The organism is Prosthecomicrobium pneumaticum (genome assembly GCF_014199915.1).
In the GTDB taxonomy this organism is placed as follows: Bacteria; Pseudomonadota; Alphaproteobacteria; order Rhizobiales; family Kaistiaceae; genus Prosthecomicrobium; species Prosthecomicrobium pneumaticum.
This window is the reverse complement of sequence record NZ_JACHOO010000011.1, coordinates 1-54,717: the sequence shown is the minus strand read 5'-3', so window position 1 is coordinate 54,717 and position 54,717 is coordinate 1. Positions and strand designations below refer to the sequence as shown.

The 54,717-nt window shown below is 70.0% G+C and carries 48 protein-coding genes and 1 rRNA gene; 38 read left to right on the top strand and 11 right to left on the bottom strand.

Annotated features, from left to right (window positions below):
* Positions 1-163: 163 nt before the first annotated feature.
* The gene (gene ligD, locus GGQ63_RS19880; RefSeq protein WP_183858365.1) at positions 164-2,671 is read right to left on the bottom strand and encodes a DNA ligase D; all 2,508 of its coding nucleotides are present in this window, start codon (positions 2,669-2,671) and stop codon (positions 164-166) included.
* A gap of 1 nt (position 2,672) precedes the next feature.
* Entirely contained in the window at positions 2,673-3,650 is a 978-nt protein-coding gene (gene ku, locus GGQ63_RS19875; RefSeq protein WP_183858364.1) for a non-homologous end joining protein Ku, read from the bottom strand.
* A gap of 198 nt (positions 3,651-3,848) precedes the next feature.
* On the opposite strand from ku, the gene GGQ63_RS19870 reads away from it, so the two are divergent.
* The 5 genes from GGQ63_RS19870 to GGQ63_RS19850 all read left to right on the top strand — a co-directional run bounded on the left by GGQ63_RS19870 (position 3,849) and on the right by GGQ63_RS19850 (position 10,947).
* Entirely contained in the window at positions 3,849-5,819 is a 1,971-nt protein-coding gene (locus GGQ63_RS19870; protein WP_183858363.1) for a hybrid sensor histidine kinase/response regulator, read from the top strand.
* Between the two features lie 40 nt (positions 5,820-5,859).
* Entirely contained in the window at positions 5,860-6,132 is a 273-nt protein-coding gene (locus GGQ63_RS19865; protein ID WP_183858362.1) for a hypothetical protein, read from the top strand.
* On the top strand, positions 6,132-7,943 hold the full coding sequence (locus GGQ63_RS19860; protein WP_183858361.1) for an alpha-amylase family glycosyl hydrolase: 1,812 nt from the start codon (positions 6,132-6,134) through the stop codon (positions 7,941-7,943). Before GGQ63_RS19865 ends, GGQ63_RS19860 begins: the two co-directional genes overlap by 1 nt.
* Positions 7,944-8,022: 79 nt before the next feature.
* Positions 8,023-10,542 (top strand): membrane-bound PQQ-dependent dehydrogenase, glucose/quinate/shikimate family, encoded by a 2,520-nt coding sequence (locus GGQ63_RS19855; protein ID WP_183858360.1) that lies wholly within the window; start codon positions 8,023-8,025, stop codon positions 10,540-10,542.
* Positions 10,543-10,695: 153 nt separating this feature from the next.
* A complete protein-coding gene (locus GGQ63_RS19850; RefSeq protein ID WP_183858359.1) occupies positions 10,696-10,947 on the top strand; it encodes a hypothetical protein in 252 nt (83 codons plus the stop codon).
* Here the strand turns inward: GGQ63_RS19850 and GGQ63_RS19845 are convergent.
* Together GGQ63_RS19845 and GGQ63_RS19840 are read right to left on the bottom strand one after the other, a co-directional pair.
* Positions 10,876-11,454 (bottom strand): sigma-70 family RNA polymerase sigma factor, encoded by a 579-nt coding sequence (locus GGQ63_RS19845; protein ID WP_343061231.1) that lies wholly within the window; start codon positions 11,452-11,454, stop codon positions 10,876-10,878. The genes GGQ63_RS19850 and GGQ63_RS19845 overlap by 72 nt on opposite strands.
* 118 nt (positions 11,455-11,572) lie before the next feature.
* The gene (locus GGQ63_RS19840; RefSeq protein ID WP_183858358.1) at positions 11,573-12,766 is read right to left on the bottom strand and encodes a citrate synthase; all 1,194 of its coding nucleotides are present in this window, start codon (positions 12,764-12,766) and stop codon (positions 11,573-11,575) included.
* Positions 12,767-12,866: 100 nt separating this feature from the next.
* On the opposite strand from GGQ63_RS19840, the gene GGQ63_RS19835 reads away from it, so the two are divergent.
* The gene (locus GGQ63_RS19835) at positions 12,867-14,009 is read left to right on the top strand and encodes a citrate synthase (protein ID WP_183858357.1); all 1,143 of its coding nucleotides are present in this window, start codon (positions 12,867-12,869) and stop codon (positions 14,007-14,009) included.
* Between the two features lie 15 nt (positions 14,010-14,024).
* Here the strand turns inward: GGQ63_RS19835 and GGQ63_RS19830 are convergent, their stop codons facing one another.
* Positions 14,025-14,975, bottom strand: a complete 951-nt coding sequence (locus GGQ63_RS19830) for a LysR family transcriptional regulator (protein WP_183858356.1) — start codon at positions 14,973-14,975, stop codon at positions 14,025-14,027.
* Positions 14,976-15,068: 93 nt separating this feature from the next.
* Between GGQ63_RS19830 and GGQ63_RS19825 the strand changes: the two genes are divergently transcribed.
* The 22 genes from GGQ63_RS19825 to GGQ63_RS19720 all read left to right on the top strand — a co-directional run bounded on the left by GGQ63_RS19825 (position 15,069) and on the right by GGQ63_RS19720 (position 37,041).
* Positions 15,069-15,974, top strand: coding sequence for a dioxygenase family protein (locus GGQ63_RS19825; RefSeq protein ID WP_183858355.1), 906 nt, complete (start codon positions 15,069-15,071; stop codon positions 15,972-15,974).
* A gap of 3 nt (positions 15,975-15,977) precedes the next feature.
* Positions 15,978-16,937, top strand: a complete 960-nt coding sequence (locus GGQ63_RS19820; RefSeq protein WP_183858354.1) for a VOC family protein — start codon at positions 15,978-15,980, stop codon at positions 16,935-16,937.
* Positions 16,934-17,593, top strand: a complete 660-nt coding sequence (locus GGQ63_RS19815) for an alpha/beta hydrolase (protein WP_183858353.1) — start codon at positions 16,934-16,936, stop codon at positions 17,591-17,593. Before GGQ63_RS19820 ends, GGQ63_RS19815 begins: the two co-directional genes overlap by 4 nt.
* On the top strand, positions 17,590-18,654 hold the full coding sequence (locus GGQ63_RS19810) for a maleylacetate reductase (RefSeq protein WP_183858352.1): 1,065 nt from the start codon (positions 17,590-17,592) through the stop codon (positions 18,652-18,654). The genes GGQ63_RS19815 and GGQ63_RS19810 overlap by 4 nt, the downstream gene beginning before the upstream one ends.
* 36 nt (positions 18,655-18,690) lie before the next feature.
* Positions 18,691-19,965, top strand: a complete 1,275-nt coding sequence (locus tag GGQ63_RS19805) for an ABC transporter substrate-binding protein (RefSeq protein WP_183858351.1) — start codon at positions 18,691-18,693, stop codon at positions 19,963-19,965.
* A 69-nt stretch (positions 19,966-20,034) separates the two neighbouring features.
* The gene (locus tag GGQ63_RS19800) at positions 20,035-20,751 is read left to right on the top strand and encodes an ABC transporter ATP-binding protein (protein ID WP_183858350.1); all 717 of its coding nucleotides are present in this window, start codon (positions 20,035-20,037) and stop codon (positions 20,749-20,751) included.
* A complete protein-coding gene (locus GGQ63_RS19795; protein ID WP_183858418.1) occupies positions 20,748-21,455 on the top strand; it encodes an ABC transporter ATP-binding protein in 708 nt (235 codons plus the stop codon). The genes GGQ63_RS19800 and GGQ63_RS19795 overlap by 4 nt, the downstream gene beginning before the upstream one ends.
* Entirely contained in the window at positions 21,452-22,315 is an 864-nt protein-coding gene (locus GGQ63_RS19790; protein WP_183858349.1) for a branched-chain amino acid ABC transporter permease, read from the top strand. The genes GGQ63_RS19795 and GGQ63_RS19790 overlap by 4 nt, the downstream gene beginning before the upstream one ends.
* Positions 22,316-22,325: 10 nt before the next feature.
* Positions 22,326-23,375 (top strand): branched-chain amino acid ABC transporter permease, encoded by a 1,050-nt coding sequence (locus GGQ63_RS19785; RefSeq protein WP_183858348.1) that lies wholly within the window; start codon positions 22,326-22,328, stop codon positions 23,373-23,375.
* Positions 23,375-25,129, top strand: coding sequence for an FAD-dependent oxidoreductase (locus GGQ63_RS19780; protein WP_183858347.1), 1,755 nt, complete (start codon positions 23,375-23,377; stop codon positions 25,127-25,129). The genes GGQ63_RS19785 and GGQ63_RS19780 overlap by 1 nt, the downstream gene beginning before the upstream one ends.
* 12 nt (positions 25,130-25,141) lie before the next feature.
* Positions 25,142-26,047, top strand: coding sequence for an intradiol ring-cleavage dioxygenase (locus GGQ63_RS19775; RefSeq protein ID WP_183858346.1), 906 nt, complete (start codon positions 25,142-25,144; stop codon positions 26,045-26,047).
* Between the two features lie 69 nt (positions 26,048-26,116).
* Positions 26,117-26,935 (top strand): SDR family NAD(P)-dependent oxidoreductase, encoded by an 819-nt coding sequence (locus GGQ63_RS19770; RefSeq protein WP_183858345.1) that lies wholly within the window; start codon positions 26,117-26,119, stop codon positions 26,933-26,935.
* A gap of 68 nt (positions 26,936-27,003) precedes the next feature.
* Positions 27,004-28,302, top strand: coding sequence for an ABC transporter substrate-binding protein (locus tag GGQ63_RS19765; protein ID WP_183858344.1), 1,299 nt, complete (start codon positions 27,004-27,006; stop codon positions 28,300-28,302).
* A 24-nt stretch (positions 28,303-28,326) separates the two neighbouring features.
* On the top strand, positions 28,327-29,055 hold the full coding sequence (locus tag GGQ63_RS19760; RefSeq protein WP_183858343.1) for an ABC transporter ATP-binding protein: 729 nt from the start codon (positions 28,327-28,329) through the stop codon (positions 29,053-29,055).
* Positions 29,052-29,804: an ABC transporter ATP-binding protein gene (locus GGQ63_RS19755; protein WP_183858342.1), complete on the top strand. Its 753-nt coding sequence runs from the start codon at positions 29,052-29,054 to the stop codon at positions 29,802-29,804. The genes GGQ63_RS19760 and GGQ63_RS19755 overlap by 4 nt, the downstream gene beginning before the upstream one ends.
* Entirely contained in the window at positions 29,791-30,648 is an 858-nt protein-coding gene (locus GGQ63_RS19750; protein ID WP_183858341.1) for a branched-chain amino acid ABC transporter permease, read from the top strand. Before GGQ63_RS19755 ends, GGQ63_RS19750 begins: the two co-directional genes overlap by 14 nt.
* Complete coding sequence (locus GGQ63_RS19745; protein ID WP_246429896.1) at positions 30,645-31,697, top strand: branched-chain amino acid ABC transporter permease; 1,053 nt, start codon at positions 30,645-30,647, stop codon at positions 31,695-31,697. Before GGQ63_RS19750 ends, GGQ63_RS19745 begins: the two co-directional genes overlap by 4 nt.
* Positions 31,694-32,710 carry a zinc-dependent alcohol dehydrogenase gene (locus GGQ63_RS19740; RefSeq protein ID WP_183858340.1) on the top strand — a complete coding sequence of 339 codons (1,017 nt, stop codon included), beginning with the start codon at positions 31,694-31,696 and terminating at the stop codon, positions 32,708-32,710. The genes GGQ63_RS19745 and GGQ63_RS19740 overlap by 4 nt, the downstream gene beginning before the upstream one ends.
* A 12-nt stretch (positions 32,711-32,722) precedes the next feature.
* On the top strand, positions 32,723-33,511 hold the full coding sequence (locus tag GGQ63_RS19735; protein ID WP_183858339.1) for an alpha/beta fold hydrolase: 789 nt from the start codon (positions 32,723-32,725) through the stop codon (positions 33,509-33,511).
* A 27-nt stretch (positions 33,512-33,538) separates the two neighbouring features.
* On the top strand, positions 33,539-34,759 hold the full coding sequence (locus tag GGQ63_RS19730; protein WP_183858338.1) for an acyl-CoA dehydrogenase family protein: 1,221 nt from the start codon (positions 33,539-33,541) through the stop codon (positions 34,757-34,759).
* Between the two features lie 65 nt (positions 34,760-34,824).
* Entirely contained in the window at positions 34,825-35,367 is a 543-nt protein-coding gene (locus tag GGQ63_RS19725) for a flavin reductase family protein (RefSeq protein WP_246429895.1), read from the top strand.
* A gap of 30 nt (positions 35,368-35,397) precedes the next feature.
* Positions 35,398-37,041: a GMC family oxidoreductase gene (locus tag GGQ63_RS19720; RefSeq protein WP_183858336.1), complete on the top strand. Its 1,644-nt coding sequence runs from the start codon at positions 35,398-35,400 to the stop codon at positions 37,039-37,041.
* A gap of 13 nt (positions 37,042-37,054) precedes the next feature.
* Here the strand turns inward: GGQ63_RS19720 and GGQ63_RS19715 are convergent, their stop codons facing one another.
* The 4 genes from GGQ63_RS19715 to GGQ63_RS19700 all read right to left on the bottom strand — a co-directional run bounded on the left by GGQ63_RS19715 (position 37,055) and on the right by GGQ63_RS19700 (position 43,221).
* Positions 37,055-38,584 (bottom strand): hypothetical protein, encoded by a 1,530-nt coding sequence (locus tag GGQ63_RS19715; RefSeq protein ID WP_183858335.1) that lies wholly within the window; start codon positions 38,582-38,584, stop codon positions 37,055-37,057.
* Between the two features lie 115 nt (positions 38,585-38,699).
* Positions 38,700-40,115: a hypothetical protein gene (locus GGQ63_RS19710; RefSeq protein WP_183858334.1), complete on the bottom strand. Its 1,416-nt coding sequence runs from the start codon at positions 40,113-40,115 to the stop codon at positions 38,700-38,702.
* Positions 40,116-40,701: 586 nt separating this feature from the next.
* On the bottom strand, positions 40,702-42,219 hold the full coding sequence (locus tag GGQ63_RS19705; RefSeq protein ID WP_183858333.1) for a hypothetical protein: 1,518 nt from the start codon (positions 42,217-42,219) through the stop codon (positions 40,702-40,704).
* 240 nt (positions 42,220-42,459) lie between these two features.
* On the bottom strand, positions 42,460-43,221 hold the full coding sequence (locus GGQ63_RS19700) for an IclR family transcriptional regulator domain-containing protein (protein ID WP_183858332.1): 762 nt from the start codon (positions 43,219-43,221) through the stop codon (positions 42,460-42,462).
* Positions 43,222-43,362: 141 nt separating this feature from the next.
* Here GGQ63_RS19700 and GGQ63_RS19695 point away from each other — a divergent pair, with 141 nt between their 5' ends.
* From GGQ63_RS19695 to GGQ63_RS19660, 8 genes are all read left to right on the top strand, one after another.
* Positions 43,363-44,094: a 3-oxoacid CoA-transferase subunit A gene (locus GGQ63_RS19695; protein ID WP_183858331.1), complete on the top strand. Its 732-nt coding sequence runs from the start codon at positions 43,363-43,365 to the stop codon at positions 44,092-44,094.
* 1 nt (position 44,095) lies between these two features.
* Positions 44,096-44,767 carry a 3-oxoacid CoA-transferase subunit B gene (locus GGQ63_RS19690; protein ID WP_183858330.1) on the top strand — a complete coding sequence of 224 codons (672 nt, stop codon included), beginning with the start codon at positions 44,096-44,098 and terminating at the stop codon, positions 44,765-44,767.
* A 2-nt stretch (positions 44,768-44,769) separates the two neighbouring features.
* Positions 44,770-45,972, top strand: coding sequence for a 3-oxoadipyl-CoA thiolase (pcaF, locus tag GGQ63_RS19685; protein ID WP_183858329.1), 1,203 nt, complete (start codon positions 44,770-44,772; stop codon positions 45,970-45,972).
* A gap of 273 nt (positions 45,973-46,245) precedes the next feature.
* Positions 46,246-47,238, top strand: a complete 993-nt coding sequence (locus GGQ63_RS19680; protein WP_183858328.1) for a hypothetical protein — start codon at positions 46,246-46,248, stop codon at positions 47,236-47,238.
* 36 nt (positions 47,239-47,274) lie between these two features.
* A complete protein-coding gene (locus tag GGQ63_RS19675) occupies positions 47,275-48,198 on the top strand; it encodes a glycosyltransferase family 2 protein (protein WP_183858327.1) in 924 nt (307 codons plus the stop codon).
* A complete protein-coding gene (locus tag GGQ63_RS19670) occupies positions 48,195-49,403 on the top strand; it encodes a glycosyltransferase family 4 protein (protein ID WP_183858326.1) in 1,209 nt (402 codons plus the stop codon). The genes GGQ63_RS19675 and GGQ63_RS19670 overlap by 4 nt, the downstream gene beginning before the upstream one ends.
* A 4-nt stretch (positions 49,404-49,407) precedes the next feature.
* Entirely contained in the window at positions 49,408-50,358 is a 951-nt protein-coding gene (locus GGQ63_RS19665) for a glycosyltransferase family 10 fucosyltransferase (RefSeq protein ID WP_183858325.1), read from the top strand.
* Positions 50,359-50,410: 52 nt separating this feature from the next.
* On the top strand, positions 50,411-51,016 hold the full coding sequence (locus tag GGQ63_RS19660) for a biliverdin-producing heme oxygenase (protein WP_183858324.1): 606 nt from the start codon (positions 50,411-50,413) through the stop codon (positions 51,014-51,016).
* A 45-nt stretch (positions 51,017-51,061) separates the two neighbouring features.
* On the opposite strand, the gene GGQ63_RS19655 is transcribed toward GGQ63_RS19660, so the two are convergent.
* Positions 51,062-52,096: an aldo/keto reductase gene (locus GGQ63_RS19655; RefSeq protein WP_183858323.1), complete on the bottom strand. Its 1,035-nt coding sequence runs from the start codon at positions 52,094-52,096 to the stop codon at positions 51,062-51,064.
* A gap of 50 nt (positions 52,097-52,146) precedes the next feature.
* The gene (locus GGQ63_RS19650) at positions 52,147-52,983 is read right to left on the bottom strand and encodes an oxidoreductase (protein ID WP_183858322.1); all 837 of its coding nucleotides are present in this window, start codon (positions 52,981-52,983) and stop codon (positions 52,147-52,149) included.
* Positions 52,984-53,156: 173 nt separating this feature from the next.
* On the opposite strand from GGQ63_RS19650, the gene GGQ63_RS19645 reads away from it, so the two are divergent.
* A complete protein-coding gene (locus GGQ63_RS19645; RefSeq protein ID WP_183858321.1) occupies positions 53,157-54,059 on the top strand; it encodes an AraC family transcriptional regulator in 903 nt (300 codons plus the stop codon).
* A 574-nt stretch (positions 54,060-54,633) separates the two neighbouring features.
* Positions 54,634-54,717: ribosomal RNA gene (locus GGQ63_RS19640) — 16S ribosomal RNA — on the top strand; the annotation flags it as partial.

Sequence of the window (54,717 nt, the reverse complement as noted above, 5' to 3'; positions counted from 1 at the left end):
TTCGCGGGGGATGGCGGCTGTGGGGTGGCGGCGGCCCTCCGGCCGCCCGGCGTCACGATTATGGACCCCGGCACGGAGGCCGGGGTGACGGGTGTTCGGAGACGAGTGGGCGCTCTGCGTCCTCGCACGTGCCTTAGCGCCTCCCTGCACCCGTCATCCGCCTTTACCCCATTTTCCTCCGCCCTCCGCCCGTCTCCGGCAGGGGCGCCGCGGCCTTGCGGATATCGGCCCAGGGGTCGGTGGTGAGGCGGGCGAGGCGGGTCGGGGCGGTCGCGACGGTGAAGTAGTTGGCGGCCGGCACGCTCGCCAGCTCGTCCCAGCCGATCGGCATCGAGACGGCGGCGCCGGGGCGGGCGCGCGTCGAATAGGGCGCCACCGCCGTGGCGCCGCGGCCGTTGCGCAGATAGTCGACGAGGATCTTGCCCTTCCGCTTCGACTTGGTGATCGTCGCGACATAGCGCTCGGGATCGTCGCCCGCCATCGCCTCGGCGATCGCCTTGGTGAACGCCTTCGCCTCGTCCCAGCCGGCCTGCGGCTTCAAGGGCGCGACGACGTGCAGGCCCTTGCCGCCGGAGGTCTTCAGGAAGGCGGCGAGCCCGGCCGCTTCCAGCCGCTGGCGCGCCTCCTCCGCCGCCGCGACGACCGCGTCCCAGCTCACCCCCTCGCCGGGATCGAGATCGAGGATGATGGTGTCGGGCTGTTCGAGGGTTCCGAGCCGCGCCCCCCAGGGATGAATCTCGAGCGCGCCGCCCTGGACGAGGCCGATCAGCCCGTCGAGATCCTCGATGACGATCAGCTTTTCGTCGTCGGCCGGATCCGCGACGAGCCTGATCGACCGGCTCATGCCCTTCCAGCCGTGCTTCTGGAAGAAACAGGCCTCGACGATCCCGCCGGGACAGCGCAGCAGGGCGAGCGGCCGGTCGACGACATAGGGCGCCATCCGGCGCCAGACCTCGCTGTAATAATCGGCGAGCCCCTCTTTGGTGACGCCGTCCTCGGGCCAGTAGACGCGGTCGGGATGCGTGAGCTTCACTCTCGGCCTTGCGGGCGCGGGGGCCGGGTCGGCGGAGGGCGCGCCGGTCTCGCGCACCACCTCCTCGGCCGGCTTGTCTTCCCGCAAGCCCCGGAAAGCGGCGTGGCGGATGTTGTCGTCCGCAGTCCAGGCGCGGAATTCGACCTCCGCGACGAGCCTCGGCTCGACATAGCGCACCTGCCGGGCGGCCTCGGCGGTGAGCTTCCCCGCGAAGGGCGAATGGTCGCGGCGGATCGCCTCGAGCCGGCGGAAGAGATCCTCCGCCACCGAGGCGCTATAGCCGGTGCCGACCCGGCCGGCATGGAGAAGCCGTCCGTCCTCGTAATAGCCGAGCACGAGCGAGCCGATCGCCTTGTCGGACGTCGTCGAGGGCACATAGCCGCCGATCACGAACTCCTGCCGGTAGGAACATTTCGACTTGATCCAGTCCTTGGTGCGGCCGGAGCGATAGGGACCATCGGCGCGCTTCGATACGATGCCTTCGAGGCTCAGCCGGCAGGCATGTGTCCGCACCACATCGCCGTCGGCCTCGAAATGCTCGCTGAAGCGGAGCGTCCCGCCATCGGGGATCAGCGCCCTGAGCGCGTCCTTGCGGGTGCGGAGCGGCACCGCGGTGAGGTCGAAGCCGTCGCAATAGGGCATGTCGAAGACGTAGAAGACGAAGCGGTCGGCTCGGCCTTCGGAGAGATCGGCTTGCAGGGCGGAGAAATCCGAGGCGCCCGCGGCGCTCTCGACGACGAGCTCGCCGTCGATCAGCGCGGTCTCGACGGGCAGGGCGGCGAGCGCGGCGGGGACGGCCTTGCCGAACCGCTTCGTCCAGTCGAGGCCGCTCCGCGTCAGGAGCCGCACCGCGCCCTTCTCGATCCGCGCCTGCAGCCGGTAGCCGTCGAATTTGATCTCGTGCAGCCAGCTTTTGCCCTTCGGCGCCTTGGTGCCGAGCGTGGCGAGGGCCGGCCGCAGGAAGTCCGGCAGTTTCCCCTTCTTCGCCCCCTTCAGCTTCGCCGGGTCGAACGGGCTCGTCTCCTTCGCCGGCGGGTCGATCCGGCCGGTCTTCGACGACCAGCCGGGCGCCTCGTCCTCGACCTCGGCGATCACCCGGCCGGTCTTCACCGATTCCGGCCGATCCTCGATGAGGACATCGCCATGGCCGGGCTGCGCATAGGCGTCGTCGCCCTTGATGAGCAGCCAGTTCTCCTTCTTCTCGCGCGGCTTGTGGGCCATCCGCACGAGATGCCAGCGGCCCTTCAGCTTCTCGCCGTCGAGCTCGAAGTCGAGATGCCCCTTGGCATAGCCCTTCGCGGCGTCGCCGATCGGCGTCCAGCGACCCCGATCCCACAGGATCACCGTGCCGCCGCCATACTCGCCGGCCGGAATGGTGCCCTCGAAGCCGCCATATTCGAGCGGATGGTCCTCGACATGCACGGCGAGCCGCTTCTCGGCCGGATCGAGACTCGGCCCGCGGGTCACCGCCCAGCTCTTCAGGACGCCGTCCATCTCGAGCCGGAAGTCGTAATGGAGCCGCGTCGCATCGTGCTTCTGGACGACGAAGCTGTCACCCTTCGCCTCCTGCGGCTCGGCGCCCGAGGGCTCCGCCGTTTTCGCGAAGTTCCGCTTGCGGCGATAGGTGTCGAGCGCCATCTCAGCCCGCCTTCCGGGCCGGCGCGGCCTTGGTCTGCGCCCGCGGAGCCGCGCGGCGGCTCGGCGCCTTGGCGGTCTTCTTCGTCTTCGCGCCGGCGGCGGTCTTTCCCGAGCCGTCCGCGCTCTTCCCCGCCTTCCCGGTCCCCCGCTTCGCCGTCCCCGCCTTGCTGGGCGCCCGCTTCGCCTTCGGCGCCGGCTCCTCGGTCGGGCTGCCCGCGCTCCGCCGCAAGGCCTCCATCAGGTCGACCACCTTCGAGGCCGGAGCCGGCTTCGGCCGCTCGATCCTGCGGCCCTCGATCTTCGCCTTCACCATCTCGGCGAGCGCCGCCTCGTAGCGGTCCTCGAAGGCGCTCGGGTCGAACCGGCCGCTCTTCGTCTTGATGATGTGCCGCGCGAGGTCGAGCATCTCGCCTTCGACCCGCATGGGGGGGATGTCGGCGAAGGCCTCCGCCGCGGAGCGGACCTCGTAGTCGAAGTTGAGCGTCGTTGCGACGAGGCCGTCGCCATCCGCCCGCACGAAGAGGGTCCGCGCCCGGCGGAACAGCACTGCATGGGCGAGCGCCGCGGCGCCCTTTTTGCGCAGTCCCTCGCGGATCACGGCGAAGGATTCCGCCGCCGCGGCGCTCGACGGCGCGAGATAATAGGGCTTGTCGAAATAGACGGTGTCGACGGCGCCGCAGGGCAGGAAGGCGGAGACCGACAGCGTCTTGTCGCTCTCCGGCACTGCGGCGGCGAGCTCGTCGGGCTCGAGCACGACATAGTCGTCGGCACCCACCTCGTAGCCCTTCACCTGTTCCTCGTTCTCGACGGGATCGCCGGTCTCCTCGTCGACGAAGCGGCGGCGCACCCGATGGCCGGTGTCGCGGTTGATGGTGTGGAAGGCGATCCGGTCCGATGTCGAGGCGGCGGTGTAGAGCGCGACCGGGCATGTGAGTTCCGCGATCTTCAGGAAGCCCTTCCAGTTCGCCCGCGGCGCCATGATTTCTCCTCCCGACGGAGACCTCTCCTCGACGGAGCGGATTCAACGACCGGCCGCAACAGCCGTTCCGTTCCGCCTCCAGCGGCGCCGATGGGGTGGAACGTTGTTACCCCGCCTCCGTTCTGCCAGCGCCAGGCCCAGGAAGACCGGCTATGCTCCCTCGCCCGGAGCGACGTCTTCCGCACCGAGGGAGTCGCGATGAAGCACGTCGAGCGTTTCCGCGCATCGACGGCCGAGGAAAGCCGTTATCGACTGCTCGTCGATGCCGTCACCGATTACGCCATCTACATGCTCGACCCCGAGGGTGTCGTGTCGAGCTGGAACGCCGGCGCCGAACGGATCAAGGGTTATCGCGAGCACGAGATCGTCGGACAGCATTTTTCGCAGTTCTACACCGAGGAGGACCGGACGGCCGGCCGGCCCGCGCTGACCTTGCGGACCGCCACCGAGGCCGGCCGCTTCGCCGGCGAGGGCTGGCGGGTGCGCAAGGACGGCAGCCGCTTCTGGGCCTCTGTCGTCGTCGACCCGATCCTCGATCCGGCGGGCCGGCTGATCGGCTTCGCCAAGATCACCCGCGACCTCAGTGAGCGGCGTCACGCCGATGCGGCGCTGCGGGCGAGCGAGGAGCGTTTCCGCCTGCTCGTCCAGAGCGTCACCGACTATGCGATCTTCATGCTCGACGCCGAAGGACGGGTGACGAACTGGAATTCGGGCGCCGAACGCATCAAGGGCTATACGCCCGAGGATATCGTCGGCCGCCACTTCTCCTGCTTCTATACGCCGGAAGACCGCGCGCGCGGCGCGGCCGATGCGGCGCTCGCCGCCGCGGCGCGCGAGGGGCGCTTCGAGAAGGAAGGCTGGCGTATGCGCAAGGACGGCAGCCGCTTCTGGGCCCATGTCGTGATCGACCGCATTCTCTCCGAGGACGGCACGCTGATCGGCTTCGCCAAGGTGACGCGCGATATCACCGAGCGGCGCGAAAGCCAGCGGGCGCTCGAGAAGGCCCGCGAGGCCTTCTTCCAGGCGCAGAAGATGGAGGCGATCGGCCAGCTCACGGGCGGCGTCGCGCACGACTTCAACAACCTGCTCACCGCTATCCTCGGCAGCCTCGATCTGCTGCGCAAACGCCTGCCCGAGGAGCCGCGCACCAGCCGGCTGCTCGACAATGCGATCCTCGCCGCGCAGCGCGGTGCCTCGCTCACCCAGCGCATGCTCGCCTTCGCGCGCCGGCAGGATCTGGCCCCGGAGCCGGTCGACGTGCCGCTCCTGGTGCGCGGCATGACCGGGCTGCTGGAGCGCACGCTCGGTCCGAACGTCGCGATCGAGACGCGCTTTCCGCTCGGCCTCGGCGCGGCCGAGGCGGACGCCAACCAGCTCGAGCTCGCCCTCCTCAACCTTGCCGTCAATGCGCGCGATGCGATGCCGCAGGGGGGAACGATCATCATCGCCGCCCGGCAGGTCGCTGTCCGCGAGCCCGTTCACGCCACCGGGCTGCCGGAAGGCGACTATATGTGCCTCTCGGTCGCCGACACCGGCGAGGGCATGGACGAGGCGACTCTCGCCCGCGCGGCCGAACCCTTCTTCACGACGAAAGGCGTCGGCAAGGGCACGGGACTCGGCCTCTCGATGGTGCACGGCATGGCCGAGCAGTCCGGCGGCCGGCTGATCCTGAAGAGCCGCAGAGGGGAGGGGACGACCGCGGAAATCTGGCTGCCGCTCGCCGCTGCCCCGCGACCGGCCGGCACGGCGCCTGCGAGCGAGGCCGAGGCCGAGCCGAGCCTCGGCCATCTCGCCGTGCTGGCGGTCGACGACGATGCGATCGTGCTCGCCAATACGGCGGCCCTCCTCGAAGACCTCGGCTGCACCGTGCATCAGGCCGCCTCCGGGGCGGAGGCGCTCGCGGTCCTCGAAGCCGGCACGCCGGTCGATCTCGTGATCACCGACCAGGCTATGCCGCGCATGACGGGCATGGAACTCGCCGCCGTCCTGCGCACGCGCTGGCCGGCCCTGCCGATCGTGCTCGCCACCGGCTATGCCGACCTTCCGGCCGGCGAACTGCGCCTGCCGCGCCTGCCGAAACCGTTCTCGCAGCAGGATCTCGCCCGCATGGTCCGCGAGGTGGCGGCGCAGCCCCCGGGCAGCGGAACGGAGCCTCCGGCGGTACGTTAGGGCCATCGAACGAATGGCCCCTGGCGTGAGGAGGCGACCGATGGCGAGCGCGAGCCGGACCACCGACCACGATATGATCCGCAAATGGGTCGAGGCCCGCGACGGCCGGCCCGCCCGCGTCAAGGGGCGCGGCGAGGGCGGCATTCTGCGGATCGACTTCGGGGAACCCGAAGAGTCGCTCGAGCCGCTGTCCTGGGAGGAGTTCTTCACCGTCTTCGACGAGAACGAACTCGCCTTCCTGCACCAGGACGAGACCGCCGACGGCAAGACGAGCCGCTTCAACAAGTTCGTCGACCGCGCCGAAGGCCACTGATGCGCAAACCGGATGAGAACGCCGCGATGGCGCCCGGCGTGCCGGACCGCGGCGCAGCGCCGCTGTTCGGCCCCCGGCCGACAGCGCAGGGCACCGCCTTTCGCCTGTGGGCGCCCGATCTTTCCGCCCTCGTGATTCATATCGAAGGGCGCGGGCGGACCGAGATGGTGGCGGCCGGCGAGGGCTTCTTCGAGGCTTCCCTTGAGAATGTCGGGCCGGGCGCCCGCTACCGCTTCGAGAGCGGGGCGCTCGTCTTCCCGGATCCCGCGGCACGTTCCCAGGCGGAGGACGCCGACGGCTGGAGCCTCGTCGTTGCGCCTCTGCCGCCCGGCCGCCTCACCGCCCTGCGCCCCTTTCGCGAGGCCGTGATCGCCGAGGTGCATGTCGGCGCCGCGACCGCGGAAGGCACCTTCGCCGCGCTCACCGAGCGTCTGCCGCATTATGCCGAGGCGGGCTATACGGCGATCGAGCTGATGCCGATCAACGAGTTCGAAGGGCGCTTCAACTGGGGCTATGACGGCGTCCTGCTTTTCGCGCCCGACCGATCCTACGGCACGCCGCAGGAGCTGCGCGCCCTTGTCGACCGCGCGCATGCGCTCGGCCTCGCGGTCATCGTCGACCTCGTCTACAACCATTTCGGCACGGCGGCGAACTTCCTGCCGAGTTATGCGAGTGCCTTCTTCGGCGCCGAGACGCCCTGGGGCCGCGGTTTCGCCTTCGATCATCCGATCGTCGCCCGTTTCTTCCACGAGAACGTCGCGATGTGGCTGCGCGATTACGACATGGACGGCGCGCGCTTCGACGCCGTGCACGAACTCGGCTCGGGCGCCGTGCAGGAGGCGTTCGTGCGCTCTCTGACGGCCGCCGCCCGGTCCGTGAAGCCGGATGCATGGATGATCGCGGAGAATTCGTGGAACGTCGCCACCCAGCTGGAGCACGGCGCCGATGGCCGGCCGCGGATCTTCGATGCGCAGTGGAACGAGGACTTCCAGCATGTGCTGCAGCATCTCCTCGCCGGCGAGACCGAGGGCTTCGTCTGCGGCTATGTCGAGGATCCGGTCGGCAAGCTCGACCGGACGCTGCGCGAGGGCTTCATCTATCAGGGGGAGGTGCACCCGCATGACGGCCGGCATCGCGGCGAGCCCTCCGGCCATCTGCCGCCGACCGCCTTCGTCAACTTCACCCAGAACCATGATCAGGTCGGCAACCGGCCGCGCTCGGATCGGATGGCGGCCTATCTCGACGATGCCCGGCTCGATTTCAGCCGGGCGCTCACCATGCTTGCGCCGCAGATCCCGCTCTTCCTTATGGGCGAGGAGGCGAACGACGATACGCCCTTCCATTTCTTCAGCGACGCCCCCGCGCATATGCGCGACGCGGTTCGCAAGGGCCGCACCGAGCAGGTGATCGGGGCATACGCCCTCGCCGAGCCCCCCGACCTGCCGGATGCCTGGGCGCCGGAGACCCTCGATGCCGCCCGCGTCGGCCGCGGGCGCTGGGAGGCTGCGGCGATCGAGCGTTTCCGGGCGCTCGCCGATCTCCGCGCGCGGCTGATCGTCCCCCTGCTCGCCACCCCCTATCGGGGCGCCGGGAGCGCGCGCTCCGGCGACGCACTGCTCGTCCGTTGGCATTTCGAGGGTGGAACGCTTGCGATCGCGGTCAACCCGACCGGGGCGCCGCAAGCCGTCTCGGCGCCAGTTCCTGCCGGCGCGGCGGTGTGCGGGACCGCGGATCCCGGCGCGGGCGGAACGCGGCTCGGCCCCTTCGCGCTGGCGGTGTGGGCGGAGGAGGGGACGGCGATGCGCGGCTAGGCGCCGCGGGAACCCCTCGGGCCGGCCGCGGTTTGGCCCTCGAAGGCCGGCTCGCCGGCGCAGCCGAGGGGCTCTCTCCATGGATACGACCCATCGCCGGCCGGTGCTGATCGCCACCGCACTGATCGTCGGCCTGATCGCCCTCGCTCTCCTCGTCGGCGGCGTCTGGCTGGTCGGGCTCGGCGGCTCCTGGTACTATGCGCTCGCCGGTCTCGCCCTCGCGGCGACCGCCTTCCTGCTCTGGCAGGGCCATCCCGCGGCCCTCTGGGTCTACGCCCTCACCGTCCTTGCGACCCTCTTGTGGTCGCTGTGGGAGGTCGGCTTCGACTGGTGGCCGCTCGCTCCGCGCGGCGATCTCCTCTTTCTGATCGGCCTCTTCCTGCTGACGCCCTGGGTCGCGCGGGCGCTGCGTCCTCGCGGCGGCGTGCCGGATGTCCGGGGCGGCCGGATCGCGCTCGGGGTCGTGCTCGTCCTCTCGCTCGCCGCCGGCACCGTGGGCATTTTCCGCGATCCAACCCGGATCGAAGGCGCGGCGCCGGGCGTGCGGGCCGAGATCGCCCCGGACGCCGGCGGCGTGCCGCCGGGCGAATGGCACGCCTATGGCCGCACCGGCCATGGCGACCGCTATGCGCCGCTCGATCAGATCACGCCGCAAAACGTCGCGCAGCTCGAGGTCGCCTGGACGTTCCGCACCGGTGATGTGCGCGGCCAGCCGGGCGATCCGGTCGAGACGACGTTCCAGGTCACGCCGCTGAAGGTCGGCGACCGGCTCTATCTCTGCACGCCGCACCAGCTCGTCATCGCGCTCGACGCCACCACCGGTCGCGAAGTGTGGCGCTACGATCCGCGCATCCGCGACCAGCTGGCGCTGCAGCACCTGACCTGCCGCGGCCTTTCCTACTATGCAGGCGGAGCCGCGGACGCCGCGTCCTCCGCCGCAGTGCCCGCGCCTCCCGGCGCCGAAACGTCCGAGGCGGCCGCCCCCGTGCCGCCGGCCGATGTCGGGGCCGCGGCGCCCGCCGAGAACCCCGTGCCCGACCTGCCGGTCGCCGCCGAGGACGGACCGACCGCGCCCGCCTGCCCGTCCAAGCTCTTCATGCCGACGGCGGACGGACGGGTCATTGCGCTCGATCCGCAGAGTGGCCGCGTCTGCGCCGATTTCGGCGGCGGCACCGGCCAGATCAATCTCTGGGTCAACATGCCGAATGTCGATCCCGGCGCCTATTACTCGACCTCGCCGGTGGTCGTCGCGCGGGGGATGATCATCGTCGGCGGCACCGTGCTCGACAATGTCTCGACCTCCGAGGCCTCCGGCGTCATCCGCGCCTTCGACATCGCCACCGGCCGGCTGGTCTGGAACTGGGATTCCGGCAATCCGCAGGATACCGCGCCGCTCGCCCCCGGCGGTCATTACACGCCGAACTCCCCCAACAGCTGGTCGATCTCGAGCGTCGACGAGGCGCTCGGCATGGTCTATGTGCCGCTCGGCAACCAGCCGCCGGATCAGTGGGGCGGCAATCGCTCCGAAGCCGTCGAGACCTATTCCTCCGCCGTCGTCGCGCTCGACATCGCGACGGGCCGCGTGCGCTGGCACTTCCAGACCGTGCATCACGACCTCTGGGACTACGACGTGCCCGCGCAGCCGAGCCTCGTCGACCTGACGGTGAACGGCGAACGCGTGCCGGCGCTCGTCCAGCCGACCAAGCAGGGCGAGCTCTTCGTGCTCGACCGGCGCACCGGCGCGCCGCTCCTGCCGGTTCAGGAACTCCCCGCCCCGCAGGGCGCGGCGGAGGGCGACCACACCGCGCCGACCCAGCCGAAATCGGCGCTCTCCTACGATCCGCCGCCGCTCTCGGGGCGCGATATGTGGGGCATGACGATGCTCGACCAGCTCGCCTGCCGGATCCGGTTCCACCAGTTGCGCTATGAGGGCCGCTTCACACCGCCCTCGACCGGCGGAACGCTCGTCTATCCGGGCAATTTCGGTGTCTTCAACTGGGGTGGCGTCGCCGTCGATCCGGAGCGGGAGGTCGTCTTCACGACGCCGACCTATCTCGCCTTCGTCTCGCGGCTCGTTCCGCGCGGCGACGACACGACGCTCTATGTCCAGGGCGACAACCGGCCGGAAGGCAGCCTGCCGGCGCTCAACGAGAATTTCGGCGCGCCCTTCGCGGTCCAGCTCAGCGCCTTCCTGTCGCCGCTCGGCCTGCCCTGCCAGCAGCCGCCCTGGGGCTTCGTCTCGGCAGCGGACCTGACCACCGGCGCGGTGCTCTGGAAGCACAGGAACGGCACGGTGCGCGATCTCGCGCCGGTGCCGCTCCCCTTCGCGATGGGTGTCCCCAATCTCGGCGGGCCGATCGTCACGAAGGGCGGCGTCGCCTTCCTCTCGGGCACGCTCGATTATTACGTCCGCGGCTATGACGTGACGACCGGTGCGGAGATCTGGAAGGCGCGGCTGCCGGCCGGCGGCCAGGCGACGCCGATGAGCTATCAGGGGGCGGACGGACGGCAGTATCTCGTCGTCGTCGCCGGCGGACACGGCTCGCTCGGCACGAAGGCGGGCGACTATGTCATCGCCTATGCACTTCCGGCTCCGTGAAAACGGTCGCATCTCCGTCCCGTCTGCCGTCGCGGCAGCGGGGCGGGAAGCGAAGGGGCGCGACGGACGGCGCCTGCGAATCGCTGCGCTTGCCGAAAGGCGGCGGCCGTCCCATAAGCTTTGAGGAGAGGAACCGGGAGCTTGAGAACACCGATGGCGAGCGCCGCCCTACCGTCTGCCGATGAGGGGCAGGATGCCGCCGACGATGAAGCGCTCGACGCGGGGCTCGCATCGCTTCTGGCCGCGATCGAGGCCGAGCCGGTTCCCGACCGGCTTCTCGGCCTCGCGGTGCGGCTGCAGGAAGCGCTCAAGCGTCGACGCGCCCTCGATGGTTCAGCGGCGCTTCTCGACCAGGATTCCGTCGGCAACGATGCGGGCGGTGGGCTCGATCAGAGCGCGAGGTGAGTCCTCGCCGAGATGCTCGAGCAGGTGGGCGCGGCCGCGGTTGAGCCGGCTCTTCACCGTGCCGATCGCGCAGCCGCAGATCGCCGCTGCCTCCTCATAGCTGACGCCGAGCACGCCGATCAGAACGAGCACCTCGCGGTAATGCGGCGGCAGGCGGTCGATCGCCTCCTTCAGTTCCTGGCCGCGCAGGCTCCATTCCTGCGTCGCCTCGGAGACCGGCATGGCGGAGACGCAATCGGCGAGGCCGGGCGCCTCGCGCTTGCTGATCTTGATCCGGGTGTAGAATGTGTTCCGCATGATCGTGAACAGCCAGGATTTCATCCGTGTGCCCGGCTCGAACTTGTCGATATGGGCGATGCCTTTGGTGAGCGTTTCCTGAACCAGATCGTCGGCGTCGGACGGGTCGCGGCAGAAGGACCGCGCAAAGGCGCGCAGCGCGGGGATAAGGTCGACGATCGTCTCGGCCTCGCGGCTCTGACGACCATCCCTCGAGTGGTGCGGCTGCACGGACTGCACCCCCTTTGAAGCGCTGCTCGGAGATTGAACAGGGCCTCAATGTACCGTTCCGGAGGCGGTTCCGCTTTTCGTGATCGCCGCCCAGGGATCCTGGTGATCCGAACCGCCGTCAGCGAAGAACGGGCGGTCCGACATAGCGCGCGCGGGGGCGGATCAGCTTCTCCTCGCCGCGCTGCTCGAGCGCGTGGGCGATCCAGCCGACCGTCCGGCCGACGGCGAAGAGGGCGAGCGCACCGCCCGGCGGCAGGGCGAGCGCGCGGCGGAGCGCGACGAGCGCGAAATCGACATTCGGCCGCCGTCCCGCCGTCTCCGCCATGACCGTCGCGAGCGCCTCGCGGCCCGGATCGGGCGGCAGCAGCGGCAGCAGAGCCGCGGCGCGCGGGTCGCCGTCCGGATAGAGCGGGTGGTCGAAGCCCGGCACGCCGTCGCCCCGCCGCAGCCGCGCCTCGACGACCGCCGCCGCGTCGCCCGCCGCATCGATCTCGCCGAGCAGCATCTCGACGAGGCTCGTCGTGCCGCCGTGCAGCGGACCGCTCAGGGCGGAGAGGCCGGCATTGAGGCAGGCGCCGAGCGAGGCGCCGGTCGAGGCGACGACGCGCACCGCGAAGGCCGAGGCATTGAGCTCGTGGTCGGCGAGGAGCACGAGGGCGCGCCGGATCAGATCGGCGCCCGCCGCATCGAGCCCCCAGGCGCGGGCGAGATGGCGGTGGACCGGCAGCGTGTCGGGCTCGCTGAGGCTCGCCGCGGCGGCGAGCGCGCGCAGCAGCGCCGCCGCGCCCGGCCAGAGCCGGCGGCTGTCGCGCTGCCAGGCGATCGCCCAGCCGGCCGAAACGAGCGGCAGCAGCGTCTGGCAGCGCTCGGTGAGCGGCATGGTGGCGAGCCGCTGCAGCAGGCCGGGCGCCCAGGGCGCCGCCACCGCGCCGCGCTCCGCGAAGGGATCGTGCCCGTCGCAGCCCCACAGAAGCCGGGCGACATCCTCGAGCGTCGCCTCGGCCGAGAGCGCGATCGCGTCGCGTCCGCGATAGAACAGCCCACCGGTCTCGATCAGCGTGATGCCGGAGGCGAGCACCGGCAGGCCCCAGTCGAGCGTCGCCGCCGCCGCCTCGCGCGGGCCGCGGCCGGCCGCCTTCCGCTTCTCGAGCGTCGCGATGTCGGCGGCACTGTAGAGGCGCTTCCGCGGGTCGCCGGCCGCCGCGCTCGCCCGGATCAGCCCGCGGCTGACATAGGCGTAGAGCGTCGCCCGGCTGATGCCGAGCCGCGCGGCGGCGGCTTCGGCGTCGAGGAGATCGTCGGGCGGCGGCATAGGCGGGCTCGATGGATTGATCGATCGAATCAAGATTGACGATGTTGATACAATCAAGATGCTCATCCCCCGTCAATCACGAGGATCGCGGGAGAACATCATGAGCCCCCTTTCGGCCACCGCAGCACCGGCCCTCGCTCCCGGCCATACCGCGCCGGGTCTCGACGATGTCGTCGCCGCGGAGACCGTGCTCAGCCATGTCGACGGCGCCGCCGGCCGCCTGATCCTGCGCGGCCACGATCTCGACGTGCTCGCCGACTGGCGTTTCGAAGCCGTGCTCGCGCTGCTGTGGCGGGATCTCGTCCCCGAGCCGATGGACGCCGCAGGGATCGCCAGGGCGCTCGGCACCGCCCGCGAGGAGGCCTTCGCGATCGCCGCGCCGCTGCTCGCCGCGACCGATCCGCTCACCCCGGTCGAGGCACTGCGTCTGATGCTCGCGGCGCTCGCCGATGCCGCCACGACGCCGCATCACGTGCTCGCCGTCGCCGCCGTCCCGGTCTTCGCCGCGGCGATCGCCCGCCGCAGGCGCGGCGCGGCGCCGGTCGCGCCCGACCGGACGCGCGGCCATGCCGAGGATTTCCTCGCCATGCTCGGCGGCGATGCTCCGTCGCCGGCCGCCGTCGCCGCGCTCGACGCCTATCTCGTCACCGTCGCCGATCACGGGCTGAACGCTTCGACCTTCGCCGCCCGCGTCGTCGCCTCGACCCGCGCCGGCCTGTTCTCCTCGGTCGTCGCGGGGCTCTGCGCGCTCAAGGGGCCGCTGCATGGCGGCGCGCCCGGGCCGGTGCTCGACATGCTCGACGCGATCGGCACGACGGCGCGCATCCGGCCCTGGCTCGTCGATGCGCTCGCCCGCGGCGAGCGGCTGATGGGCTTCGGCCACCGCATCTATCGCGTCCGCGATCCGCGTGCCGACGTGCTGAAGCGGGCGGTGGCCGGGCTGCGCGATCGCGGCGGCCGGATCGCCTTTGCCGAGGCGGTCGAGGCGGAGGCGCTCGCCCTGCTCGCCCAGAAGAAGCCGCTGCGGCCGCTCGCCACCAATGTCGAATTCTACACCGCGCTGCTGCTCGAGGCGGTCGGCTTCCCGCGCGACGGCTTCACCAATGTCTTCGCCGCCGGGCGGATGGCCGGCTGGACGGCGCATGTGCTCGAGCAGGAGCGGACCGGCCGGCTGATCCGGCCGCAATCGCGCTATGTCGGCCCCGTGCCGGCGGCCCGCCCGGTGTCCCGAGCGCCCGAATGAACGACGGCGACGCCGCTAGCGGCCCCACACCACCGCGTTCTCGTGCCGCTTGATGATGTGCTTCAGGTTCTCGAACGCGTTGGTGACATGGCCGGCGAAACGCTCGGCGGCGGGCGAGCGCTGCGCCCCGACCCGGCGCAGAATGCCGAGCGAGCGGTTCGGCTGAGGGATCTCGTAAGGGAGCACCGTGACGCGGTTCTCCTTGCGCTGCGCGAACACGACGGAGAAGGGGAGCACGGCGAGCGCGTCGGTCTCGGCGAGGAAGTTGATGACGCTCATCAGCGAGCCGCCGGAATAGCGGATGTTGAGGTCCGACATGCCGATGCTCATCAGGATCATCTGCAGGTCCGACATCAGCGGCGAGCCGGGCAGCGGCGCCACCCAGGGATAGCGGCTGAGATCGTGCGCGCGGAGCCGCCGGTTGCGCAGCAGCGGATGGCCGGGCCGGCAGGCGACGATGTTGCGGCCGGGCAGGATCTCGGTGAACTCGAAGCTCGGCCCGAGATCGAGCACGCCGATCGGCACGATGCCGAGATCGATCTGGTTGCCTTCGAGCGCGCCGACCAGTTCCGGCAGGTTCATATAGCTCTGCTGCACCGTCACCTCGGGCTCGAGGTTGAGGAATTCGCCGATCATCCGGCTGATCATCGCATCCATGAAGAAGGGCACGCCGCCGACCCGCACCAGGCCCTTCGTCCCCTTCATGAAGCCCTGAACCGCATCGGAGGCCTTGCGTGATGCGGTGATGATGGTGCGGCCCTGCGCGGCGAGTTGCGCCCCGAGCGGCGTCGCCTGCAGCGGCCGGCGCCCCTTGACGAAGAGCGGCTCGCCGACCCGCGCCTCGAGCGAGGCGAGCGAGCGGCTCACCGCCGGCTGGGTCAGGCCCAGCATGGCGGCACCTTCCGAGACACCGCCGGCATCGAGCACGGCGGCGAGCTGCATCAGATGGCGCTCGTTCAGCTTCATAGCAAAATGCTATATCGCTCGTCCTACAACTCATCAAGGACCGGCCGGCCCCGTGCTACTCCTTTCCTCAAGGGGAAGGGAGGCCCCGGGAGGATGGACGGTCAGCACGACGACCGGCAGGAGGCGCGCATCCGCGCGATCTCGGCCCAGGCGGAGGAGTTCGCCCGGCGTCTCGCCGGTGCCGAGCCGTCCCGTCTCGTCGACGCCGCGCGGGCGACCGTCGGCGGCCTGCACGCCCTCGTCGCCGCGCTGCGGCCGACCGGCGAGGAGTTTCTTCTCGCGATCGATTTCTTGACCGAGGTCGGCCACTACGCCGACTCCCGCCGCCAGGAATGGGTGCTGCTCGCCGATGTGCTCGGCGTCTCCTCGCTGATCGAAGACCAGAACAATCCGCGCCCGGCGGGATGCACGCCGAACACGCTCGCCGGCCCGTTCTACCGCGCCGACGTGCCGGAGACGGCGCTCGGCGCCAATCTCTCGCGCGACGGCGAGGGCGAGCCGCTCGCCGTCACCGGCCGGGTGCTCGGCGCGGACGGCACGGCGGTGGCGGGCGCCGTTCTCGAGGTCTGGCACGCCAATGCCGAAGGGCTCTACGAGAACCAGCAGCCGGACCGGCAGCCGGAATTCAACCTGCGCGGGCGCTTCCGCACCGATGCGCAGGGCCGCTTCCACTTCGTCAGCGTCAAGCCGAAGGGCTACAGCCTGCCCTCCGACGGGCCGGTCGGCCGCCTGATGACGGCGCTCGGCCTCGGCCTCGAGCGGCCGGCGCACATCCATTTCCGCGTCGCGGCCGAGGGCTTCGAGACGCTCACCACGCATGTCTTCGACCGGGCGGATCCCGCCATCGGCCGGGACGCCATCTTCGGGGTCAAGCCCGAACTCATGGCCGAGTTTCGCGCACTGCCGCCCAATGGAGGGAAGCGGAAGCACGCGCTCGACCTCACGCTCGTGCTCTGCCCGCGCGGGCAGGGCCGCCCCGCAACCCATGGGAGGACATGACCGATGACCCGCGTCAGCGGCTACCACCACCTGACTATGTCGACCGACGGTGCCCAGGAAGATTTCGACTTCTATACGAAGGCGCTCGGTCTCCACTCGGTGAAGCGCACCGTGCTCTTTGACGGTGTGATCCCCGTCTATCATCTCTATTACGGCTCGCCGAACGGCGACGCCTCGACGATCATCACCACCTTCCCGTTCCGCAAGCCCGGCGTCTTCGGCCGGCGCGGCACCAACCAGTCGCGCACCATCATGCAATCGATCCCGGTCGGCGCCGCCGATTTCTGGGTCGACCGGCTGAACGCGCGCGGCATCGCGGCGGAGAAGGTCACCCGCTTCGGCGCCGATCGCGCCGTCTTCGCCCATCCCTGCGGCATCGCCCACGAACTGGTCGAGAGCGATGGCGACAGCCGCGCGCCGATCACCAACGAGGCGCAGGGCATCGGCGCCGATCATGGCATCAAGGGCATCTATGGCGCCTCGGTGGCGGTCACCGACCGCACGGCGATGGACGATTTCCTCACCATCGCCCTGCCGCTCGAAAAGGAGGCCGACAACCATGAGGGCCTCGTCTTCCGTGTGCCGGACGCGAACGGCATCGTCCAGCGCGTCGAGGTGATCGTCGACCGCGACAGCCCGCAGGGCACCTGGACGCTCGCCGGCGGCACCATCCACCACCTCGCCCTCAACACCGGCGACGAGGAGAACCAGATGGCGCTCCGGGCCCATATCGAGGGCCTCGGCTTCACCGACATCTCCGAGCAGAAGGACCGCAACTACTTCAAGTCCTGCTATGTCCGCTCGCCGGGCGGTGCGCTGTTCGAACTGGCCTGGACGACGCCCGAGGGCTGGGCGAAGGACGAGCCGCCGGGCCAGATCGGCAAGACCCTCGTCTTCCCGCCCTGGTTCAAGGACCGCGAGGCCGAGCTGCGCGCCGGCCTCGAGGAAGCGACCTTCGCATGACGACGGGCGGCGGTCCGCTCCGGCGCGGCGCGCGCGGCACGGCGGCGAAGACGGTCTGCGTCTTCGTCCATGGCCGCGGCCAGTCGCCGGAGGAGATCGAGGCCCATGTGCTGGCGCGGCTCGCCGCGCCGGCGGTCGCCTTCGTGCTGCCGCGCGCCCCCTCGGGCGCGTGGTACGAGGCGCGCGCCGTCGATCCGCTGACCCCGGTCGCCCGCGCCCAGCTCTCCGCCGCGACCGACCATCTCGCCGCGGCGCTCGCCGCAGCGCGGGCCGAACTGCCCGGCCTGCCGCTGCTGCTTGCCGGCTTCTCGCAGGGCGCCTGCCTCGCGATCGAATATGTCTGCGCCGGCCTGCCGCCGCCCGATGCGCTCGCCGCCTTCACCGGCTGCCGTGTCGGCGTCGCCTCCGACGGCCGGCCCGAGGCCGCGCCGCGCGGCCTGCCGGTCTATCTCTCCGGCGCCGACGCCGATCCCTGGATCCCGGTCGCCGCCTTCGCCGATGCCGCAACGAGCCTCGGCCGCGCCGGTGCGCAGCTGCGCGCCGATCTCTTTCCCGGCCGCGAGCACAGCGTCTGCGACGCCGAGATCGCCATGCTCGCGGGCCTGCTCGACGATCTCGCCGCCGGACGGCGGCCCCGAATGGAGGCGGCGCGATGATGGACCGTTTCGTCTTCCCCGGCCTCACAACCCGCGTCGTGTTCGGCTCGGGCACGCTCGTCAAGGCCGAAGAGGAGGTTCGCCGCCTCGGCCATGGCCGCGCGCTCGTCCTGTCGACGCCGCACCAGAAGGCGGACGCCGAGCGCCTCGCCGCGGCGCTCGGCGATCTCTCGGCCGACGTCTTCGCCGAGGCCGCCATGCACACCCCGGTCGAGATCACCGAGCGGGCGGTCGCCGCCTTCCGGGCGAGCGGCGCCGGCGCCGTCGTCAGTCTCGGCGGCGGGTCGACCACAGGGCTCGGCAAGGCGATCGCGGTGCGCACCGGCGCCGACCAGGTCGTCATCCCGACCACCTATGCCGGCTCGGAGATGACCGACATCCTCGGCGAGACGGCAGCGGGCGAGAAGACCACCCGCCGCTCGCCCGACATCCGGCCCGAGACGGTGATCTACGACGTCGACCTGACGCTCACCCTGCCGGTCGGCCTCACCGTCACCTCGGCGATGAACGCGATCGCCCATGCGATGGAGGCGTTCTACGCGCCCGACCGCAATCCGGTGATCGAGCTGATGGCCCGCGACGCCCTCGTCGCCTTCCGCGACGGCCTGCCGCGCCTGATCGCCGATCCGCACGATGCCGCGGCGCGGGCGAAGGCGCTCTATGCGGCGTGGTGCTGCTCGACCGCGCTCGGCTATGTCTCGATGGCGCTGCACCACAAGCTGGCGCACGTCTTCGGCGGCTCGTTCGACACGCCGCACGCCGACACCCACGCGATCCTGCTGCCCTACACGACCGCCTTCAACGAGGCCGCCGTGCCGGCCCTCCTCGCCCCGATCGCCGACACCTTCGGCGGCGGCTCGGCGGGCGGCGGCCTGTGGGATTTCGCGACCGCGGTCGGCGCACCGACGAGCCTCGCCGCGATCGGCATTGAGGAGGCCGATCTCGACCGCGCCGCCGAGATCGCGGTGAAGAACGCCTATGCCAATCCGCGACCGATCGATCGGGGATCGATCCGCGACCTCCTCCAGGCGGCGTGGGAGGGACGCCGCCCGGAGGCCTGACGACACAGACAGAGAGAGAAGAGGGAGGAGAGAATCATGATCACGAGACGGAAATTCCTGAAGGCCTCGGCCGCCACCGGTGTCGCGCTCGCCGCCTCCGGCCTCGCCGCGCCGGCGATCGCGCAAGGGGCGAAGATCAAGCTCGGCTATGTCTCGCCGCAGACCGGCCCGCTCGCCGGCTTCGCCGAGAGCGACGCCTTCAACATCGAGGCGTTCCTCGCCTCCGACGTCGGCAAGAACTTCGAGGTTCTGGTCAAGGACAGCCAGTCCAACCCGAACCGCGCCGCGGAAGTGGCGAAGGAGCTGATCGTCGACGACGAGATCGACCTGATGCTGGTCGGCTCGACGCCCGAGAACACCAACCCCGTCGCCACCACTTGCGAGGCGGAGGGCGTGCCGGTCGTCTCGACCATGGCGCCCTGGCAGCCCTGGTTCATCGGCCAGCAGGGCAATCCCGGCGACCCGGGCTCGTGGAAGCCGTTCGACTTCGCCTTCCACTATTTCTGGGGCCTCGAGGACATCATCGCCACCTACACCTCGATGTGGAAGCAGCTCGGCACGGGCGGCAAGGTGGGCGGCCTGTTCCCCAACGACGCCGACGGCAATGCCTGGGGCGACCCGAAGAACGGCCTGAAGCCGGGTCTCGAGGCGGCGGGCTTCAGCCTCCTCGATCCCGGCCGCTACCAGAACCTGTCGGACGATTTCACCGCCCAGATCAATGCCTTCAAGGCCGGCGGCATCGAGATCGTGACGGGCGTCGTCATCCCGCCCGACTTCACCACCTTCTGGAACCAGGCCCGCCAGCAGGGCTTCCGGCCGAAGGCGGCGACGGTCGCGAAGGCGATCCTCTTCCCGCAATCGGTCGAGACGCTCGGCGAAGCCGGCCACAACCTCTCTTCCGAGGTGTGGTGGTCGGCTTCCCATCCCTTCAAGTCGTCGATCACCGGCGAGAGCTCGGCCGATCTCGCGGCCGCCTTCACGGCGAAGACCGGCCGGCCGTGGACCCAGCCGATCGGCTTCGTGCACTCGCTGTTCGAGGTCGCGGCGAACGTCATGGGCCGCGCGTCCGATCCGACCGATGCGGAATCGGTCGCCGCGGCGATCGCGGCCACCGATATGGCGACGGTCGTCGGCAAGGTGGCGTGGAACGGTGCCGGCATGCCGCCCTTCGCGGCGAAGAACGTCTGCAAGACGCCGCTCGTCGGCGGCCAGTGGCGGCGCAAGGCGGACGGCACCTTCGATCTCGTCGTCGTCGATAATTCGAACGCCCCCGAGATCGCCGCGCAGGGAACGATGGAAGCCCTCGCCTGACCTCGGAATGCCGGGGCGGCGGCCGTCGCCGCCCCGCTCTCCCGCCCGGATAGGACCGCGAACCGACCGATGATCCTGCGCCTCGAAAACGTCTCCAAGTCCTTCGGTGCCCTGAAGGTGACGGACGCCGTGTCGGTCGACGTACCACGCGGCGAGGCGCTCGGCATCATCGGGCCGAACGGCGCCGGCAAGTCGACCCTCTTCAACCTGATCACCGGCAATCTTCTGCCGAATGCCGGCCGGATCGAGTTCCTCGGCCGCGACGTCACCCGCACCCCGGCGATGGAGCGGGTGCGGATGGGCGTCGGCCGCTCGTTCCAGATCCCGCAGCCCTTCGAGGGGCTGACGGTATTCGAGAACCTGCTCACCGCCGCCACCTTCGGCCGCGGCGGTCGGGAGGCCGAGATGGTCGAGGACTGCGCGGCGATCCTCGAGGAGACCGAGCTTCTGAAGAAGGCGAACCTCGTCGCCGGAACGCTCAGCCTGCTCGATCGCAAGCGGCTCGAACTCGCCCGCGCCATGGCGACCGGGCCGGAACTCCTGCTCCTCGACGAGATCGCCGGCGGCCTCACCGAGGGCGAGTGCCGCGCGCTCGTGGCGACGATCCGCCGGATCCATGCGAAGGGCACGACGATCATCTGGATCGAGCACGTCCTGCACGCCCTCAACGCGGTGGTCGAGCGGCTGCTGGTGCTCGATTTCGGCCGCGTCATCGGCATTGGCGCGCCCGACGCCATCATGGCCTCGAAAGAGGTGCGCGAAATCTATCTGGGGCTCGAGGTCTGATGCTGCTCGAGACCCGCGGCCTCACCGCCAGTTACGGCCAGTTCCGCGCCCTGTTCGGCGTCGACGTGACGATCGCCGCCGGCGAGTGCGTGGCGATCATCGGCGCGAACGGCGCCGGCAAGTCGACGCTGATGCGCGCGATCACCGGCATCCTGCGCAACGAGCCCGGCATGGTGCTGCACAAGGGCGAGCCGATCGGCGCGCTGTCGCCGGCTGCGATCATGCAGCGCGGCATCGCCATGGTGCCGGAAGGCCGCCGTCTCTTCCCTTCGCTGTCGGTCGAGGAGAACCTCCTGATCGGCGGCCAGATGCGCAAGGTCGCGGGCCCGTGGAGCCTCGAGGCGGTCTACGACCTGTTTCCGATCCTGAAGGAGCGGCGCAGGAGCCCCGGCACCGCGCTCTCCGGCGGCCAGCAGCAGATGGTGGCGATCGGCCGGGCGCTGATGTCCAACCCCGAGCTCCTGCTCTGCGACGAGATCAGCCTCGGCCTCGCCCCGGTGGTCATCCGCGACATCTATGCCGCCCTGCCGAAGATCCGCGCCGGCGGTGCCGCGATGGTCGTCGTCGAGCAGGACATCGGCAAGGCGCTTTCGGTCGCCGACCGGGTCTATTGCATGATGGAGGGCCGGGTGACGCTCGCCGCTCCCGCCGCGGCGGTGACGCGCGCGGCGATCCATGCCGCCTATTTCGGGGAGGCGGCATGATCTGGCTCGACACCCTCGTCCAGGGCGTGCTGCTCGGCGGGCTCTATGCGCTGTTCGCCGCCGGGCTCAGCCTCGTCTTCGGCATCATGCGGCTCGTCAATCTCGCCCATGGCGACCTGATCGTCTTCGCCGCCTATCTGATCCTCGTCGGCGTGACGATGCTCGGCCTGTCCCCGCTCGTCGCCCTCATCGTCGCCGCGCCGGTGATGTTCGGCGTCGGCTGGCTCCTGCAGAGCCTCGTGCTCAATCGGGTGCTCGGCAAGGACATCCTGCCGCCGCTCCTCGTCACCTTCGGCCTGTCGGTGACGCTGCAGAACGGCCTGCTCGAAACCTTCTCCGCCGACAGCCGCCGCATTCCGGCCGGCACGCTCGAAGGCGCCTCGATCGATCTCGGCCTCGTCACCGTCGGCGTGATGCCGCTCCTCACCTTCCTCTCGGCGGTGGCGGTGATCGTCGGGCTCAACGCGCTCTTCTATCGCACCGCGCTCGGCCGCGCCTTCCGCGCCACCTCGGACGACGCCGTCGTCGCCGGGCTGATGGGCATCGAGCCGAAGCGCGTCTTCGCGGTCGCCACCGGCCTCGCCATGGCGGTCGTCACGGTCGCCGCGCTCTATCTCGGCATGCGGGCGAATTTCGACCCGTCGATCGGCCCGGCCCGGCTGATCTACGCCTTCGAGGCGGTGATCATCGGCGGCCTCGGCAGCCTGTGGGGCACGCTCGCCGGCGGCGTGATCATCGGCGTCGCGCAGACGGTCGGCGCCGCGATCAATCCGGAATGGCAGATCCTCGCCGGTCACATCGCCTTCCTCGTCGTGCTGCTCGTCAAGCCGCGCGGTCTCTTCCCGCGCGCGGTGGATTGAGGAGGACGGCATGTATCGGCTCACCATCCGCACCCGTGCCGGCAACGCCACGACGATCGCCGTCGCCCTCCTCATCCTGATCGGTCTCGCCCTGCCGGCGGTGGCGCCGCGCTCGGCGATCCAGGACCTCTTCTTCATCCTGACGATGCTGACGCTGGCGCAGCTCTGGAACCTGCTCGCCGGCTATGGCGGCCTGATCTCGGTCGGCCAGCAGGCCTTTGTCGGCATCGGCGCCTATGCGATGTTCGCCGGCGTCATTCTCCTCGGCTGGAACCCGGTCGTCGCCATCCTCTTCGGCGGGCTGGCCGCCTTCCTCCTCGCCATCCCCTTCGCCTATCTCGCCTTCCGGCTGCAGGGCGCCTATTTCGCGATCGGCACCTGGGTGCTCGCCGAGGTGACGCGCCTCCTCGTCGCGCAATGGAAGACGCTCGGCGGCGGCACAGGCACCTCGCTGCCGCGCGAGGCGACGAGCGCCATTCTCGGCACCGACACGATCCGCGCGCTGTTCGGCGTGCGCGATGCGGCGGCGCGCGACATCCTCGCCTATTGGCTGGCGCTCGTCCTCGTCGTCGCGGTCACCGGCGGCATCTACTGGCTCCTGCGCAGCCGGCTCGGCCTCGCCCTCGCCGCGGTGCGCGACAATGTCGATGCCGCCGGCTCGGTCGGCGTCGACACGGGCCGGCTCAAATGGGCGGTGTTCCTGATCGCCGCGGTCGCCACCGGGCTGACGGGCGGCCTCGTCTTCATGCAGACGGCGCGCATCTCGCCCGATGCCGCCTTCGCGCTCACCGACTGGACGGCCTACGTCATCTTCATCGTCGTCATCGGCGGCATCGGCACGATCGAAGGCCCGGTCATCGGCGTGCTGGTGCTCTTCGCGCTCCGCGCCGCGCTCGCCGATTACGGCAGCTGGTACCTGATGACGCTCGGCGTGCTCGCCATCGCCGTCATGCTGTTCGCACCGAAGGGGCTGTGGGGGCTGATCTCCGCGAGGACCGGCCTGCACCTGTTTCCGGTCCGCCGCAGGCTGACCGGTCCGAAGATCGAGGGAGGAAACTGATGGCGGATATCGAGACCGACGTTCTGATCGTCGGCACAGGCCCGGCCGGCTCGGCGACGGCGGCGCTGCTGTCGAGCTCCGGCGTCGCCAACATGGTCGTCAACCGCTACCGCTGGCTCGCCAACACGCCGCGCGCCCACATCACCAATCAGCGCGTGATGGAAGTGCTGCGCGATCTCGGCCCCGAGGTCGAGGCGGAGGCGATGATGCACGCCTCGCCGCAGGAGATCATGGGCGAGAACGTGTTCTGCGAAAGCCTCGCCGGCGAAGAGATCGGCCGGATGAAGAGCTGGGGCACGCACCCTCTGTCGAAGGCGGAGCACCTCCTGTCCTCGCCCTGCTTCATGAACGATCTGCCGCAGACCTTCATGGAGCCGATTCTCTTCAAGACCGCCTGCGCCCGCGGCACGCAGGCGCGGATGAGCACGGAATATCTCTCCCACGAGCAGGATGCCGACGGCGTCACAACCACCTGCCGCGACCGCCTGTCGGGGCGCGACTTCACGGTGCGCTCGAAATTCCTCGTCGGCGCCGATGGCGGCAATTCGCTGGTCGCCGAGCATCTCGGCCTGCCCTTCGAGGGCCGCATGGGCGTCGGCGGCTCGATGAACATCCTGTTCCGCGCCGACCTCTCCAAATATGTCGCCCACCGTCCGAGCGTCCTCTATTGGGTGATGCAGCCCGGCGCCGATGTCGGCGGCATCGGCATGGGCCTCGTGCGCATGGTCCGGCCGTGGAACGAGTGGCTGATCGTCTGGGGCTACGACATCAACCAGCCGCCGCCCGACGTGACGCCGGACTTCGCGACCGGCGTCGCCCGCCAGCTGATCGGCGATCCGCAGCTCGAGATCGAGCTGCTCGGCGCCAACACCTGGACGGTCAACAACTGCTTCGCGCTCGAGATGCAGAAGGGCCGCGTCTTCATCATGGGCGATGCGGCGCACCGCCATCCGCCCTCGAACGGCCTCGGCTCCAACACCTCGATCCAGGACGGCTTCAACCTCGCCTGGAAGCTCGCCAAGGTCGTCAAGGGCGAGGCCGGCCCCGGCCTGCTCGACACCTATTCGGCCGAGCGTGCGCCGATCGCCCGCCAGATCGTCACCCGCGCCAACCAGTCGATCGCCGAATTCGGGCCGATCTTCGAGGCGCTCGGCATGGATGGCGGCGTCGATCACGACAAGATCCAGCGCAACATGGAGGCGCGCGCCGACGCGACGCCGGCCGCCGAGGCGCAGCGCGAGGCGCTCCGCAAGGCGATCGCCTTCAAGAAATACGAGTTCGACGCGCACGGCGTCGAGATGAACCAGCGCTACCGCTCGTCCGCCGTCGTCACCGACGGACAGGAGGAGCCGGCCTTCCCCGCCGATCGCGAGCTGCATTATGCGCCGACCACCTGGCCGGGCGCCCGCCTGCCACATGTCTGGGTGTTCGACAGGGCGGGCAAGCAGATCTCGACGCTCGATCTCTGCGGCCGCGGCGAGTTCACGCTGCTGACCGGCATCGGCGGCGAGGCCTGGGTCGAGGCGGCGAAGACCATCGGTGCCGAACTCGGCCTGTCGATCCGCACCCATGTGATCGGACCGCGCCGGCCGATCGAGGATCATCTCGGCGACTGGGCGCGTGCGCGCGAGATCCGCGACGCCGGCTGCCTGCTCGTCCGGCCGGACCATCACGTCTGCTGGCGCGCGGTCGATCGCGCCGCCGATCCGGCGGCGGAGCTCCGTCGCGTCCTCACATCCATCCTGGCGCGCTAGAGGGAGGGCCCGATGCCGAACGAGCACGAATACGGCTACTTCACCGAGGCGGACTCCGCCGAGGTCGTCGTCGCCCGCAACAAGAACGCCGAGAGCGAGCGGCTGAAACAGGTGATGGAGGTCATCACCCGCAAGCTGCACGAGGCGGTGAAGGAGATCGAGCCGACCCAGGACGAGTGGCTGCGCGCCATCTTCTTCCTCACCGAGACCGGCCAGATCTGCAACGAGTGGCGGCAGGAATACATCCTGCTTTCGGACGTGCTCGGCGTCTCGATGCTCGTCGATGCGATCAACAACCGGAAGCCCTCCGGCGCGTCGGAATCGACCGTGCTCGGACCCTTCCACGTCGCCGGTGCGCCGGAACTGCCGATGGGCGCGGATATCTGCCTCGACCGGAAGGGCGAGCCGATGTTCGTGCACGGCCGCATCCTCGACACCGAGGGGCGGCCGATCGCGAACGCCAAGATCGACGTCTGGCAGGCGAATGACGAGGGCTTCTACGACGTCCAGCAGAAGGGCATCCAGCCCGATTTCAACCTGCGCGGCGTGTTCCGCACCGGCGCGGACGGTCGCTACTGGTTCCGCGGCGTCAAGCCGAAATACTACCCGATCCCGGATGACGGACCGGTCGGCAAGCTGCTCGGCGCGCTCGGCCGCCATCCCAACCGGCCGGCGCATCTCCACTACATCATCTCGGCCGAGGGCTACGACACGCTCACCACGCACATCTTCGATCCGGACGATCCCTACATCGATTCCGACGCGGTGTTCGGCGTGAAGAAGAGCCTGCTCGCCGAATTCAGGCCCGTCGACGACGCGCAAGCCGCGGCCGCGGTCGGCCTCGCCGCACCCTATTACGACGTCGGCTTCGACTTCGTGCTGTCCCGCGCCAAACAGCGGGATGCGGCGGCCGCCTGACGACGGCGGGACGACGACGGCCGGGCGCGGGGAGGCGCCCGGAACGACCTGCGGAACCGGGAGGATGAGATGGCCGCACTCGAGAAGATGTTCGACGTCCGGGGCAAGTCGGTGATCGTCACCGGCGGCGCGAGCGGCATCGGCCGCGCCTATGCCGAGATCATGGCCGAGCACGGGGCGAAGGTTTCCATCTTCGACCTCAATCCGGTGGGGCTCGAGAAGACCGTCGCCGAAATCCGCGCGACCGGCGGCGACGTCCGCGGCCTTGTGGTCGATGTCGGCGACCGGCCGGGCATGGCGGCCGCCTTCGACGCGGTCGCCGAAGAGCGCGGCGGGATCGACGTCGTCTTCGCCAATGCGGGCATCGACGCCGGCCCGGGCTTCAACACGCCGACCGGCGAGCGCAATCCCGAAGGGGCGATCGAGAACCTGCCCGACGAGCATTGGGACAAGGTGATCGAGATCAACCTGACCTCGGTCTACACGACCATCAAGCACGCCGTGCGGCACATGAAGCCGAACGGCGGAGGCCAGATCATCGTCACCTCCTCGATCGCCTCGCTGATCAATGAGAGCATCGTCGGCACGCCCTACATGCCGGCGAAGGCGGGTGTGAACCATCTCGTCCGTCACATGGCGATGGAACTCGGCGCCTATGGCATCCGCATCAACGCGATCCTGCCGGGCCCCTTCATCACCAACATCGCCGGCGGACGGCTGCGCAATCCGGAGGACCGCCGGGCCTTCGAGGCGCAGTCGCTGATCGGCCGCATCGGCGATCCGGAGGAGATCAAGGGCCTCGCGCTCTACCTCGCTTCGCCGGCCTCGTCCTACGTCACCGGCTCGCTGATCGTCATCGACGGCGGCGCGCTCCTGCGCATGACCTGAGCACGACGGCAGCGGCGCCGCCGAGGAGGGCGCGCCGTCCGCCGGAATTCCAGAGGGAGGGAAAAGAGATGTACTACAACAAGCTCGTGAAGTCGGGCCTGCGGCCGAGTCGCCGGACCGTCCTGAAGGGCCTCGGCGCCGCGGCGGGCACGCTCGCGCTGCCGGGCTATGTGCGGGCGCAGACCGCCGGCACGATCAAGGTCGGCTATATCAGCCCGACCACCGGCCCGCTCGCCCTGTTCGGCGAGACCGACGGCTACACGCTCGACAAGATCCGCGCTTTCCTCGGTGGCAAGCTCGAATCCTCGAACGGCAAGACCTATGCGATCGAGATCCTCGACCGCGACAGCCAGTCGAACCCCAACAAGTCGTCGGAAATCGCCGGCAATCTGATCCTCAACGACGAGGTCCAGCTGCTGCTGCCGGCCTCGACCACCGACACCATCCTGCCGGCGGCCGAACAGGCGGAACTCTACGAGACCCCCTGCCTGTCGTCGGGCGCGCCCTGGCAGGCGGTCGTCATGCCGCGCGGCGGCGCCGAGGCGAGCTTCGACTGGACCTATCACTTCTTCTGGGGCCTCGACGAGGCGCTCAACACCTTTGTCGGGCTGTGGAACGGGCTCGACACCAACAAGAAGGTCGGCATGCTGTTCCCCCAGAACATCGACGGCGAGACCTGGGGCAATGACGGCTACGGCCTGCCGGTGCCGACCCGCGCCGCCGGCTACGAGGTCGTGGTGCCCGGCTATTTCCAGCCGCGCACCAACGATTTCTCGGCCCAGATCGCCGAGTTCAAGAAGCAGAACTGCGAGATCATCGGCGGCATCACCTATCCCGACGATCTGAAGACCTTCGTCACCCAGTGCAATCAGCAGGGTTTCAAGCCGAAGGCGGTGACGGTCGCGGCGGCGCTGCTCTTCCCCGGCGGCGTCGAGGCGATGGGGCCGCTCGGCAACGGCATGTCCTCCGAGGTGTGGTGGACGCCGGCCTTCCCCTTCAAGTCCTCGCTCACCGGCCAGGTCAGCCGCGATCTCGCGGTGCAGTGGGAGGCCGACACCAAGCGCCAGTGGACGCAGCCGCTCGGCTATTCGCACGGCCTGCTCGAAGTGGCGATCGACGTGCTGAAGCGCGCCGCCGACCCGCTCGACCGTGAATCGGTGCGCGATGCGGTGGCGGCGACCGACCTGCAGTCGCTCGTCGGCCACATCAAGTTCGACGGCTCGACCCACAAGAACGTCTGCAAGACGCCGATCTTCGGCGGCCAGTGGGTGAAGGGCGAGAAGTGGCCCTACGACCTCAAGATCGTCGACAACACGGTCAACCAGCTCTTCGAGCCGGAGCAGAAGATCCAGCCGATCTCCTGGTGAGGTGACGGGACGCGGAGGGCGGCAATGGATCGGGAAGTCCTTTTGGAAGCGCGCGCGGTGTCGAAGTCCTTCGGCGCCGTCCGCGTCCTGCACGAGGTGAGCTTCGACGTGCATCGGGGCGAGGTGCTCGGCATTCTCGGCCCGAACGGCGCCGGCAAGACGACGCTGTTCAACATGATCAGCGGCGACCTGAAGGCGTCCGGCGGCGAGATCCATCTCGCCGGCACGGCGCTGCGCGGCGAGCCGCCCTTCCGGCGCTGCCGGATGGGGATCGGGCGGACCTACCAGATCCCGCGTCCCTATTCCGGCATGACCACCTTCGAAAATCTGCTGGTCGCCGCCGCGTTCGGCGGCGGCCGCTCCGAGAAGGAGAGCTACGCCTTCTGCGCCCAGGTGCTGCGCGACTGCGAGCTGTCCGACAAGGCGAACCGCCAGGCCGGCGCGCTGACGCTGCTCGACCGCAAGCGCCTCGAACTCGCCCGCGCGCTCGCCTCCGATCCGAAACTGCTGCTGCTCGACGAGATCGCCGGCGGGCTCACCGACGAGGAATCGAAGGATCTCGTCGCGCTGGTGCGGCGCATCCGCGACCGCGGCGTGACGATCGTCTGGATCGAGCACGTGCTGCACGCGCTGCTCGCCGTCGCCGACCGGCTGCTCGTCCTGAACTTCGGCGAGAAGATCGCCGAGGGGCCGCCCGCCGAGGTCATCGCGCTGCCCGACGTGCAGCGCATCTATATGGGGATCGAGGGATGAGCGCGGTTCTCTCCACCCATGGGCTCGTCGCCCGCTATGGCGACTTCCAGGCGCTCTACGGCGTCGACACCGAGCTCGGCGCCGGCGAGTGCGTCGCGCTGATCGGTGCCAACGGCGCCGGCAAGTCGACCTTCCTGCGCGCCGTGATGGGCCTCCTGCCGGTCGCCCGCGAGATGGTGCGGCTCGACGGCGAGCCGGTCGGCGGCACCGCTCCGGACCGGATGGTCCAGAAGGGCGTCGCGATCGTGCCGGAGGGCCGGCGGCTCTTCACCGGCATGTCGGTCGAGGACAATCTGCGCGTCGCGATCGATCAGGCGGCCCGCGCCGCCGGGAAGGCCGGCGCCAGGGCCGGAGGGAAGGGCGGCTGGACGCTGAAGCGCGTGCACGATCTCTTCCCGATCCTCGCCGAGAAGGCGCGCACGCCCGTGCAGAGCCTGTCGGGCGGCCAGCAGCAGATGGTGGCGATCGGCCGGGCGCTGCTCTGCCAGCCGCGCGTGCTGCTCTGCGACGAGATCAGCCTCGGCCTGGCGCCGAAGGTGATCCGCGAGATCTACGCCGCGCTCCCCGAGATCCGGGCGGCCGGCACCGCGGTGATCCTCGTCGAGCAGGATGTCGGCCTCGCCCAGTCGGCCTCGGATCGCCTCTACTGCATGCTCGAGGGCCGCGTCACGCTCGCCGGCAAGTCCGCCGAGATCAGCCGGGCGCAGATCGGCGAAGCCTATTTCGGAGTGGGCCATGCAGTGGCTTGATGCGCTGATCCAGGGTGTGCTCCTCGGCGGGATGTATGCCCAATACGCGCTCGGCATGGCGCTGATGTTCGGCGTCATGCGGATCGTCAACATCAGCCATGGCGATCTCGTCATCCTCCTGTCGCTGATCGGCATCTCGCTCGCTTCCGCCTTCGGCCTCGGCCCGCTGCCGGTGCTCGTCGCGCTGGTGCCGCTCGCCGTGCTGATCGGCTTCGTGCTGCAGAAGACGGTGCTCAACCGGGTGGTCGGCAACGATCCGCTGCCCTCGCTGATCGCCACCTTCGGCCTGTCGATCGCGCTGCAGAACCTGATGCTGCAGATCTGGTCGGCGAACAGCCGCTCGCTGCCGGGCTACGGGCTCGAGAGCCGGTCGATCGAGATCGGCGGCATCTATATCGGCCTCCTGCCGGTGATCGTGCTGGCGGTCGCGACGGGCCTCACCTGGGGCCTCGACCTGATGCTGAAGCGCACCCGCTTCGGCCGGGCGCTGCGTGCCGCGGCGGCCGATGTCGAGGCGGCGGCGATGACCGGCATCGATCCGCGTGCCGTCTATGCGCTCGCCACCGCCGCGGCGGTCGGCATTCTCGGCTTCGCCGCCGTGTTCCAGGCGCTCCGCTCGACGGTCGCCCCGGCCGACGGTCCGGCCCAGCTCATCTATGCCTTCGAGGCGGTGATCATCGGCGGCATGGGCTCGGTCTGGGGCGCCTTCATCGGCTCGATGGTGCTCGGCATCTCGCAGGCGATCGGCTTCCGCATCGATCCCGGCTTCGGCGTGCTCGCCGGCCACATCGTCTTCCTGTTCGTGCTGGCGACCCGCCCGCAGGGCCTGTTCGGAAGGGCATGACCATGACCGCCGTCCCGTTCGCCGATGCCGGCCTGCCCGCCGTCCGGGTGCAGCGCCAGACGCCGTCCGGCCGCATCGCGCTGACCCTCGCGCTCGCCGCTCTGGTGGCGCTCGTCGCCATGCCGTGGTGGGCCTCGACCGGCACGATCCGCTGGATCCTCGAACTCTGCTGCTATCTCGCGGTGGCGCAGATGTGGAACCTCCTCGCCGGCTATGCCGGCCTCGTCTCGGTCGGCCAGCAGGCCTTCATGGGCGCTGCGGGCTATGCCCTCTTCGTGCTCGCCCAGACCTACGGCATCAATCCCTTCCTCGCCGTCTTCCTGTCGCTGCTCGTCCCGGCGGTCCTCGCCGTACCGACCTATTTCCTGCTGCACCGGCTGGAGGGGCCCTATTTCTCGATCGGCACCTGGGTGGTCGCCGAGGTGTTCCGCCTCGTCTCGACCAATCTGCCGCTCGTCAATTCCGGCGCCGGCATGTCGCTCCGGGTGATGAAGGACTACTCCGCCTTCGAGCGGAACGTCGCCATGTCGCTGCTCTGTGCGACGCTGCTCCTCGTCACGCTCGGCGGCAGCTACTGGCTGCTGCGCTCGCGCTTCGGCCTCGCCCTCATCGCCATGCGCGACAATCCGGTCGCCGCGGCGAGCCAGGGCGTCCAGGTCGGCCGGCTGCGCTTCCTCATCTATGTCGCCGCGGCGGTCGGCTGCGGCCTCGCCGGCGCGATCTACTTCATGGCGCAGCTGCGCATCACGCCCGGCTCCGCCTTCGACCCGATGTGGGCGAACCTCGCCATCTTCATCGTCATGGTCGGCGGCATCGGCTCGATCGAGGGCGTCCTGATCGGCACGCTGATCTTCTTCGTCGCCGACCGCTGGTTCGGCGAATACGGCGCCTCCTATTTCGTCGTGCTCGGCCTGATGACGCTCGCCGTCGCCCTCTATGCCCGGACCGGCATCTGGGGGGCGATCGCCAGGCGCTGGGATGCGCCCTGGTTCCCGATCGGCCGCAGACTGATCGATCCGCAACAGGGGACGAAGGGGGAGACGCGATGAGAGCGGCCATTTTCGACGGGGTCGGCATTCCGCTCCGCATCGACCGGGTGGAGGATCCGGCGCCCGCGGCGGACGAGGTCGTGCTGCGCGTCGCCGCCTGCGGCATCTGCGGCTCCGACCTCCACATCACCGAGGATCCGGCCCCCTTCGGCATCGGCCCGGGCTTCGTGCTCGGCCATGAATTCGCCGGCGAGGTGGTGGCGCGGGGTGCGGAGGTCACCGATCTCGCGCTCGGCGACCGGGTCGCGGTCGTTCCGATGCGCGGCTGCGGCCATTGCGAGACCTGCCGCCGCGGCGATCCGGCGCGCTGCGCGCAGATGGTGCTGATCGGCGGCGGCTATGCCGAATATGTCCGCGTCGCCGCGCGGCAGTGCCACATCCTGCCCGAGGAGGTCGCGCTCGAGGACGGCGCGCTCGCCGAACCGGTTTCGGTGGCGCTCCACTGCGTCGTCCGCTCCGGCATGAAGCCGGGCGATCGGGTGGCGATCCTCGGCGCCGGGCCGATCGGCCTGCTCGTCGCCTTCTGGGCACGCCGTCTCGGCGCGTCGCGCGTCGTCGTCGCCGATCTGCACAGCCATCAGCAGGAACGCGCGCTGGCGCTCGGCGCGACCGGCTTCGCGCTCTCCGGACCCGGCCTTTCCGAGAACCTCGCCGATCTCTGCGGCGGCGCGCCCGACATCGTCTTCGAATGCGTCGGCAAGCGCGGCCTGATCGCCGCGGCGGTCGATGCGGTGCGCCTGCAGGGCCGCGTGGTCGGCGTCGGCCTCTGCGTCGGCGGCGACCAGTGGGACCCGTTCGTCGCGCTGTCGAAGGAGATCGACCTCGTCTTCTCGGTCTTCTTCCATCAGCGCAACGAGTTCGGCGTCGCGCTCGATGCGCTGCGCGGCGGCCCCTTCGCGCCGCAGGCGCTCGTCACCGAGCGGATCGACCTTTCGCCCGTGCCGCAGATCTTCGAGAGCCTGCGCCGCCGCACGACGCAGTGCAAGGTTCTGATCGAGCCGGAATTCGCCTGAGGAGGAGAGCAGATGGCCGTGGACTTCGAAACGCTGGACTATGACATCGGCGGCGTCGGGACGGTGGTGAAGGCCGTCGGCGCCGGCAAGCCCGTGCTGTTCCTGCACGGCGCGGCGACGCTCGAGGGCTTCGATTTCGCCGCCGGCCTCGCCGATCGCTTCCGGGTGCTCTGCCCGAGCCATCCCGGTTTCGGTTTCTCGGGGGACGCGCCGCACGTCGCCGGCATGGCCGACATGGTGCTGCACTATCTGAACCTCCTCGATGCCCTCGATCTTCCGGAGAAGCCGCATCTGATGGGCTTCTCGATGGGCGGCTGGATGGCGACCGAGCTCGCCGCGCTCGCCCGCGAGCGCTTCGACAAGGTGGTGCTCGTCGCGCCGGCCGGGCTCAACGATCCGGCCCATCCCGCGACCGATCTCGGCGCCCTCGCGCCGCAGGACCTGCCGGCCCATCTCGCGCACGACGTCACGGTCGCGCTCGCCTTCTTCCCGGACGGCACTGACCTCGTCTTCGCCGAGCGCTTCGGCGCGGAGCGCGCCCGCGAGGGCGAGACGCTCGGCCGGCTGCTCGCGCCCTTCGGCATGGGCCACCCCAATCTCACCCGCTTCCTCGCCCGCATCACCAATCCGGCGCTCGTCGTGTGGGGCACCGAGGACCGGCTCCTGCCGGCGAGCCAGGCGCCGCTCTTCGTCGAGGCCCTGCCCGACGCGCGGCTGCTGCTGGTCGAGGGAGCCGGCCATTTCGTGCTGCAGGAGAAGCCGGAGACGCTCGCAAGGATCGGCGATTTCCTCGCCGGCTGACGCCATCGAACGTGGAGGAGAACTGAGATGAACATCCCGCTGAAGCACAGCTATTGGGGCCAGACCGTCGACTACCGGGCGATGCTCGACAAGATCGCCGAGATCGGGCCGGTGCTCGAGAAGAACGCCGCCGAGGACGAGAAGCGCGGCGAACTGACCCCGGAGAGCTTCGAGGCGCTGAAGCCGCTGCGCATGTCGCACGTGCTCGCCACCGAGGCGCTCGGCGGCGCGCAATTGCCGCCGACCCAGGTGCTCGAACTGATCGCCGCGATCACCTGGTACTCCGGCGCTGCCGGCTGGGTGTCGATGGTGCACACCTGCATCGGCGCCATGTCGGCCGCCTTCCTGCCCGACACCGCCGTCGAGCGGCTCTTCGCGCCCGGCACCGACAACCGCTTCTCCGGCCAGGGCGCTCCGCTCGGCATGCTGAAGAAGGTCGAGGGCGGCTATCGGCTGACCGGCAAGTGGAGCTATGGCAGCGGCTTCAGCCACGCCACCTACTCGCACAGCGCCGCCTTCGTCGACGACGGCACCGGCAAGCCGGCGAAGGACGAGAACGGCAATGTCATCGTGATGTGCGCCCATGCCCCGATCGAGGAGCACGTCCAGCTCGGCAATTGGGACGTGCTCGGGCTCGGCGGCACCGGCTCGATCGATTACGGCGCGCAGGACGTCTTCGTGCCCGACGATCTCGTCTTCCCGATCCTCACCGCCCCGCCGCAGCGCCTGAAGGAGCTGTTCAGCCTCGGCGTCGTCGGCCTCGCCGCGATCGGCCATACCGGCTGGGCGCTCGGCACCGGCCGCCGCATGCTCGACGAGATCGCGAAGTTCGCGCGCTCGAAGTCGGGCCGCGCCGGCCTGATCGGCGAGAGCGAGAAGTTCTGGAACGACTATGGCCGCTTCGAAGCGCGCTATCGCGCCGCCCGCGCCTTCGTCTTCGAGGTCTGGCGCGACATCGAGGCGACGGTCGAGGCCGGCACCAGCGTGACGACGCGGCAGATCAGCCTCGTCCATCTCGCGAAGTCCGAGATCCACGAGGTCGGCGTCGAGCTCTGCACCTTCGCCTATCGCGCGGCGGGCGGCGCGGGGCTGCGCGCCGGCGTCATCCAGCGCACCTTCCGCGAGATGATGGTGGCGGCCAACCACTTCACCATCGCCCCCTCGATCGTCACCTCGGCGGGTCGCGATCTCGGCGGGTTGTGGACGGACCGGACTTGGCAGTTCTACGACCTGATCGAGAAGAAGTGAGGTAAGGGCGCCGGGCCGCTTCCCTGCGGTCCGGCGCTCCGTTTCCGACGCCGAAGAGGATGCCGATGAGCCAGAGCATGTCCGACGCCTTCCGCGAGGCCTTCCGCCGCCATCCGGCCGGCGTCGCGGTGATCACCGCCGATCCCGGCGGGCGGCCCGTCGCGATGACCGTCTCCTCGCTGATCTCGGCTTCGGCGTCACCGCCCGTCGTCGCCTTCTCGCTGTCGTCGCGCTCGCGCTCGGCGGCGCCCATCCTCGAGGCGGAGACGATGGTCATCCATCTGCTGCGCTACACCGACATCGAGCTCGCCCAGCTCTGCGCCGCGAGCGGCACGGAGCGCTTCCCGCCCGGCGGCGCCTGGGAGCGGCTTTCGACCGGCGAGCCGCGCTATACCGGCGTCGCCACCTGGTTCCGCGCCCGCCGCGTCGGCGCCCTGCCGATCGAGGGCGCGACGGTGGTCGCCGCCGAGCTGCTCGAGGGCGAGGTGGAGCCCGGCTCGGATCCGCCCGAGGCCCATTCCCTCGTCTATCTCGACCGCCGCTGGCATCGGCTGCATAAGGAAATCGACCAGGCGAGCCCGCTGCTCGAACTGTCTCATTTCCTCTGATCGCGCGAAGCGGACGGATACGGGCGGACCATGGCGCCGAAGGGCAGCGCGAAGAACGGAACGGTGCCGGCCGATTTCGGCAGTTTCGACGTGGTGATCGTCGGCGCCGGCTCGGCGGGTTCCGTGATCGCCAACCGGCTGTCCGCCGATCCGGGCCGCCGCGTGCTGCTCCTCGAGGCCGGCAAGGGCGACAACCACCCCTGGGTCCACATCCCGGTCGGCTATCTCTTCGCGATCGGCAATCCGCGCCTCGACTGGGGCTTCCGGACCGCGCCGGTGCCCGGCCTCGGCGGCCGCAGCCTCCTCTATCCGCGCGGCAAGGTGCTCGGCGGCTGCTCCTCGATCAACGGCATGATCTATATGCGCGGCCAGGCGCAGGACTATGACGGCTGGCGCGATCTCGGCAATCCGGGCTGGGCCTGGGACGATGTGCTGCCGCTCTTCCGCCGCTCCGAGCGGCATTTCGGCGACGCCGACGCCGCGCACGGCACCGGGGGCGAGCTCCATGTCGAGCCGCAGCGGCTGCACTGGCCGATCCTCGACGCCGTCGCCGAGGCGGCGGTCGAGATGGGCATTCCCCGCGCCGCCGATTTCAACGCCGGCGACAATGAGGGGGTCGGCTATTTCCCGGTCAACCAGCGCCGCGGCATACGCTGGAATGCGCGCAAGGCCTTCCTCGACCCGGCGCGGCGCCGGCGCAACCTCGTCGTCCTCACGCAATGCCATGTCGAGCGGCTGACCTTCGAGGGCCGCCGCGCCACCGGCGTCGTCTTCTCGCGGCCGGGCGGCCGCTTCGCCGTTTCCGCCCGCGAGCAGGTGGTGCTGTCGGCCGGCGCGATCGGCACGCCGCAGCTCCTCGAGCTCTCCGGCATCGGCCGGCCGGACGTGCTGTCCCGTATCGGCGTTCCGGTCTTCCATGCGCTCGACGGCGTCGGCGAGAACCTGCAGGACCATCTGCAGCTGCGCACCATCTTCTCGATCACCGGCGCGCGGACGCTCAACGACCGCGCCGCGACGCTCGCCGGCAAGGCCGGCATCGCGCTCGAATATGCGCTGCGGCAGAGCGGCCCGATGGCGATGGCGCCGAGCCAGCTCGGCATCTTCACGCGCTCCGGCCCCGACCACAACCGCGCCAACATCGAGTATCACGTCCAGCCGCTGTCGCTCGACGCCTTCGGCGAGCCGCTCCACCGCACGCCGGCGCTCACCGTCTCGGTCTGCAATCTGCGCCCGACGAGCCGGGGCGCGACCCATGCGGCGAGCGCCGACCCTTATGCCGCGCCGGTCATCCAGCCGGATTACCTGTCGACCGAGGCGGATCGCGCCGTCGCCGCGGCGAGCATCCGCCACGCCCGCCGCCTGATGGCGCAGCCCCGCCTCGCCCGCTACCGGCCGGACGAGGTCAAGCCCGGCCGCGGGCCGGAGGATGACGCGGCGCTCGCCGCGCTCGCGGGAGCGATCGGCACGACGATCTTCCATCCCGTCGGCACGGCGCGGATGGGCAGCGACGCGGAGGCCGTCGTCGATCCGGAATTGCGTGTCCGCGGGCTCGACGGGCTGCGCATCGCCGATTGCTCGGTGATGCCGGCGATCGTGTCGGGCAATACGCACGCCCCCGCCGTGATGATCGGCGAGCGCGCCGCCGATCTCATCCGCGCCGCCGCCCGCGGCTGAAGGCGTTTCCGCCTCAGCGGGCCGGCCGCAGCACCGCGACCGCCATGCCCGGCTCCTGCCAGACGATGTCGAAGGCGACGTCCTCGGCCGGTCCGCCGAGCAGCGCCTCCTTCGGCGGCATGGTGTCGCGCACGCTCGCCGCCCAGATCAGGCAGGCGCCGCCCCGCTCGACCGTCGCGAGGAAGTCGCCCCAGTCGTCGGCCTGCTGCGCCTGACGGTAGGCGGTCTCGCGCGGCAGCGGCTTGGCGTCGGCGACGAGGCCGAGAAAGCGCAGATAGCCCGGCCAGTTGGTGAAGGTCGGCCGCTCGCCGGAGCGGCAGGCCTGCGGCACCGCCGGCGGCGTCGGATAGGTGAGCGTGAAGCCGCCGGCGCCGAGATTCGCCGCGGCGATCGCCTGTCCGGTAATGACGAGGAGATAGGCCGCCGCCGCATAGGGCGCGATCGCGCCGACGCGCGATCCGTCGGCCGTGCGCGACCAGAGGGCGAGGCCGCGCGCGAAGAGCACGGCGAGCGGCGCGAAGATCGGAGAGAGGAGCCGGATGTTGATCGGGTCGATCGCCGTCGTGATCTGCGAATAGATGAGCATGGCGAGATGCAGCACCACCATCGCCGCAGCGGTGACCGTCACCGCATCGGCCCGGTCGAGCCGGCCGTGCCGGACGAGGAGGAGGACGAGCGCCGCGAGCCCGACGAAGCCGAGAACGCCCCAGACGAGGCCGAGGCTCTCGAAGGGCAGCAGGAACTGGCCGAATGCCGAGAGCAGCCGGCCGAGCGCGAAGAGCAGCGTGTCGTCCGTCGGGGTGCGTCCGCCGAAGGCGGTGCCGTCGGCGAGCATGTTGCGCAGCACCATCGCTGCGACGACGAGCGCGGCGGTCGCCGTCGCCGAGACGCCGCAGACGATCCGCCGCTCGAGCGGAATGCGGTCGAGCGCCGCGATGCCGAGGAGCACGGCCGGCAGCAGCGTGACGCCGATATAGCGCGTCAGGAAAGCCGCCCCGACGAGCAGCCCGAGGAGGATCCCGAAGCCGAGCGGGCCGAGCCGCGGCGGCCGGGCGAGGAGGAAGAGAAGGACGAGAACGAGGACGATATAGGGCACCTCGCTCCAGACATAGGAGAACACCATTTGCGGCCCGGAATTGAGGAAGACCGCGAGGGCGAGCACCGCCGCCGCACCGGCCCGCAGCCCCTCGCCGCGCGCGAGCAGGAAGGTCAGGGCCGATGAGAGCGCCAGCCCCGCCATGCCGAGCAAAGCCGCCGCCATCGTATAGGACGGGGTCACCGCACCGAGGAGTGCGAGAAGCGCCGGATAGAGCGGCGGGAAGAGCGTCAGCTCGGTGCCGGCCGGGCCATAGAGCGAGAGGAGACCTTCGCCCGCGGCGAGGCTCTTTGCGGCATAGAGATAGAGCAGCGAGTCCGGGCTCAGCGAAACCGCCGCCCGCATCTTGTAGGCGAGCAGCAGCAAGGGCAGGAGGACGACCGGCACCAGCACCACCGCGTCCGGGATCGGCCTCCGTCCGGCGCGGCGTGTCTCTTCGCTCGTCATGGTTCCCTCGTCTCGGCAGTCCGGGGTGTCGGCGTTAGGACCCCGGCTGCCACCGGGGAAACCGGCGCATCATGCCGGCCGACCCGCCGGCCCGCCAGACCCGATATCGGACGGCTCACGGCGGCTCGATCATGGCGACGGACAGGCCCTCGTTCGCCGAGAGGAGATAAATGGTGATTCCCTCCGGCGCGCCCCCGAGGATCACCTCGGGCGGGGGAAGAGGCCCCGGTGCGGCCTCCACCCAGACGATGCAGCCCCCTCCGGCCTTCAGGGAGTCCTTGAATTCATCCCAGTCGTCCGCTCGTTCTGCACGGCGGTAATATGCCTGTCGGGGGGGGGGCTTCGCGTTGTCGGCGAGGCCCAGAAAGCGGAGATAGCCGGGCCAGTTCGAGTAGATCGGCCAGGTTCCGGACCGGCACAGTTGGGGAATCTCCGGAGGTTCCGTGAGGCTGAGCTTGAAGCCGGCCGGTCCATTCTCGGCAGCACGCAGACACGCTCCGACCAGCAACGCGAGATAGATCGCCGAGGCTCCGGCAGCGACAATCTTCCGGCCCGGGGCAGCGCCGCTCGATCGGGTGCCGACAGATATTTCGCTCGCGCAAAGTAGAAAGAGAATGGGTACGGCCGGACCAAGCAGTCGAAACGAGATCGGATCGATCGCCGTGCTGACCTGAGTATAGATGAGCGTCAGAATATGAAAAAACGCGATCGCGGCGGCGCCGACGAAGAACGGCTCGCGATATTGACGAAGAAGGCCACGCAGGATCATGGCCGCAGCGAGGATCAGGCCGACTGCGCCGACCGCGCTCCAGGCGACGGCGAAGCGGCCGAACGGCAGGATGAACGCGCCAAAGGTGTTCGCCGTCTGTCCGAGCGCGAGGGCCAGCGTGTCGTCCGTGGGGGGGCGCGGCCCGAATGCCGTGCCATCGATCCGCAGATTGGTCAAAATGACGATCACGACGATGGATGTGGCGATCAGGCCAAACCATAAGAGAGATCGGATGCCCGCTCGGACGGAGAGGCCGGGCCGGCTCGCGAGCGCAAGACATGTCGGCGGGATAAGGCTCAGCCCGTGGTATCGGGTGAGGAAGGCCGCGCCGACGAGCAGTCCCGTCACGACGCCGGCCAAGCCCGGCCCGATTTCCGGAAGACGGAAGAATACATAAACGAGAGAAAGGAGAAGAAAGAGGTAGAGGCCCTCGCTCCAGACATGGGTGAAAAGCATCTGGACGAAGGGATTGACGAAGATCAGCGCCGTGACGAGGGCGGTTGCGCGGGGTGAGAGGCCGGCGCGGCCGGCGGCAAGGGCGAAAAGGACAACACATCCCGCAAAGGCGGCGAGATTGACCAGCGCGGCGGCTGCCTCGAGCGAGGGCGCAACGAGCCCGACGATGGCGATCATCAGCGGGTAGAGCGGCGGGAAGAGTGTCAGCCGCATGCCGGGCGGCCCATAAAGAGCCAGCATCCCTTCCGGCGTAAAGGCACCGCGGGCAGCATAAAGGTATGACAGGGAATCCGGGGTGATATTCATCCCGCTCCGGATTCTGAAGGCTAAACATGAAATAAGAAATAAAAATATTACAGAATTATACAATAACCTCTGATTTCTGAACATGATCTTCAGTTTTTGCCAATTATAAATTTCGTCGAGACATAGTGACTCAATGAATAGATCGTTTATGAGAATCATTCAAGTGCGATCGCGGCGGCGCCTCGGCGAAGGGACCGGCCGGCAGGGGGGGGGCGGCCCGGTTTTCCCGGCACAGATGCCGTGACGTCGCGCCCCGCCGTCTCGGGCTCGCCTGCCCGCCATCCTGTGAAAGGACCCTCGAGCCGCCGCGGCGAACCGCGATCGCCCCGGCACGGCGGGGTCTCCCTACGGCAGGATCTCCTCGATCGCCGCCTTGACGCGGCGGAGCGCCGGCAGGTAGCGGTGGGGCAGCTCCTCGACCGGTTCGCGGTAGGCGCGCAGGCCGAAATTGAGCGCTGCGACCATCACGCCGGCGGGCGGAGACGGGCGGAACGGGGATCGCGCGGAGCCCGATCTCGACCTCCTCGCCGATCAGCGCGCATCATGCCGGCCGCCCCGCGCGCCGGCAAGGGCGATATCGGACGGCTCACGGCGGCTCGATCATGGCGACGGACAGGCCCTCATTCGCCGAGAGGAGATAGATGGTGATTCCCTCCGGCGCGCCCCCGAGGATCACCTCGGGCGGGGGAAGAGGCCCCGGTGCGGCCTCCACCCAGACGATGCAGCCCCCGCCGGCCTTCAGGGAGTCCTTGAATTCATCCCAGTCGTCCTCGCGTTCCGTGCGACGGTATTCTTCCTGTCGCGGGGTGGGCTTCGCATTGTCGGCGAGGCCCAGAAAGCGGAGATAGCCGGGCCTGTTCGAGAAGATCGGCCACGTTCCGGACTTGCACAGTTCGGGGATCTCCGGAGGATTCGCGAGCGCCAGCTTGAAGCCTGCCGGCCCACGTTCCGCGCCGCTCAGGGCAACGCCGGTCAGCAGCGCGAGATAGATCGCCGCGGCTCCCGCAGCGACCATCCTCCTCCCCCGCGCGGCACCGCCCGATCGGGTGCGGCCCGACATCTCGCGTGCGCAAAGCAGGACGACGAGAGGAAACGCCGGTCCCAGCAATCGAAACGAAATCGGATCGATCGCCGTGCTGATCTGGGAATAGATCAGCAACAGGGTATGAAAGAACACGATCGCCGCGGTGCCGACGAAGAACGGCTCGCGATATCGACGAAGAAGGCCGCGCAAGATGATGGCCGTTACGAGGATCAGGCCGATCACGCCGACCGCGCTCCAGGCGAGGGTGAGGCGGCTGACGGGCAGGATCAACGAGCCGAAGGCCATTGCGGTCTGGCGGAGCGCGAAGGCCAGCGTGTCGTCGGAGGGAGGACGCTCCCCGAAGGTCGTGCCATCGATCCTCAGATTGGTGAAAACGACGATCACGACGATGGATGTGGCGATCAGGCCGAACCATACGAGAGATCGGATGCCCGCTCGGAGTGAGAGGCCGGGCCGGCTCGCGAGCGCCAGAAAGGTCGGCGGGACAAGGCTCAGTCCGTGGTATCGGGTGAGGAAGGCCGCGCCGACGAGCAGTCCGGTGACGATGCCGGCCCAGTCCGGCCGGATTTCCGGAAGACGGAAGAATACATAGACGAGAGAAAGAAGAAGAAAGAGGTAGAGGCCCTCGCTCCAGACATAGGTGAAAAGCATCTGGACGAAGGGATTGACGAAGATCAGCGCCGTGACGAGCGCGGTTGCGCGGGGTGAAAGACCGGCGCGGCCGGCGGCAAGGGCGAAAAGGACAACGCATCCCGCAAAGGCGGCGAGATTGACCAGCGCGGCGGCGGCCTCGAGCGAGGGCGCAACGAGCCCGACGATGGCGATCATCAGCGGGTAGAGCGGCGGGAAGAGTGTCAGCCGCATGCCGGGCGGCCCATCAACGTCCAGCATCCCTTCCGGCGTAAAGGCACCGCGGGCAGCATAAAGATATGACAGGGAATCCGGGGTGATATTCATCCCGCTCCGGATTCTGAAGGCTAAACATGAAATAAGAAATAAAAATGTTACAGAATTATACAATAACCTCTGATTTCTGAACATGATCTTCAGTTTTGCCAATTATAAATTTCATCGAGACATAGTGATTCAATGAATAGATCGTTCATGAGAATCATTCAAGTGCGATCGCAGGGGGGCGCCGCGGCGAAGGGGCCGGCCGGCAAGGGGCGGCCCGGCTCTCCCGGCACAGATGCCGCGACGGCGCGCGCCGCGCCGGCGCGGTCTCGCCTGCCCGCCATCCTGTAAGGGACCTCCGAGCCGCCGCGGCTTACCGCGATCGCCCGGCACGGCAGGGTCTCCCTACGGAAGGATCTCCTCGATCGCCGTCTTGACGCGGCGGAGCGCCGGCAGGTAGCGGCGGGGCAGCTCCTCGACCGGTTCGAGGCGCGCCGGCAGGCCGAGATTGAGCGCCGCGACCGTGACGCGGCGGGCCGAGACGAGCGGCACGGCGATCGAGCGGAGCCCGATCTCGACCTCCTCGTCGATCACCGCATAGCCGGCCGTCCGCACCGCGGCGAGTTCGGCGATGATCGCCTCCGGGTCGGTCAGGGTGCGGTCCGTGCGGCGGGGGAGGGGGCCGTCGCCGAGCCGGGCGCGCGCCTCCGCCTCCGGCAGCGCGGCGAGCAGCACCCGCCCCATCGAGGTGCAATAGGCGGGCAGGCGCGAGCCCGGCATCAGCGCGATCGACATCAGTTTCCGCTGCGCCGCGCGGGCGACATAGACGATCTCCGTCCCGTCGAGCACGGAGACCGAGGAGCTCTCGCCGATCTCCTCCGACAGCGCGTCGAGAAGGGGCTGGACGAGGCGCGGCAGCGGCATGGTGGCGAGGCAGGCGGTGCCGAGCCGCAGCACGCGCGGCGTCAGCGTGAAGAATTTTCCGTCGTAATCCGCATAGCCGAGATGGGCGAGCGTCAGCAGGCAGCGCCGCGCCGTCGCCCGGTCGAGCCCCGCGGCCGCCGCCACCTCGGCGATCGACTGGCGCGGCCGCTCCGGAACGAAGGTCTCGATCACCTTCAGCCCCTTGGCGAGCCCGCCCATCAGATCGCGCTCCGGGATCGTCATCCGCCTTCCTCCTCCGGCCGGTGCGCATCGCCCGGTTTGGGCGATATACGAACAAATGCACGATATCGCACAAATCGCATGGACGGAAGGTCCGGCCGGGGCCTATCTCTCGCTCATCGGGAGCATGGAGGGAGGAAGCCGATGGACAAGACGGTCGCCGATCTCGCCACCGTGGTGGCGGGGATCGAGGACGGCATGACGGTGATGATCGGCGGCTTCGGCGGCGCCGGCGCGCCGATCGAGCTGATCCACGCCCTGATCGACCGGTTCCGCACCACCGGGCACCCGAAGGATCTGACGATCGTCAACAACAATGCCGGCAACGGCCATGTCGGCCTCGCCGCGCTGATCGAGCACGGCATGGTGAAGAAGCTCGTCTGCTCCTTCCCCCGTTCGGCCGACCCGGTCGTCTTCACCGAGCGTTACCTCGCCGGCAGGATCGAGCTCGAACTCGTGCCGCAGGGCACGCTCGCCGAGCGCATCCGCGCCGGCGGCGCCGGCATCCCGGCCTTCTACACCCCGACCGGCTACGGCACGCTGCTCGCCGAGGGCAAGCCGATCGCCGAGTTCGACGGCCGCGCCTATGTCCAGGAGCGCTGGCTGAAGGCCGATGTAGCCCTCGTCAAGGCCGAGACCGCCGACACCCACGGCAACCTCACCTTCCGTGCCGCATCCCGCAACTTCAACCCGCTGATGTGCATGGCCTCCAGGCACGCGGTCGTCCAGGCGCGGCGCGTCGTGCCGGCGGGCGCCATCGACCCCGAGGTCGTCGTGACGCCCGGCATCTTCGTCCAGGCCGTGGTCGAGGTCGCCGATCCGCAGCAGGAAGAGGATCTCAACCGGGCGAACGCCGTCTATCCGGGAGAAGCCTGAGATGACCGTCAAACTCTCGAACGATCAGATCGCCTGGCGCGCCGCGCAGGACATCACCGACGGCGCCTATGTCAATCTCGGCATCGGCTTTCCCGAGAAAGTCGCGCAATACCAGCCGCCGGGCCGGCAGGCGATCTTCCACACCGAGAACGGCATCCTCGATTTCGGCGAGTCGCCGGCGAAGGGCGAGGAGGACTGGGACCTGATCAATGCCGGCAAGCGGGCGGTGACGCTGAAGCCGGGCGCCTCCTTCTTCCATCACGCCGACAGCTTCGCCATGGTGCGCGGCGGCCATCTCGACGTCGCCATTCTCGGCGCCTACGAGGTGGCGGAGAACGGCGATCTCGCCAACTGGTCGACCGGGCCGAAGGGCGTGCCGGCGGTCGGCGGCGCGATGGATCTCGTGCATGGCGCCAAGCGGATCGCCGTGATCACCGACCATGTGACGAAGGACGGCCGGCCGAAGCTCGTCGAGCGCTGCAGCCTGCCGCTCACCGGCGTCGGCTGCGTCACGCGGGTCTACACCTCGCTCGCCGTCGTCGACATCGAGGGCGGCCGCTTCGTCCTCAAGGAGAAGCTTCCCGCCCTCTCCCTCGAAGACCTGCAGGCGGCGACCGGCGCGACGCTCGTCGTCGCCGGGCCGGTCGCCGATCTGATCGTTCCGGAGCTCTGATCATGGCCGAGGCCTTCATCTGCGATTACGTCCGCACGCCGATCGGCCGCTTCGGCGGCGCGCTTTCGTCCGTCCGCGCCGACGATCTCGGCGCCGTGCCCTTGAGGGCGCTGATCGCCCGAAATGCCGGGCTCGACTGGGCGGCGGTCGACGACGTCGTCTTCGGCTGCGCCAACCAGGCCGGCGAGGACAACCGCAACGTCGCCCGCATGGCGTCCCTCCTCGCCGGCCTGCCCGTCTCGGTGCCGGGGACGACGATCAACCGGCTCTGCGGCTCGGGCATGGATGCCGTCGCGACCGCCGCGCGGGCGATCAAGGCCGGTGAGGCCGACCTCCTCATCGCCGGCGGCGTCGAGAGCATGTCGCGCGCGCCCTTCGTGCTGCCGAAGGCGGAGAGCGCCTTTTCCCGCCATGCCGAGATCCACGACACGACGATCGGCTGGCGCTTCGTCAACCCGCTGATGAAGGCGCAGTACGGCGTCGATTCGATGCCGGAGACCGGCGAGAACGTCGCCGAGGATTACCGCGTCGGCCGCGAAGACCAGGACGCCTTCGCGCTGGCGAGCCAGGAGAAGGCGGCGGCCGCGCAGGCGAACGGCCGTCTCGCCCGCGAGATCACGCCCGTCTCGATCCCGCAGCGGAAGGGCGCGCCGGTGGTCGTCGACCGCGACGAGCATCCCCGCGCGACGACCCTCGAGGCGCTCGCGAAGCTGCCGACGCCGTTCCGTGCCGGCGGCACGGTGACGGCCGGCAACGCCTCCGGCGTCAATGACGGCGCCGCGGCGCTGATCATCGCCTCGGCCGAGGCGGCGAAGCGGCACGGCCTCACCCCGATCGCCCGCGTGCTCGGCGGCGCCACCGCCGGCGTGCCGCCGCGCGTCATGGGCATCGGCCCGGCCCCCGCCTCGCAGAAGCTGATGGAGCGGCTCGGCCTGACCCCTGCCGATTTCGACGTCATCGAGCTCAACGAGGCCTTCGCCTCGCAGGGGCTCGCCACGCTCCGCCTGCTCGGCATCGCCGACGCCGATCCCCGCGTCAACCGGAACGGCGGCGCGATCGCGCTCGGCCATCCGCTCGGCATGTCGGGCGCCCGGATCACCGGCACGGCGGCGCTCGAACTGTCGCTCTCCGGTGGCCGCCGCTCGCTGTCGACGATGTGCATCGGCGTCGGCCAGGGCATCGCGATCGCGCTCGAGCGGGTCTGACGCACCGCTCCGCCTCGACGGCGATCGGCCGGGCGCCCCATCGACGGCCGGTCGGCCCGTTCGATGCCCGGATGCCGGCGGTCGCCGACTTCGCCTCGCGGGGCTCGACCCGCCGCCGCCAGAACGAGCGGAGAGCCCCGCAGCGCGGGCTGCGCCGTCGCCGCGATCCTCGTCGCGCCACGCGCCGGCCGCCTTGGCCCTTCCGCAGCCTTGCGTCGGGCTGCTAGCATGTCGGGGTCACGCTCCGGGGCGGCGGCGGACAGAGGGCCGATCGTGAGACGACAAATCCGGCGTGCGCTCGTCCGGCGCTTCGGCTCACGCCCGCAGGCGGCCGATTTCGAGATCGACTGGATCTGGTCGAAGGGGGTCGGCCGCTTCTGCGACAGCGCCGCCGATGCGCGCTACTGGGCCGCGGAGACGGAAGCGGTGCAGAGCGAGGCGTTCTTCGCCGAGCGGTTCGGTGCTGCCGCCGGCCTCGTCTGGATCCGGCTCGGCACGGGCGCGCGCGACGGGTGGAACAACGATCTCGATCATTTCGCCGCCGTCGCTGTGCCCGCGATCCGCTCCCCCTTCGTCCTCGTCACGACCGATGGCGATGCGAGCGTGCCGGCCGATCTGCGGCCGGAGACCGTGGCGGCGATCCGCGGCTCGCCCTTCTTTCGCGGCTGGGCGACGCAGAACTGGGACGGCACGGGCGGGCCGCTCTTTCGTCCCTTTCCGATCGGCTTCGATTTCCACAGCCCCCGGCTCTTCACGAGCCCGCGCCGTCTCGCGCGCGATCTCTTCGCCATCGCCGACCGTGCCGCGCCGGTCGAAGCGCGGCCGCTCCGCATCTTCTGCGACGCTCACCTCAGCCTCGCCTCGGACGAGCGGGGCTGGATCGCCCGCCATTATCGCGGCGTCCCCCATATCGACATGCTGCCGGCCCGCATCGGCCAGACGGCGATCTGGCGCGCCTATGCCCGCGCGAGCTTCGTCGTCAGCCCGTCGGGCAACGGCATCGACTGTCATCGCACCTGGGAGGCGCTCGCTCTCGGTGCGATCGCCGTCGTCCGCCGCTCCTCGATCGATCCGCTGTTCGAGGGCCTCGCCGTCCTTGTCGTCGACGACTGGGCGGAACTTCTCGACGGCCGCGATCTCGCCCGCCGCCGCGCCGCCCTCGCCCCGCTCACCCGCGCCGAGCATGTCCGGCCGCGGCTTCGGGCGCACTTTCATCTCGATCCCTTGCGCGGGGTGGTGGCGTCGCAAGCGCGGGCCCTGCTATGAGCCGCATTCCGTTCTCGAACCGGAATCGCCCCTGGAATGGCTGACGTCAGTGTGATCGTTCCGGCCCACGACGCCGCAGGAACCGTCGCGTCGACGATCGCGTCCCTCGCCTCCGAGCGCGCCGCGGTCCGCGAGATCATCCTCGTCGACGACGCCTCGATCGATGGCACGGCCGAGGTGGCGGAGCGGCAGGCGGCGGTCTGCGGCCTGCCGCTCCGGGTGCTGAGCGCGGATTGCCGCGACAGTGGCGGCGCACGCAATATCGGCATCGCCGCGGCCTCCGGCACCTGGCTCTATTTCCTCGATGCCGATGACGAACACCTCGCGGGCGGGCTGACGGCGCTGCTCGCGACGGCCGCCGCGGAGCCGGCAACCGGCATGGCGGTCGGCGGCTTCCGCCGGATCGTCGACGGCGTCGTGCGGCGGCCGAAGCGGCCTCACCGCCTCGACGGCGACCCGCGCACCATCGCCGATCGCTACATCGCCGGGCGGATCCGCTCCTTCGCCGTCGGTTCGGTGCTGGTGCGCGCCGGCGCGGCGGCGGGCGTGTGTTTCCCGCTCGGCATGCCCTATGACGAGGACACGATCTTCTGGGCGCACATCCTGCGCGGCGCCCCGGTCGCCCGATGCGCGGCGATGACCATGGTCTATCGCCTCTCGACGGCGCGAGCCGACGGTCGCTTCCTGATCGACCCCATCGCCCGCTTCGAGCGCTGGCGGGCCGAGCTGCGCCGCTTGACCGAGATCGGCATCTCCGAAGCGGCGATCGCGACGCGCGAGGGGATCGTCGCCTTCAAGATCGCCCGGGTTCTCTATGCGGCGGGCGACAGGACCGGCGCGGCCGGCTTCCTCGCGCGGGCAGGTCGCGGCCCGATCTCGCTCGGCAACCGGCTGCGGATGGGCCGCTACCATGTGAAGCTCGCCTGCCGGGCGCGGCTGCCGCGAGACCTCGTCCCATGACCGGGAGGCGCGGTGGCACGTTCGTCTTCACGGCCGATCCGGTCTTTCCGCCGGTTTCGGGCGCCGATCTGCGCAACTGGCGGACCGTGCTCGGCGCGGCGCGCCTCGGTCCGGTCACGGCGGTCTCGCTCTGGGGGCCTCCGCCCGGCGCGGCGCCCACCCCGCCGGACGACATCACCCTCGCGACGCTCTCCGACGCGACGGCCGCGGCGGTGTTCCGCCGGCCGGCGGGCGGCACGGCGGTCGATCTCACCTTTCCCGAGGGCTGGCGCGAACGGCTCGACGCGCTGCTCGCCGGGGGGGCGCCGCAGCGAATCGTGATCGAGCATCTCGGACTGGCGCCGCTTCTCGCTCTGCCGGTCCTTCAGGGCGCGCGCCGGATCCTCGACATGCACAATGTCGAATCCGACCTGCTCGCCGCGAGCGAGCCGCTCTGGCGACGCCTTCTCACCCGCGACGCCAAGACCCGGGCGGTGCGTGCCGTCGAGCGCGCCATGATCGCGGCGGTCGACGAGGTGTGGCTCTGCTCTGCGATCGATGCCGCCCGGCTCGCCCGTCTCCATCCCGGCGTCCCGCCGCTCCGCGTGGTGCCGAACGCCGTTCCCTCGACATGGCGCGACGGTGCGCTGGCCGGGGAACCCGATGCGCGTCTTCGCCAGGACGGGCCGCGCCTCCTCTTCGTCGGCCATCTCCGCTATCGCCCCAACATCGCAGCCGCGCTCTTCCTCGCCCGCCGCCTGCTGCCGCTCCTGCGCCGCCGCCTGCCCGGCGCGACACTGGTGCTCGCCGGCCGCGCGCCGCATCACCGGGTGCGGGCGCTCGCCGGTCCCGGCGTCACCCTTGTCGAAGGACCCGACGATCTCGGGTCCCTCTATGCCGCCGCCGATGTCGCGGCGGTGCCGCTGCGGGTGGGGGGCGGCACACGCATCAAGGTGCTCGAGGCGATGGCCGCCGGCCTGCCCGTCGTGGCGACGGCGCTCGCCGTCGAGGGACTCGATCTCGAGCCGGGACGGCACGTTCTGATCGCCGAGCGGCCCGAGTCGTTCGTTGCGGCGATCGAGCGGCTGTGGCGCGATGCCGACTTCGCCGCACGGCAGCGGGCGGAGGCGCGCGCCCATGTGCTCGGCCGCTTCGGCGCCGCAGTGGTCGACGCGGCGATCGCCGCCGGGCTCGCCGGGCCCGCCGGCAGGCCGGACAAAGGCTGAGCCGATGCCGCTCATTCTCATCCAGACCGGCTTCTTCGGTGCGCCCGTCGCGACCGACAGTGCCCGGCCGGACGCCGACACCGTGTTCACCACCGACCGGAGCCGGATCGCGCAGGCTGATGCGGTCGTCTTTCACCTGCCCGATATCGTCCGCAAGGGCCTGCGCGGCATGCCGAAATGGCCGGGCCAGCTCTGGGTCGCCTGGACGATGGAGAGCATCGTCAACTGTCGCCCCCTCGCCGATCCGGAGGTGATGCGCCATTTCGACCTGCGCATGACCTATCAACGCGATGCGGATGTCTGGACGCCCTATCTGCCGCCGGCCGAGGCCTTCGCCGCGGCGCGGGCGGCCCCCCGCACGCCCAAGCACTGGGACCGTCCGGTCGCCCTCTTCCAGTCCTCGAAGCTCACCGCGAGCGGCCGCAACGCCCTCCTCGCCGACCTCGCCCGCCACCTGCCGATCGATTCCTACGGCGCCTTCATGCACAATCGCGATCTCCCGCAGCCCGATCGCGGCCCGGCGACCAAGGCCGCGGTGATCGCGGCCTATCCGTTCTGCATCGCCTTCGAGAACGCGATCGCGCCCGATTACGTCACCGAGAAGCTCTATGATCCGCTTCTCGCCGGCGCGGTGCCGATCTATCTCGGCGCGCCGAACGCTCCGGCTTTCGCCCCCGAGGGCAGCTATATCGATGCCGGCCGGTTCGCCGATATGGCGGCGCTCGCGGCCCATCTGCGCCGTCTCACTGCCGAGCGCGAGGCCTATGAGGCCCATTTCCGCTGGCGCGACCGCCCGCTGCCGGCGGCGCTGACGTCGATGATCGAGACCGTCCGCGTGCCCGCTTTCGATCGTCTCGCCGCCCTGGTCGAACGTCGCGCCCCGCCGGTGCGGCCGGCTGGCCGGCCGTTCTATCCCTTCGGCCGCTGGTTGCCGTTCCGGGGGCGTCTCGGGTGAGCCGGCGCGTTCACCCCCGGAGTGCCGGAGCCGCGGGGTCGAGGAGGCGGCCATGAGGGCGAGCACCGCCGCGGCGGAACCTGCGGGCCTCGCGGGACACTTGAAGGCGGCGACCGCGGCCAGCCATCATCGCCTCGACGCGGCGATCGCGGCCGCCCGCCCGTTCGAGAGCCGGGCGCGCTATGCCCGCTTTCTCGCCGTGCAGTTCGCCTTCCACCGCGCCGTCGATCCGCTCTACGCCGATCCCGATCTCGCGGCCCTCCTGCCCGATCTCGCCGGACGTCGGCGCCTGCCGGCTGTCGCGGCCGATCTCGCCGATCTCGGCGCCCCGCCGCCGGCCGGGGAGGCGGCGCCTCTTTTCGCGCCCGCTCTTCCGGCCGACCGGGCCGCGGCCGCCGGTGCGCTCTATGTCGCCGAAGGCTCCCGCCTCGGCGCCGCCTTCCTGCTCGCGGCCGTCGCCGGGCTCGGCCTGTCGGAGCGCTTCGGCGCCCGCCATCTCGCCGGCCATCCGGACGGCCGCGCCCGCCACTGGCGCCGCTTCACGGAGGCGCTCGACGGGCTCGCCCTCGGCGCGGACGAGGAAGCCCGTGCGGCCGTTGCCGCAGAGGCCGCCTTCGCGCATGTCGAGGGTCTGGTCGCGCGGTGGTTTGCCGCGTGACCCGGGACCGCCGGGCGAGGCGAGCGGCAGGAGAGGCGGCGGCCGTCAGCGCCGGGCGACGTCGCCGATCCGGTCCGTGCCCTGCCGCTCGAGCATCCAGCCGGGATATTCGCGCGGCAGCGCGCTCACCGCGTCGAGCCGCGAGAGCTCGTCCGCCGAAAGGGTCACCGCCGTCGCGGCGAGATTGTCGTCGAGCTGCTCGACCGTCTTCGCGCCGACGATGACGCTCGTCACGACCGGCTGGGCGAGCAGCCAGGCGAGTGCGATGCGCGCGACCGAGACGCCCCTCTCGGCGCCGATCGTCCGCATCGTCTCGATGGCGGCGAAGGCACGGTCGCGCTCGACCGGGGGGAAGTCGAAGTTCAGGCGGCGCGCGCCTTCGGGGCCGTTGCCGTCGCGGTCGAACTTGCCCGACAGCAGGCCGCCGGCGAGCGGGCTCCACACCATCAGGCCGATCTTCTGATCGCTGAGGAGGGGCACGATCTCCCGCTCGAGATCGCGGCCGGCGATCGAATAATAGGCCTGCAGCGAGGCGAAGCGCGCGAGCCCGTGCCGCTCCGCAAGGCCGAGCGCCTTCATGATCTGCCAGGCCGCCCAGTTCGAAACGCCGACATAGCGGACATGGCCCTGGCGGACGAGGTCGTCGAGCGCGCGGACCGTCTCCTCGACCGGCGTCAGCGGGTCGAAGCCGTGGATCTGGTAGAGATCGATGTGGTCGGTGCCGAGCCGTTTCAGGCTCGCCTTGACCGCATCGGCGAGATGGCCGCGCGAGGCGCCGCGGCCGTTCGGCCCCTCTCCGGTCCTGCCATAGGCCTTGGTGGCGACGACCACCTCGCTGCGCGGCCGGCCGGAGGCGCGGATCGCCCGGCCGGTGATCTCTTCCGAGACGCCCTCCGAATAGACGTCGGCCGTGTCGATGAAGTTCACGCCCGCCTCGAGCGCGCGGGCGACGAGCCGGTCGGCGGCCGCCTGGTCGAGTTCGCCGATGGCGGTCCAGAAGCCGCGGCCGCCGAAGGTCATGGCGCCGAGGCAGATCTCCGAGACGATCAGGCCGGTGCCGCCGAGGGTGTTGTAGCGCATGGGAATCTCCGAGGTGGGGGAGGGGGGTGGGCGCGGGCCGCCGGCGGGCGTCAGAAGGCGCCGTCGGTCGAGGCGGACAGTGCGCGCCAGGCCTCGAATTCGCGGGTCCAGTTCGCGAGCTTCGTCGAGACGACCTCGACCGCGTCGCTGCCGACCGCGAAATGGAGCGGCGGCTCGGCCTCGCCCGCGAGCCGGACGAGCGCGGCGGCGAGCTTCGCCGGATCGCCCGCCTGCTGGTGGTTGCGCTCGCGGTAGAGCGTGTGGATCTGCTCCGAGAGCGTCCGGTAGTCCTCGATCCCGCCGGTGCTGATCGCGACGGAACGCGGGTCGAGGAAATCGGTCCGGAAGAAGCCCGGCTCGACGATGGTGACCTTGATGCCGAGCCCGGCGACCTCGTTGGCGAGCGATTCGGAGAAGCCGGCGACGGCGAACTTGCTCGCGCAATAGAGGCTGCCGCCCGGTCCGCCGCGGACGCCCGCGATCGAGGAAAGGTTGAAGACATGGCCGGAGCGCTGCCGCCGCATCGCGGGGAGCACCGCCCGCGTCACGGCGAACAGGCCGAAGACATTGGTGGCGAACTGGCGCTCCGCATCCTCGGGTGCGGTCTCCTCGAAGAGGCCGAGATGGCCGTAGCCGGCATTGTTGACGAGCACGTCGATGCGGCCGAACCGCTCGAGCGCCGCCGCCGCCGCCGCTTCGGCTTCGCCGGCCGCCGCGACGTCGAGGCGCAGCGCCAGGAGGCGGTCCTCGCCCGCGCCGAGGGCGGCGGTGATCGCCGCCGGATCGCGGCCGGTCGCGACGACGCGATCGCCCGCATCGAGGGCGGCCGTGGCGATCGCAGCGCCGAGGCCGCGGCTCGCACCCGTGACGAACCAGGTCTTGGTCATAGCGGTCTCCCATTGTTGTGTGATGACCGGCAAATGGCGTCGCGGCGTGTTCGCGCCTAGCCGAATGCTGCCGCCTTCTTGCACGATCCTGCCGCAGCGCGCCGGGCGGTCTTGCAGGTGCGCCGCCGCGGGCGCACCTGAGCGCCGATCATGAGACGGACGGAGGGCTCCCCATGGACGAGTTGCGCAGCCTCATCGCCCGGCACGGCCCCATCGGCCGGACGGCGACGGCGATCCCCGGGGTCTCGCTTCTGCGGGCCGAGGCGACGACGACGGCGGCCCCCAGCGTCTACCAGCCGCTCTTCTGCGTCGTCGCGCAAGGCGCCAAGCGGCTCCTCGTCGGCGACCGCGTGCTCGTCTATGACGAGGCGAAATACATCGTCGTCTCCGTCGACATGCCGGTGAGCGGCGAGATCGTCGCGGCCTCTCCGGACGCCCCCTATCTCGCCTTCAGCCTCGCGCTCGACCGGACCGCGCTCGCCACCATGCTGATCGAGATGGGCGGTGCCGAGCCGGAACCGCCCGCGCCGATCGGCATGGCGGTCAGCCCGGTGACGCCGGATCTGCTCGATCCTGTCAAACGGCTCATGCGCCTGCTCGACCGGCCGGGTGAGATCGCCATGCTGGCGCCGCTCGCCGAGCGCGAGATCCTCTATCGGCTGCTGACCGGGCCGCAGGGCGCCATGCTGCGCCAGATCGCGCTCGCCGACAGCCGGCTGTCGCGGGTCAGCCGGGCGATCGACTGGATAAGGCGCCATTACGACCGCCCGCTCCGCATCGAGGCGCTCGCCGAGGTGGCGGGGATGAGCCACTCGACCTTCCACCGCCATTTCCGGGCGGTGACGGCGATGAGCCCGCTGCAGTTCCAGAAGCACATCCGACTTCAGGAAGCGCGGCAGTTGCTCCTGTCGCGGCAGGGCGATGCCGGCGCGGTCGGGTTCGCGGTCGGCTATGAGAGCGCCTCACAGTTCAGCCGCGAATATGCCCGGCTTTTCGGGGCGCCCCCGGCGCGCGATGCGGCCCGGCTGCGGGGTCTCTCGGCGCTCGATCGAGCGCGGAGTGCAGAGACGGTGTAGGCCGTTCCTCGCCATGGAAGCGACCGGGCAGCCGTCGGTGCGGGCGGCGAGGATCGTTCGGCACGAAACGGAATATCGCCCTCCAAGCCGCGGATTGCCTTGATTTTGCGCATGTCCGCCGTATGTTTATCCACAGCCGGCGAAATTTGTTCCGGTTGTCGTGACGGATTTCTGACTTTGGGGATTGACGGTTTTGTTGGTGTGGGCCTATATAGCGCCACAACGACGGCGGCGCTGCCGCTGGCGAGCAGAAAAACTCGTCTCTGAGTTTTGAAAAAAGCGCTGGACAAGACGCCGCGAGGTGGCTAGGACAGCGACAACGGTTCGGCCCTTGTGGCGAGCTGGTTTGGATGGCGGAAGCCATCGGTTCTTTGACAAGTGCATAGGAAGAAAGAGAAACGTAGACGGCGAGGTCCTTGCGGACTTCCGGTCTTCGGGCTGGAAGTCGAACGAGACTTCGGCGGCACTACGTTTATCAAGCTCGCATGTCGTTTTGGTGTCAGGAATGGCGCTGGAGCGACGGTGTGCTTGGGACTCGTCAATACGTAGTGACCAAGCCGATTACTCTCTCATTCAATCTGAGAGTTTGATCCTGGCTCAGAACGAACGCTGGCGGCAGGCCTAACACATGCAAGTCGAACGCCCCGCAAGGGGAGTG

What these genes read in the sequence shown, in the direction of transcription:
- GGQ63_RS19800 (WP_183858350.1), top strand. Translation starts at nt 20,035, where the DNA reads ATGATCCTGCGCCTCGAAAACGTCTCCAAGTCCTTCGGTGCCCTGAAG.
- GGQ63_RS19820 (WP_183858354.1), top strand. Translation starts at nt 15,978, where the DNA reads ATGACCCGCGTCAGCGGCTACCACCACCTGACTATGTCGACCGACGGT.
- GGQ63_RS19730 (WP_183858338.1), top strand. Translation starts at nt 33,539, where the DNA reads ATGAACATCCCGCTGAAGCACAGCTATTGGGGCCAGACCGTCGACTAC.
- GGQ63_RS19830 (WP_183858356.1), bottom strand. Translation starts at nt 14,975, where the DNA reads ATGAAGCTGAACGAGCGCCATCTGATGCAGCTCGCCGCCGTGCTCGAT.
- ku (WP_183858364.1), bottom strand. Translation starts at nt 3,650, where the DNA reads ATGGCGCCGCGGGCGAACTGGAAGGGCTTCCTGAAGATCGCGGAACTC.
- GGQ63_RS19860 (WP_183858361.1), top strand. Translation starts at nt 6,132, where the DNA reads ATGCGCAAACCGGATGAGAACGCCGCGATGGCGCCCGGCGTGCCGGAC.
- GGQ63_RS19725 (WP_246429895.1), top strand. Translation starts at nt 34,825, where the DNA reads ATGAGCCAGAGCATGTCCGACGCCTTCCGCGAGGCCTTCCGCCGCCAT.
- GGQ63_RS19675 (WP_183858327.1), top strand. Translation starts at nt 47,275, where the DNA reads ATGGCTGACGTCAGTGTGATCGTTCCGGCCCACGACGCCGCAGGAACC.
- GGQ63_RS19835 (WP_183858357.1), top strand. Translation starts at nt 12,867, where the DNA reads ATGAGCCCCCTTTCGGCCACCGCAGCACCGGCCCTCGCTCCCGGCCAT.
- pcaF (WP_183858329.1), top strand. Translation starts at nt 44,770, where the DNA reads ATGGCCGAGGCCTTCATCTGCGATTACGTCCGCACGCCGATCGGCCGC.
- GGQ63_RS19740 (WP_183858340.1), top strand. Translation starts at nt 31,694, where the DNA reads ATGAGAGCGGCCATTTTCGACGGGGTCGGCATTCCGCTCCGCATCGAC.
- GGQ63_RS19720 (WP_183858336.1), top strand. Translation starts at nt 35,398, where the DNA reads ATGGCGCCGAAGGGCAGCGCGAAGAACGGAACGGTGCCGGCCGATTTC.
- GGQ63_RS19670 (WP_183858326.1), top strand. Translation starts at nt 48,195, where the DNA reads ATGACCGGGAGGCGCGGTGGCACGTTCGTCTTCACGGCCGATCCGGTC.
- ligD (WP_183858365.1), bottom strand. Translation starts at nt 2,671, where the DNA reads ATGGCGCTCGACACCTATCGCCGCAAGCGGAACTTCGCGAAAACGGCG.
- GGQ63_RS19690 (WP_183858330.1), top strand. Translation starts at nt 44,096, where the DNA reads ATGACCGTCAAACTCTCGAACGATCAGATCGCCTGGCGCGCCGCGCAG.
- GGQ63_RS19765 (WP_183858344.1), top strand. Translation starts at nt 27,004, where the DNA reads ATGTACTACAACAAGCTCGTGAAGTCGGGCCTGCGGCCGAGTCGCCGG.
- GGQ63_RS19745 (WP_246429896.1), top strand. Translation starts at nt 30,645, where the DNA reads ATGACCATGACCGCCGTCCCGTTCGCCGATGCCGGCCTGCCCGCCGTC.
- GGQ63_RS19760 (WP_183858343.1), top strand. Translation starts at nt 28,327, where the DNA reads ATGGATCGGGAAGTCCTTTTGGAAGCGCGCGCGGTGTCGAAGTCCTTC.
- GGQ63_RS19645 (WP_183858321.1), top strand. Translation starts at nt 53,157, where the DNA reads ATGGACGAGTTGCGCAGCCTCATCGCCCGGCACGGCCCCATCGGCCGG.
- GGQ63_RS19715 (WP_183858335.1), bottom strand. Translation starts at nt 38,584, where the DNA reads ATGACGAGCGAAGAGACACGCCGCGCCGGACGGAGGCCGATCCCGGAC.
- GGQ63_RS19790 (WP_183858349.1), top strand. Translation starts at nt 21,452, where the DNA reads ATGATCTGGCTCGACACCCTCGTCCAGGGCGTGCTGCTCGGCGGGCTC.
- GGQ63_RS19750 (WP_183858341.1), top strand. Translation starts at nt 29,791, where the DNA reads ATGCAGTGGCTTGATGCGCTGATCCAGGGTGTGCTCCTCGGCGGGATG.
- GGQ63_RS19825 (WP_183858355.1), top strand. Translation starts at nt 15,069, where the DNA reads ATGGACGGTCAGCACGACGACCGGCAGGAGGCGCGCATCCGCGCGATC.
- GGQ63_RS19755 (WP_183858342.1), top strand. Translation starts at nt 29,052, where the DNA reads ATGAGCGCGGTTCTCTCCACCCATGGGCTCGTCGCCCGCTATGGCGAC.
- GGQ63_RS19855 (WP_183858360.1), top strand. Translation starts at nt 8,023, where the DNA reads ATGGATACGACCCATCGCCGGCCGGTGCTGATCGCCACCGCACTGATC.
- GGQ63_RS19780 (WP_183858347.1), top strand. Translation starts at nt 23,375, where the DNA reads ATGGCGGATATCGAGACCGACGTTCTGATCGTCGGCACAGGCCCGGCC.
- GGQ63_RS19700 (WP_183858332.1), bottom strand. Translation starts at nt 43,221, where the DNA reads ATGACGATCCCGGAGCGCGATCTGATGGGCGGGCTCGCCAAGGGGCTG.
- GGQ63_RS19735 (WP_183858339.1), top strand. Translation starts at nt 32,723, where the DNA reads ATGGCCGTGGACTTCGAAACGCTGGACTATGACATCGGCGGCGTCGGG.
- GGQ63_RS19650 (WP_183858322.1), bottom strand. Translation starts at nt 52,983, where the DNA reads ATGACCAAGACCTGGTTCGTCACGGGTGCGAGCCGCGGCCTCGGCGCT.
- GGQ63_RS19775 (WP_183858346.1), top strand. Translation starts at nt 25,142, where the DNA reads ATGCCGAACGAGCACGAATACGGCTACTTCACCGAGGCGGACTCCGCC.
- GGQ63_RS19710 (WP_183858334.1), bottom strand. Translation starts at nt 40,115, where the DNA reads ATGAATATCACCCCGGATTCCCTGTCATACCTTTATGCTGCCCGCGGT.
- GGQ63_RS19660 (WP_183858324.1), top strand. Translation starts at nt 50,411, where the DNA reads ATGAGGGCGAGCACCGCCGCGGCGGAACCTGCGGGCCTCGCGGGACAC.
- GGQ63_RS19810 (WP_183858352.1), top strand. Translation starts at nt 17,590, where the DNA reads ATGATGGACCGTTTCGTCTTCCCCGGCCTCACAACCCGCGTCGTGTTC.
- GGQ63_RS19655 (WP_183858323.1), bottom strand. Translation starts at nt 52,096, where the DNA reads ATGCGCTACAACACCCTCGGCGGCACCGGCCTGATCGTCTCGGAGATC.
- GGQ63_RS19770 (WP_183858345.1), top strand. Translation starts at nt 26,117, where the DNA reads ATGGCCGCACTCGAGAAGATGTTCGACGTCCGGGGCAAGTCGGTGATC.
- GGQ63_RS19870 (WP_183858363.1), top strand. Translation starts at nt 3,849, where the DNA reads ATGAAGCACGTCGAGCGTTTCCGCGCATCGACGGCCGAGGAAAGCCGT.
- GGQ63_RS19805 (WP_183858351.1), top strand. Translation starts at nt 18,691, where the DNA reads ATGATCACGAGACGGAAATTCCTGAAGGCCTCGGCCGCCACCGGTGTC.
- GGQ63_RS19865 (WP_183858362.1), top strand. Translation starts at nt 5,860, where the DNA reads ATGGCGAGCGCGAGCCGGACCACCGACCACGATATGATCCGCAAATGG.
- GGQ63_RS19815 (WP_183858353.1), top strand. Translation starts at nt 16,934, where the DNA reads ATGACGACGGGCGGCGGTCCGCTCCGGCGCGGCGCGCGCGGCACGGCG.
- GGQ63_RS19665 (WP_183858325.1), top strand. Translation starts at nt 49,408, where the DNA reads ATGCCGCTCATTCTCATCCAGACCGGCTTCTTCGGTGCGCCCGTCGCG.
- GGQ63_RS19785 (WP_183858348.1), top strand. Translation starts at nt 22,326, where the DNA reads ATGTATCGGCTCACCATCCGCACCCGTGCCGGCAACGCCACGACGATC.
- GGQ63_RS19850 (WP_183858359.1), top strand. Translation starts at nt 10,696, where the DNA reads ATGGCGAGCGCCGCCCTACCGTCTGCCGATGAGGGGCAGGATGCCGCC.
- GGQ63_RS19695 (WP_183858331.1), top strand. Translation starts at nt 43,363, where the DNA reads ATGGACAAGACGGTCGCCGATCTCGCCACCGTGGTGGCGGGGATCGAG.
- GGQ63_RS19840 (WP_183858358.1), bottom strand. Translation starts at nt 12,766, where the DNA reads ATGCCGCCGCCCGACGATCTCCTCGACGCCGAAGCCGCCGCCGCGCGG.